54 protein-coding genes (2 of these 54 running past the window's edge) are annotated in these 56,591 nt (G+C 56.6%); 18 read left to right on the top strand and 36 right to left on the bottom strand.

The window, feature by feature from the left end; translation table 11 throughout:
• Positions 1–550: the 5' portion of a class I SAM-dependent methyltransferase gene (locus tag C7H09_RS07245; RefSeq protein ID WP_106761927.1), read on the bottom strand. 122 nt of this gene lie to the left of the window's left edge; 550 of the gene's 672 nt are visible here — the first part of the coding sequence; the start codon lies at positions 548–550; the stop codon falls past the left edge of the window.
• 179 nt (positions 551–729) lie between these two features.
• On the opposite strand from C7H09_RS07245, the gene C7H09_RS07240 reads away from it, so the two are divergent.
• The 3 genes from C7H09_RS07240 to C7H09_RS07230 all read left to right on the top strand — a co-directional run bounded on the left by C7H09_RS07240 (position 730) and on the right by C7H09_RS07230 (position 4,666).
• The gene (locus tag C7H09_RS07240; protein WP_106761926.1) at positions 730–1,746 is read left to right on the top strand and encodes an AraC family transcriptional regulator; all 1,017 of its coding nucleotides are present in this window, start codon (positions 730–732) and stop codon (positions 1,744–1,746) included.
• A 183-nt stretch (positions 1,747–1,929) separates the two neighbouring features.
• Positions 1,930–3,747 (top strand): choice-of-anchor D domain-containing protein, encoded by a 1,818-nt coding sequence (locus C7H09_RS07235; RefSeq protein WP_106761925.1) that lies wholly within the window; start codon positions 1,930–1,932, stop codon positions 3,745–3,747.
• Between the two features lie 94 nt (positions 3,748–3,841).
• Positions 3,842–4,666: a DUF6160 family protein gene (locus C7H09_RS07230; RefSeq protein WP_106761924.1), complete on the top strand. Its 825-nt coding sequence runs from the start codon at positions 3,842–3,844 to the stop codon at positions 4,664–4,666.
• Between the two features lie 32 nt (positions 4,667–4,698).
• Here the strand turns inward: C7H09_RS07230 and thpR are convergent, their stop codons facing one another.
• Together thpR and C7H09_RS07220 are read right to left on the bottom strand one after the other, a co-directional pair.
• On the bottom strand, positions 4,699–5,235 hold the full coding sequence (gene thpR, locus C7H09_RS07225; protein ID WP_106761923.1) for an RNA 2',3'-cyclic phosphodiesterase: 537 nt from the start codon (positions 5,233–5,235) through the stop codon (positions 4,699–4,701).
• A gap of 2 nt (positions 5,236–5,237) precedes the next feature.
• Complete coding sequence (locus C7H09_RS07220; RefSeq protein WP_106761922.1) at positions 5,238–5,456, bottom strand: putative signal transducing protein; 219 nt, start codon at positions 5,454–5,456, stop codon at positions 5,238–5,240.
• Between the two features lie 80 nt (positions 5,457–5,536).
• On the opposite strand from C7H09_RS07220, the gene C7H09_RS07215 reads away from it, so the two are divergent.
• Positions 5,537–6,592, top strand: coding sequence for an alpha/beta hydrolase (locus C7H09_RS07215; RefSeq protein ID WP_106761921.1), 1,056 nt, complete (start codon positions 5,537–5,539; stop codon positions 6,590–6,592).
• Here C7H09_RS07215 and C7H09_RS07210 read toward each other — a convergent pair.
• The 4 genes from C7H09_RS07210 to C7H09_RS07195 all read right to left on the bottom strand — a co-directional run bounded on the left by C7H09_RS07210 (position 6,589) and on the right by C7H09_RS07195 (position 9,098).
• Positions 6,589–7,065, bottom strand: a complete 477-nt coding sequence (locus C7H09_RS07210; protein ID WP_106761920.1) for a DUF4442 domain-containing protein — start codon at positions 7,063–7,065, stop codon at positions 6,589–6,591. The genes C7H09_RS07215 and C7H09_RS07210 overlap by 4 nt on opposite strands.
• 118 nt (positions 7,066–7,183) lie before the next feature.
• A complete protein-coding gene (locus C7H09_RS07205) occupies positions 7,184–7,768 on the bottom strand; it encodes a CPBP family intramembrane glutamic endopeptidase (protein WP_106761919.1) in 585 nt (194 codons plus the stop codon).
• 2 nt (positions 7,769–7,770) lie between these two features.
• On the bottom strand, positions 7,771–8,625 hold the full coding sequence (locus tag C7H09_RS07200) for a crotonase/enoyl-CoA hydratase family protein (protein ID WP_106761918.1): 855 nt from the start codon (positions 8,623–8,625) through the stop codon (positions 7,771–7,773).
• Between the two features lie 149 nt (positions 8,626–8,774).
• Entirely contained in the window at positions 8,775–9,098 is a 324-nt protein-coding gene (locus tag C7H09_RS07195) for an antibiotic biosynthesis monooxygenase family protein (protein ID WP_106761917.1), read from the bottom strand.
• Positions 9,099–9,216: 118 nt separating this feature from the next.
• On the opposite strand from C7H09_RS07195, the gene C7H09_RS07190 reads away from it, so the two are divergent.
• Positions 9,217–10,050: a M90 family metallopeptidase gene (locus C7H09_RS07190; protein ID WP_106761916.1), complete on the top strand. Its 834-nt coding sequence runs from the start codon at positions 9,217–9,219 to the stop codon at positions 10,048–10,050.
• Positions 10,051–10,053: 3 nt separating this feature from the next.
• On the opposite strand, the gene C7H09_RS07185 is transcribed toward C7H09_RS07190, so the two are convergent.
• Entirely contained in the window at positions 10,054–10,287 is a 234-nt protein-coding gene (locus C7H09_RS07185) for a hypothetical protein (RefSeq protein WP_106761915.1), read from the bottom strand.
• Between the two features lie 24 nt (positions 10,288–10,311).
• Here C7H09_RS07185 and C7H09_RS07180 point away from each other — a divergent pair, with 24 nt between their 5' ends.
• Positions 10,312–12,501, top strand: a complete 2,190-nt coding sequence (locus tag C7H09_RS07180) for an OsmC domain/YcaO domain-containing protein (RefSeq protein ID WP_106761914.1) — start codon at positions 10,312–10,314, stop codon at positions 12,499–12,501.
• Between the two features lie 53 nt (positions 12,502–12,554).
• On the opposite strand, the gene C7H09_RS07175 is transcribed toward C7H09_RS07180, so the two are convergent.
• Together C7H09_RS07175 and C7H09_RS07170 are read right to left on the bottom strand one after the other, a co-directional pair.
• Positions 12,555–12,932 carry a nuclear transport factor 2 family protein gene (locus C7H09_RS07175; RefSeq protein WP_106761913.1) on the bottom strand — a complete coding sequence of 126 codons (378 nt, stop codon included), beginning with the start codon at positions 12,930–12,932 and terminating at the stop codon, positions 12,555–12,557.
• Between the two features lie 83 nt (positions 12,933–13,015).
• The gene (locus tag C7H09_RS07170) at positions 13,016–13,909 is read right to left on the bottom strand and encodes a diacylglycerol/lipid kinase family protein (protein WP_106761912.1); all 894 of its coding nucleotides are present in this window, start codon (positions 13,907–13,909) and stop codon (positions 13,016–13,018) included.
• Between the two features lie 82 nt (positions 13,910–13,991).
• On the opposite strand from C7H09_RS07170, the gene C7H09_RS07165 reads away from it, so the two are divergent.
• Positions 13,992–14,270 carry an Rdx family protein gene (locus C7H09_RS07165; protein WP_106761911.1) on the top strand — a complete coding sequence of 93 codons (279 nt, stop codon included), beginning with the start codon at positions 13,992–13,994 and terminating at the stop codon, positions 14,268–14,270.
• A gap of 115 nt (positions 14,271–14,385) precedes the next feature.
• Here the strand turns inward: C7H09_RS07165 and C7H09_RS07160 are convergent, their stop codons facing one another.
• The 4 genes from C7H09_RS07160 to C7H09_RS07150 all read right to left on the bottom strand — a co-directional run bounded on the left by C7H09_RS07160 (position 14,386) and on the right by C7H09_RS07150 (position 17,689).
• Positions 14,386–14,901: a copper chaperone PCu(A)C gene (locus tag C7H09_RS07160; protein ID WP_106761910.1), complete on the bottom strand. Its 516-nt coding sequence runs from the start codon at positions 14,899–14,901 to the stop codon at positions 14,386–14,388.
• A 98-nt stretch (positions 14,902–14,999) separates the two neighbouring features.
• Positions 15,000–16,751, bottom strand: a complete 1,752-nt coding sequence (locus C7H09_RS07155) for a putative bifunctional diguanylate cyclase/phosphodiesterase (RefSeq protein ID WP_240616525.1) — start codon at positions 16,749–16,751, stop codon at positions 15,000–15,002.
• A gap of 50 nt (positions 16,752–16,801) precedes the next feature.
• Positions 16,802–17,275, bottom strand: a complete 474-nt coding sequence (locus C7H09_RS20180; protein WP_240616524.1) for a hypothetical protein — start codon at positions 17,273–17,275, stop codon at positions 16,802–16,804.
• Between the two features lie 75 nt (positions 17,276–17,350).
• Complete coding sequence (locus C7H09_RS07150) at positions 17,351–17,689, bottom strand: zinc ribbon domain-containing protein YjdM (protein WP_106761909.1); 339 nt, start codon at positions 17,687–17,689, stop codon at positions 17,351–17,353.
• Between the two features lie 174 nt (positions 17,690–17,863).
• On the opposite strand from C7H09_RS07150, the gene C7H09_RS07145 reads away from it, so the two are divergent.
• Entirely contained in the window at positions 17,864–18,316 is a 453-nt protein-coding gene (locus tag C7H09_RS07145; protein ID WP_106761908.1) for a YaiI/YqxD family protein, read from the top strand.
• A 277-nt stretch (positions 18,317–18,593) separates the two neighbouring features.
• Entirely contained in the window at positions 18,594–19,712 is a 1,119-nt protein-coding gene (locus C7H09_RS07140) for a PQQ-dependent sugar dehydrogenase (RefSeq protein WP_106761907.1), read from the top strand.
• A gap of 44 nt (positions 19,713–19,756) precedes the next feature.
• Here the strand turns inward: C7H09_RS07140 and C7H09_RS07135 are convergent, their stop codons facing one another.
• On the bottom strand, positions 19,757–20,170 hold the full coding sequence (locus tag C7H09_RS07135) for a GFA family protein (RefSeq protein WP_106761906.1): 414 nt from the start codon (positions 20,168–20,170) through the stop codon (positions 19,757–19,759).
• Positions 20,171–20,253: 83 nt separating this feature from the next.
• A complete protein-coding gene (locus tag C7H09_RS07130; RefSeq protein ID WP_106761960.1) occupies positions 20,254–21,024 on the bottom strand; it encodes a glutathione S-transferase N-terminal domain-containing protein in 771 nt (256 codons plus the stop codon).
• 266 nt (positions 21,025–21,290) lie between these two features.
• Between C7H09_RS07130 and dacB the strand changes: the two genes are divergently transcribed.
• The gene (dacB, locus tag C7H09_RS07125) at positions 21,291–22,874 is read left to right on the top strand and encodes a D-alanyl-D-alanine carboxypeptidase/D-alanyl-D-alanine endopeptidase (RefSeq protein WP_420844183.1); all 1,584 of its coding nucleotides are present in this window, start codon (positions 21,291–21,293) and stop codon (positions 22,872–22,874) included.
• A gap of 90 nt (positions 22,875–22,964) precedes the next feature.
• Here the strand turns inward: dacB and C7H09_RS07120 are convergent, their stop codons facing one another.
• Positions 22,965–23,474, bottom strand: coding sequence for a fasciclin domain-containing protein (locus tag C7H09_RS07120; RefSeq protein ID WP_106761904.1), 510 nt, complete (start codon positions 23,472–23,474; stop codon positions 22,965–22,967).
• 168 nt (positions 23,475–23,642) lie between these two features.
• Complete coding sequence (locus C7H09_RS07115) at positions 23,643–23,918, bottom strand: DUF2798 domain-containing protein (RefSeq protein WP_106761959.1); 276 nt, start codon at positions 23,916–23,918, stop codon at positions 23,643–23,645.
• A gap of 148 nt (positions 23,919–24,066) precedes the next feature.
• Here C7H09_RS07115 and C7H09_RS07110 point away from each other — a divergent pair, with 148 nt between their 5' ends.
• Positions 24,067–24,930: a DUF6279 family lipoprotein gene (locus C7H09_RS07110; protein ID WP_106761903.1), complete on the top strand. Its 864-nt coding sequence runs from the start codon at positions 24,067–24,069 to the stop codon at positions 24,928–24,930.
• Between the two features lie 54 nt (positions 24,931–24,984).
• On the opposite strand, the gene C7H09_RS07105 is transcribed toward C7H09_RS07110, so the two are convergent.
• Genes C7H09_RS07105 through C7H09_RS07085 form a run of 5 tightly spaced genes read right to left on the bottom strand, consistent with a single transcriptional unit; the run spans position 24,985 to position 29,633 of the window.
• On the bottom strand, positions 24,985–25,755 hold the full coding sequence (locus tag C7H09_RS07105; RefSeq protein WP_106761902.1) for an SDR family oxidoreductase: 771 nt from the start codon (positions 25,753–25,755) through the stop codon (positions 24,985–24,987).
• A gap of 30 nt (positions 25,756–25,785) precedes the next feature.
• Positions 25,786–26,475, bottom strand: coding sequence for a histidine phosphatase family protein (locus C7H09_RS07100; RefSeq protein WP_106761901.1), 690 nt, complete (start codon positions 26,473–26,475; stop codon positions 25,786–25,788).
• Positions 26,475–27,539, bottom strand: coding sequence for a phosphotransferase family protein (locus tag C7H09_RS07095; RefSeq protein WP_106761900.1), 1,065 nt, complete (start codon positions 27,537–27,539; stop codon positions 26,475–26,477). The genes C7H09_RS07100 and C7H09_RS07095 overlap by 1 nt, the downstream gene beginning before the upstream one ends.
• A 21-nt stretch (positions 27,540–27,560) precedes the next feature.
• On the bottom strand, positions 27,561–28,382 hold the full coding sequence (locus C7H09_RS07090) for an SDR family oxidoreductase (RefSeq protein ID WP_106761899.1): 822 nt from the start codon (positions 28,380–28,382) through the stop codon (positions 27,561–27,563).
• Positions 28,383–28,421: 39 nt separating this feature from the next.
• Entirely contained in the window at positions 28,422–29,633 is a 1,212-nt protein-coding gene (locus tag C7H09_RS07085) for an acyl-CoA dehydrogenase family protein (protein ID WP_106761898.1), read from the bottom strand.
• A 144-nt stretch (positions 29,634–29,777) separates the two neighbouring features.
• Between C7H09_RS07085 and C7H09_RS07080 the strand changes: the two genes are divergently transcribed.
• On the top strand, positions 29,778–30,680 hold the full coding sequence (locus C7H09_RS07080) for a LysR family transcriptional regulator (protein WP_106761897.1): 903 nt from the start codon (positions 29,778–29,780) through the stop codon (positions 30,678–30,680).
• Here C7H09_RS07080 and C7H09_RS07075 read toward each other — a convergent pair.
• The gene (locus C7H09_RS07075; RefSeq protein WP_165794801.1) at positions 30,674–31,030 is read right to left on the bottom strand and encodes a hypothetical protein; all 357 of its coding nucleotides are present in this window, start codon (positions 31,028–31,030) and stop codon (positions 30,674–30,676) included. The genes C7H09_RS07080 and C7H09_RS07075 overlap by 7 nt on opposite strands.
• A 161-nt stretch (positions 31,031–31,191) precedes the next feature.
• On the opposite strand from C7H09_RS07075, the gene C7H09_RS07070 reads away from it, so the two are divergent.
• Together C7H09_RS07070 and C7H09_RS07065 are read left to right on the top strand one after the other, a co-directional pair.
• On the top strand, positions 31,192–32,346 hold the full coding sequence (locus C7H09_RS07070; protein ID WP_106761896.1) for an isocitrate/isopropylmalate dehydrogenase family protein: 1,155 nt from the start codon (positions 31,192–31,194) through the stop codon (positions 32,344–32,346).
• An 83-nt stretch (positions 32,347–32,429) separates the two neighbouring features.
• Positions 32,430–33,689, top strand: coding sequence for an aspartate aminotransferase family protein (locus C7H09_RS07065; RefSeq protein WP_106761895.1), 1,260 nt, complete (start codon positions 32,430–32,432; stop codon positions 33,687–33,689).
• A 90-nt stretch (positions 33,690–33,779) separates the two neighbouring features.
• Here C7H09_RS07065 and C7H09_RS07060 read toward each other — a convergent pair whose 3' ends face one another.
• From C7H09_RS07060 to C7H09_RS07050, 3 genes are all read right to left on the bottom strand, one after another.
• Positions 33,780–34,346 carry a YceB family lipoprotein gene (locus C7H09_RS07060; protein WP_106761894.1) on the bottom strand — a complete coding sequence of 189 codons (567 nt, stop codon included), beginning with the start codon at positions 34,344–34,346 and terminating at the stop codon, positions 33,780–33,782.
• A 91-nt stretch (positions 34,347–34,437) separates the two neighbouring features.
• Positions 34,438–34,629: a CPXCG motif-containing cysteine-rich protein gene (locus C7H09_RS07055; protein ID WP_106761957.1), complete on the bottom strand. Its 192-nt coding sequence runs from the start codon at positions 34,627–34,629 to the stop codon at positions 34,438–34,440.
• Positions 34,630–34,637: 8 nt separating this feature from the next.
• Positions 34,638–35,864, bottom strand: coding sequence for a pyridoxal phosphate-dependent aminotransferase (locus C7H09_RS07050; protein WP_106761893.1), 1,227 nt, complete (start codon positions 35,862–35,864; stop codon positions 34,638–34,640).
• A 198-nt stretch (positions 35,865–36,062) separates the two neighbouring features.
• On the opposite strand from C7H09_RS07050, the gene C7H09_RS07045 reads away from it, so the two are divergent.
• On the top strand, positions 36,063–37,043 hold the full coding sequence (locus tag C7H09_RS07045; RefSeq protein WP_106761892.1) for a D-2-hydroxyacid dehydrogenase: 981 nt from the start codon (positions 36,063–36,065) through the stop codon (positions 37,041–37,043).
• A 197-nt stretch (positions 37,044–37,240) separates the two neighbouring features.
• Here C7H09_RS07045 and C7H09_RS07040 read toward each other — a convergent pair whose 3' ends face one another.
• The 7 genes from C7H09_RS07040 to C7H09_RS07010 form a co-directional block, all read right to left on the bottom strand.
• Positions 37,241–40,204 (bottom strand): restriction endonuclease, encoded by a 2,964-nt coding sequence (locus tag C7H09_RS07040; RefSeq protein ID WP_106761891.1) that lies wholly within the window; start codon positions 40,202–40,204, stop codon positions 37,241–37,243.
• A 12-nt stretch (positions 40,205–40,216) separates the two neighbouring features.
• Positions 40,217–42,304 (bottom strand): site-specific DNA-methyltransferase, encoded by a 2,088-nt coding sequence (locus C7H09_RS07035; protein ID WP_106761890.1) that lies wholly within the window; start codon positions 42,302–42,304, stop codon positions 40,217–40,219.
• Positions 42,305–42,368: 64 nt separating this feature from the next.
• Positions 42,369–43,619: an ATP-binding protein gene (locus tag C7H09_RS07030; RefSeq protein WP_106761889.1), complete on the bottom strand. Its 1,251-nt coding sequence runs from the start codon at positions 43,617–43,619 to the stop codon at positions 42,369–42,371.
• A gap of 18 nt (positions 43,620–43,637) precedes the next feature.
• Entirely contained in the window at positions 43,638–46,487 is a 2,850-nt protein-coding gene (locus C7H09_RS07025) for an SNF2-related protein (RefSeq protein ID WP_165794797.1), read from the bottom strand.
• 142 nt (positions 46,488–46,629) lie between these two features.
• Positions 46,630–47,295 carry a response regulator gene (locus C7H09_RS07020; protein ID WP_106761887.1) on the bottom strand — a complete coding sequence of 222 codons (666 nt, stop codon included), beginning with the start codon at positions 47,293–47,295 and terminating at the stop codon, positions 46,630–46,632.
• A gap of 37 nt (positions 47,296–47,332) precedes the next feature.
• Complete coding sequence (acs, locus tag C7H09_RS07015; RefSeq protein ID WP_106761886.1) at positions 47,333–49,282, bottom strand: acetate--CoA ligase; 1,950 nt, start codon at positions 49,280–49,282, stop codon at positions 47,333–47,335.
• A 268-nt stretch (positions 49,283–49,550) separates the two neighbouring features.
• On the bottom strand, positions 49,551–51,092 hold the full coding sequence (locus tag C7H09_RS07010; RefSeq protein WP_106761885.1) for a fatty acyl-CoA reductase: 1,542 nt from the start codon (positions 51,090–51,092) through the stop codon (positions 49,551–49,553).
• A gap of 302 nt (positions 51,093–51,394) precedes the next feature.
• Here C7H09_RS07010 and C7H09_RS07005 point away from each other — a divergent pair, with 302 nt between their 5' ends.
• The 3 genes from C7H09_RS07005 to C7H09_RS06995 all read left to right on the top strand — a co-directional run bounded on the left by C7H09_RS07005 (position 51,395) and on the right by C7H09_RS06995 (position 55,506).
• Complete coding sequence (locus C7H09_RS07005) at positions 51,395–53,572, top strand: EAL domain-containing response regulator (RefSeq protein ID WP_106761956.1); 2,178 nt, start codon at positions 51,395–51,397, stop codon at positions 53,570–53,572.
• A 228-nt stretch (positions 53,573–53,800) separates the two neighbouring features.
• Entirely contained in the window at positions 53,801–54,454 is a 654-nt protein-coding gene (locus tag C7H09_RS07000; RefSeq protein WP_106761884.1) for a class I SAM-dependent methyltransferase, read from the top strand.
• Positions 54,455–54,498: 44 nt separating this feature from the next.
• Positions 54,499–55,506: a DUF2156 domain-containing protein gene (locus tag C7H09_RS06995; RefSeq protein WP_106761883.1), complete on the top strand. Its 1,008-nt coding sequence runs from the start codon at positions 54,499–54,501 to the stop codon at positions 55,504–55,506.
• On the opposite strand, the gene murI is transcribed toward C7H09_RS06995, so the two are convergent.
• Positions 55,490–56,314: a glutamate racemase gene (gene murI, locus C7H09_RS06990; RefSeq protein WP_106761882.1), complete on the bottom strand. Its 825-nt coding sequence runs from the start codon at positions 56,312–56,314 to the stop codon at positions 55,490–55,492. The genes C7H09_RS06995 and murI overlap by 17 nt on opposite strands.
• A protein-coding gene (nudC, locus tag C7H09_RS06985; protein ID WP_240616522.1) for an NAD(+) diphosphatase crosses the window boundary here: on the bottom strand, positions 56,307–56,591 show its final stretch. 552 nt of this gene lie beyond the right edge of the window; 285 of the gene's 837 nt are visible here — the last part of the coding sequence; the start codon falls outside the window, past its right edge; its stop codon occupies positions 56,307–56,309. The genes murI and nudC overlap by 8 nt, the downstream gene beginning before the upstream one ends.

The raw sequence follows: 56,591 nt of genomic DNA, 5'->3' as shown, positions 1-56,591 counted from the left end.
GATAGTGCCAGTGCTCAAACCGGGCATCGTCGGTCTGGAAGCAGGTCATAATTGCCAGCCAGCCACCTGGCCGGAGCAATTGATTCAGTAACCGGAACACTTCGGCCGGGCGGAACAAGTGCTCTACCACCTCGGTGCAGGTGATGAAGTCGTAGGCCTGCTCGAGGGTATCGGCATCCGGGTAAAAGAAGTGATCATACAGAGCCACTGTGTGGCCGCATTCCTTCAGCATCTCTGCCAGAGCGGGCCCCGGGCCACAGCCAAAGTCCAGCCCGTGGGAGACAGGTGAGAGCTTCTTCAGCAGCGGCTCAGACAGTTTTGCCAAAAACCGCCGGTAGCCGGGGTCGTCCGGCTGATTGTTGTGGAGTTCGTAGACTGACCGCTCCTGGTCTTCCGGCAACCGGCATTCCGGTGCCAGAAGTGTCGCCTGACACTGGCCGCAACGCAGGTAACGCTGGCCGGAAAACTGCCGGAAGTCTGACAGCACTCCGGTTTCGCAAACCGGGCAAAGCAAGGAGACTTGATGCTCCTTTGAACTAAGTACGCTCATGAAAGAACCAACCTGACAAAACCGTCATTGTCATATCCGGCCAGACCCGGCGATTGTGATCCGCCTCGAAAAAACATTACAAACCATTACCTATACTGAGCACCGGCCAGAGGAGCAGGGCAGTCCCTCCACCGAACCGAAAATAACGAACAAAAATCTCTCCGCTCAGAGACAGGAACATGGAAACGTCGTCCGAACTTGCCCGGGAAGTGCCCATCGTCTCGGCCCGCTATGCCAGAATGCTCATTCGGTTTCTGGAGAAACGCGGCGTAAGGTGCCAGTCCCTGCTGGCAAAAACCGGCATTGCGGGCAGCACGCTGGAAAATCCCGACGCCTGGCTATCCATGAACCAGACCATCGAAATTCTACGCCAAACCGATTGGCTGATGACAGATGAACGGGCCGCCTTCGAGTTCGGCCAGCAACTGGATTTGCCCAGTCATGGCCTGCTGGGATTCGCCGTACTCGGGCAGCAGCATCCCCGCCGCCTGGTGGGCATGATCGTACAATACTTGCGTGTCGGGCTGCCCCTGATGGACATGGAGCTTGAGTCCAGCGGCTCCACCTTCCGCATAAAACTGGTCGATACCTGGGGGGTGGGCGACCTTCAGCCATGCCTGAGTAAAATCTATATGGGCAGTATCCACCGAATTTCCTGCCAGGTGTGTAGCCACTTCCGGTTTCAGTTCAACTTTCCATCCGCCCTGCCGGTAGATGAGTGGCAACTGCTGGCACCCGGCTGTGACTTCGAGTTCAATGCTGCCGAAACCGAAGTGACCATGCCTCTGAAAGAAGCCCCGGCGCCCAACCGAAATGATAACCTGCAGTTTCTGATGGCCCGCACACAGCATCAGCGCGTGCGCGGGCGACCGTCAGCCAACGAAACCCTGGCACAGGTACGGGACTTGATCATGAGTCAACCCGGGCGCCCCTGCACAACAGAGAATATCGCCCGCCGCCTGGACATCAGCGCCCGAACACTTCGCCAGCATCTGGCCAGTGCCAACACCTCCTTCCGGGCCCTGCGCAATGAAATCCGCGAAAACTTTGCGACCCTCTACTTGCAGGACACCAATGTACCGCTGGAATCAATCGCCGATAAACTCGGTTTCAGCGATCAGGCGGGCTTTACCAAAGCCTACCGGAGCTGGACAGGCAAAACGCCGGGTGAAGTCAGGCGTGATCACAGGGAGTGATCCACCCCGGTTGCCTCACCCGGTTTGAAGCCTGTCACGAATAACGCAAAAAGCCCCTCACGTTTCCGTTTCGAACAAATCTCCTGCCGCCAATAGCAATGACCCACCCTCCGCCTTGCCATTTAAATGGTCGGGCATTTGCCATGTGCACACAACAACGAACAACAGACAAAGGACGAAGACATGAAACTCAGGAATCCTGTTCGCCGGGCCAGTACGCTCGGCTCCGCGGTCGCTGCGGCGGCTTTGATGGCCACCGGCAGCGGCGCCGCCCATGCCGAACCGGTGTCACTGGAACTGGCCTTTGAATGCCCGTTCCCGCTGATTGGCGCACAGCCTATTCGTGCACAGATCAGTGCCAATATCCCTGAAACTGCCAGTGCGGGCCAGCCGCTTCCACAATACCAGGTAGACGCCATTACAGTGGTTAATGATGACGCACGCACAGGCCTGAAACTGGTAAATTCGGAAACCCTAGAAGGCACCGCTACCAGCATCAACAACATTGTTACCCCCAACCGAACGCTCCAACAAATTGTTAACCTGGACATTCCGGCAACTCCGATTCCTGCCACCAGCGGAGAGTTTAATGTTCCTGCGTCCGGCACCGCACCGGAAATCCTGCTGACCAACGACGACATAGGCCAGGCCGAAATCCGCGTTGGCGCTCTGTCTCTGGATCTGATTGCCCGTACGGCGTCCGGCGATATCGCTCCAGCCCCCATCGGCGAAATCACCACCGACTGTACCCAGCTACCCGGCCAGAATAACCTGCTGCAAACCATTACCGTTACCGGTGAAGCCGTTGAAACACCGCGGATTACCCTAGACGCGGAACAACTGGACTTCGGGAACGTACAGGCGGGTCTGGTCAGCAGCCAGTCGCTGATTGTACGCAATACCGGCAGCGCGGCCCTGGGCATCAATGGCGTGTCTATCACCGGCCCGGACTCCACCTTGTACACGCAAACCAACGATTGCAGCAGCCTTGCACCCCAGGCCTCGTGCGCGGTGGATGTCAGTTTTGCGCCGTCTACTGACGGCAACCGGATAGCAACGCTGACCATTGAGTCTACCGACGCCGAGACCCCAACTGTCGATGTCGCCCTCAAGGGCCGGGGCGTACTGGCCCCCGTTGCCGAAATCAGTGTAAATCCACTCTCCGTTGAGCTTGGCCGGGTGCTGCTTGGCGAGTCAGCAACCGCCGCCATTGCAGTGGCCAACAATGGCAACGCCGCTCTGCAGATTGACAGCATTGCCCTGGAAGGCACTGGCTCGGCCGATTTCACCCAAACCAGCGACTGCACAACGGTGGCCGCTGGCAACAGCTGTTCCGTGCAGCTGGGCTTTACCGCAGCCTCGGTCGGCATCAGCAACGCCGAACTGGTCATCCGCTCAAGCGACACCGAAAACCCGGTCGTTCGTGTGCCGGTTTCGGCGGAAGCCTACGAACAACAGGGCACACCAACCCTGGAATTGCTGCTGGGCCTTGAGGGCTCCACACTGATCAAAGCCACCAACGGCACCCTGCCCCTTACCGGCAGCATTGCAACTTTGCTGGACCTGGCCTCTGGCACATTCGAAGCCGACCTGGCGGTAGAGCCAACGGCGGGCAACTTCTACATCAAACTGCTGTTCAGCAAAATCCATGCATCCGCCAACGTGGAGTTCGAACAGGCAGAGGTGACCACGGGTGCGCTGGTGGATGGCAAGCTGACGGCAAATTCCCACCTGTATGTGAAGGTGCCAAAGGTCGCCATCAAGTTGTTCGGCTTGCCGGTAAAAGTCGGTGGCGGTGCCGAGTGCCAGACCAGCCAGCCGGTAAACATTCAGCTCGCGTCAGTACAGGGCTCCCGCTTCTCCCCGGCAACCGGCGGCACAGTCAGCGGCGTGTATGAACTGCCAGCGCTGGAGAACTGCGGCCTGCTCACCGGCCTGCTGAACCAGTTCATGACCGGGCCCGGCAACACCATCGAACTGGAGCTGACTCCCCAGAACTAATCCGATTTCCGGGTGGAACCGGAATCCCGGTCGCGGCAGGCTCAAGCCTCCGCGATCGGATCAGCCGTAAAAACCAAAAACAAGGAACAAGAACATGAAACGTCTGAACTCTGGCCTGCTGGCGCTGGCAATATCTGCCGCGTCTGTATCTGCAAACGCTGAACTGAACCCCATCGACGACGCCCGCATGGGCAACATCACCGGCCAGGCCGGTGTGACCATCGAGCTTGAAACCAAAGTCAGCATCGATGAATTTATCTACACCGATGAAGGGTCACTGTCGATCAAGGACATCCGTATTGGCGGTGCCAACCGCACCGACCTGTTTGAAGAGATCACAGACCCTGCTATCCGGAACCTGGCCTTCGGCACGACCAGCGACCTGATTGACAACATCAAGATTGATATCGACATCGCAGACGATGGTGATGCCTTGATCAACGTCTGGCCTCTGACCGCTGCCCCCATCGACTTCGGCGTCTTTACGGGTGAATGGAGCCTTCAGGGCACCACAGAATCCACCCTGCTGGCCAATAACTTTTCCATGGTGGGTGCGGTCACCAAGCTGCGCTTGCGGGTGGACACCGCCACTGACAAGCTCAATATCGATACCCAGGTGGGCATATCCGACCTTGACGTAGACATTCCCTTTCTGGCCCTCGGCATTCGCGACCTGAAGCTTACCGGCGACCAGTACCTGGAAAATCCCGGCATCCTCACCCTGGGTGCGGAGGTAAATATGGATATCTACAAGGGGGCTCGTGCCGACGGTTCCGATGCCCTGGCGGTGGATCTGGCTACGTTTAACGCCGACATGACGGTAGGCCAGGTGCTAGTGGGCGGCACGTCCATCGGCTCACTCACCATCGACAATCTGTCTGTACAGGATACCAGCCTGCGCATTTACGGCCATCCATAACCAAACGGGGCCCTGGGGCCCCACTTATTCCGTCAGTGAACCAACGGAAACCGCTCCAACACCTTGTAAACGGAACCCTCAGCCCCCGGGGTGCTCTCAAACAGCACGAACTCGGTGACATCCAGCGCCCCGAACACACAGTCTTGCCCGGCAGCAAGCAAGCCCGCCAACGAAACACCCTTGCCACGGAATCGACTCAGGGTGATGTGGGGCTTGAACGGGTGGTTGTCCAGGGTGAACCCCGCCTCCTGCAGATAACCCGCCAGCTGCTCATATAGTTGATGCACGGGCTCTTCCGGGGCGACACCAGCCCACAAGATTCGGGGTCGCTCTACCGAGCCAAAGCGCCCCAGTCCTTGCACATTCAGCCTGAAAGGTGGTGCTTTAACCTGTCGGGCGAGCTGGCACGCAAGGCTTACAGCATCAGCCTGAACCTCCCCCAGAAACGCCAGGGTAAGATGCAACTGCTGCCGGCTCTGCCAGCGGGCACCCTCCCACGGCTGGCGAACGACCACCAATTGCCGGGCAACCTCATCGGAAACTTCCAGCCCGAAAAACACTCTGGCCATAACTACGCCAACCGCCCGGCTTCATAGTCTTCAACCAGTGCCCGCGAACGCACCCAGTCTTCGTCGTCCACATGCACATTGGTAAATCCGGCGGTTCCGATTTCCCCCATGGCGCCCTGCAGGTAATGGCCACCCACATGGGCTTCGATGCCGCTGGTTTTCAACAAGCCTGCAATAATGTGTGCCTCGGTAATATCCCGGGCCCGATAGGCTATTTGCAAAACGGCTTACTCCTATATGCTGTCACATGTTTCGACTATAGTCGTCGAAACATCCTCTGCCTGATACCCAAGGATCGTTTATGTTCTGGATTCTGCTTGCTGTCATTGCTGTGATCGTGTTAGCCACACTGGTGCTATTCAGGGTACAGAACCTTTCTCAATACGACGGCCAGTCCTGGCGTATTCATGAAGTAACACCTGCTCCCTCTCATCAGGAAGTACTTGAACGTATACGCGACATGGGGCGTTCGTCAAAGGGGCTCAAGGGAAAGGCCCGGTTGATGGCCTTGCGGAATCATCTGGACAGTCTGGGCGCAACCCTAGACATCAAATCGCAGATCCGGGCGGTTGACTGCCCGAAAGGCGAATGGGTGATTGCCCCGGGCGCCGACAGCCGTCGTCGCGTGCTCTATATTCACGGCGGTGCCTGGGCCGCTGGCAGCCCCCGCAGCCACCGCGCCATCACCGACCGGTTCTCGCAACTGGCCAATGCAGCGGTGTTCGCCGTCGATTATCGGCTGATGCCGGAACACCGGTTTATGGAAGGTCTGGAAGATTGCCGCCAGGCTTATCGCTGGTTGCTGGAGAACGGGCCAGACGGGCAACAAAGCGCCGAGTTCATGGTGGTGGCGGGTGATTCTGCCGGCGGCAGCCATACCCTGTCGTTACTGGCCTGGATTCGCGACAATGGGCTGCGCCAGGCCGATGCAGCGATTGCCCTGTCGCCGTCCACCGATCTAACCCTGCGGGCGCCCAGTAACCGGGAGAATATTCCTACCGACCCGCTGCTGGGGCCGGTGTTTGGGGGGCTGTCCAAGATTCCGTTACCGATACTCTGGTGGGGAACCCTGGCGGCATTCCGGATTTCTCCCACCAACCCGGTCGCCTCTCCCCTCCTGGGCAACCTTCACAACCTGCCGCCCACACTGATTCATGCCAGCACCAGCGAAATGTTGCTGGATAACGCCGCCCGTTACGCTGCCAAAGCCCAGGCTGCGGATTCACCGGTAACCCTGCATACCTGGCAGAACATGGTGCATGTCTGGCATATTTTCACACCGCTGCTGGCCGAGGCAGATCAGGCGTTTGAAGACATCAAAACCTTTCTGGACACGCTACAGAAAACCGATACCTAACGGTCGGTTTTCTTGCGCACGTACAGCGTCTTGTGGGCCCGGGCAACCAGAGTTCCCGCTTCGTCGACAATATCCACATGCCATTCCGGCAGATACTTCTCACCGGTTTCCGTCGCACAACGAATTTCCTCAACACGCTCGTCCGTAAGGGCAAACTCCGCTTTCACGACGCCTTTACCAGGCCGGATGAAATCAATACTGGCCGACTTGTCCCAAACGATGTAATCACTTCCGAGCCGCCTCATCAGCAGCAGCATGTACATGGGGTCGACCATGCTGTAAAGCGAGCCCCCAAAATGCGTACCCACGTAGTTGGTGTTGTACCAGCGTTGGCGCATTTCCACCGTGGCCGAACTGAAGTTGTCGGCAATGTGAGTCACTTTGATGCCCGCTCCCAGATACGGGGCAAACGTAGAAAGAACATGGCGAAGAGCACCGGGGCTGGCGAACCAGCGGCGTATAGTTGCATTCATATAGGTATCCGGCAAAAAACAGACTTGGGACTAAAAGAACGTAAGCTATCTTCTAACAGCCAACGCGCTTTTTCAACGAGGATTCATACGACCGTTTGATTTTGTTGGATGACCGGAGTCAGACCTTGATGCCAAACCAGTGGGGGTAGCGCAGCAGACAGTACAGGGCGAACATATCGTAGACAGCATGCCAGACCATCACCATCTCGAGGCTGCCCGATAATTGATAGGCTCCACCAAGGACGAACCCCAGCCCCGTGGCCACGAGAAAATAGGTGAACGACACATAGTGTACCAGGCCAAAAACCACTGCCGCCGCCAGCAGTGCAGTCCATGGCCCCGTGTGTTGCAGCAGCCAGCCTTGCAGCGCACCCCGAAACAACAACTCTTCGCCTACGCCCGCCAGCAGGCAAAGCAGGAGGAGCACGGGCCAGGAGTAGCTTGAGGCAAACTGGTAAAGCGCCTGCATCTGGCTGCTCAGATCGTCTGGAAACAGCCAGGTTATCCGTGTCAGGAGCAACAGCGAAAGGTAGGTGATGCCTGCCCCCAGAATGCCGAAGGCCAGGTACTGAAGCATGCCAAGACTGCCCGACCTCAGCGGAATATCAAGCAACCAGATAGCCAGCAGGCCCACCACACCTATGCCGCCCTGAAACGCCAGGGCGGCGGTATTGGACAGAGTGGCGCGGGCGGGGACAGCCATAATCAGCTGTTGAACAGACCCTTCACCGGAAACAGATCATCATAGACCGGCGCTTGCTTCTGGGCCTTCGCCTGGAAGGATTTCATCATGTCGGTGGGGCGGAACATGCCAGACTGCCAAGTGGCCATGTAACGCAGACTGTCCTCAACACTGTGGTCGCGGCTGAAATTGATCATTTCCTTGCAGCCGGTGACCGCCAGCGGAGAATTGGCGGCAATCTGGGCGGCAATGGCCATCACCCCATCCAGCATGGCTTCCTGGGATTCATAAACCGAGTTCACGAAGCCCAGCCGCTGGGCTTCCTCAGCACCGAACTTGCGCCCGGTATAGGCCAGTTCACGCACCACGCCTTCCGGCATCAGCTTGGGAAGGCGCTGCAGGGTACCCACATCCGCGGTCATACCCAGCTCGGTTTCCTTGATGGTGAAATAGGCGTCTGCGGTGCAATACCGGCTATCGGCGGCGCACACCAAATCCAGAGCACCACCAATGCAACCACCGTGTACCGCGGCGAGCACTGGCAAGCGGACTTTTTCCAGAGAACTCAGGGTGTCTTGAAGCTGCAGCACCACCCGGCGCAGATTCTCGGCCATGCGGCCGGGATCGCCACTCATGGGCACCGATTTCGGGTCGGTAAATACCCCAAGATCCATCCCGGCGGAAAAGTGCTTGCCCGTGGAAGAGATCACGATCACCCGGGCATCGGTGTTTGCCTCAATGTCCTGAACGCAGCGCGGCAACTCCAGCCAGAACGCCTTGTTCATGCTGTTCAGAGCCTCAGGCCGACAAAACTGCACGTGAGCAATGTGGTCTTTGACTTCAATCTTGAAACTTTCATAACTGGCAAGTTCAGACATGCTGGGCCCCGTGTCATCTTAAAACATGGTTTCGTATGATTAGGGCGCACATTACCGCGAAACGAGGCACGATGGAATTCACTTTCCCCGGCTCATGGGCAGGAACACCAACCCGATCACGTAAAGCCCACCTGCGGATAGCGCACAGGTCAATTTTCCTCGTACCCCGGCGGCAGAACCACCCACTCAGGCTCGTCAAACTCCCCCAGAGGCCGAATCTCCACGAAAGGCGCGGCACTTCTGATAATCTCGGCTATTCTCGGATTCTTCCCGTCCTCCATTGCGTCTCTGGCGGCCTTGCTGTCCCAGCTGGCGATAGCAATTAGCGTATTCGGATCGCCAATCTTCCGATGCAGCCGGGTGCCCCGTGCGCCAGGCGCCTGCTGGATCAGCTCACTGGCTCTGACCCAGGCATCGGCGTAGTCCTCAGCTGTATACCCCTCTTTCACCGTAACCTCGAAAATATACTTCATGCTGGCCTCCTGATTTGCAGCATTGTCCGTTCACCGTAGCAGTTAAACTGTATGCCCGACCCGAGCGGCGCGCTGAACCTTGCGGTAGACTGGCCGGACATTCACAGGGAAGTCGCCAATGTCTGAACTGCTTGTTATTGCTGTGATCGCCATCGCCCTGATTGGCGGGACGCTGTTTTATTTGTTTTTCTACCGCAACTGGCAACGCCAGCGGGAACTGCGGGAACTTTTTCCGGAGCATTGGCGCGAGCATCTGAAGCAACAGATGCCCCTGTATCACGGGCTTTCTGCCAGCCAGAAATCCCGGCTGGAAAACCTGGTGCAGTTGTTCATTGCCGAGAAGGACTTCTACGAGTGCGCGGGCTTTCACATTGATGACCAGGTGAAAGTGACCATCGCCGCCCACGCCTGCCTGTTACTGCTGGAGCGCTCGTTTTCAGATTATGACGACGTGCGCAGTATTCTGGTGTACCCGGATGTGTACCGGGTGCAGGGCCAAACCAGTGATGGTCTGGTGGTTAGCGAAAGTGAGCAGACCCGGGCCGGAGAAGCCTGGTCTCATGGCCGGGTTATTCTGGCCTGGAGCCAGTGCGAGGAGGCCATTACCCACCCGGACGGGCCCCACAACGTGATTCTGCACGAGTTTGCCCATCAGCTGGATTACCTGGACGGCACCGCCGATGGTGCACCGCCGCTGAGTGGCGAACAGGCCCGACAGTGGCAGGAAAGCATGACCCGGGCCTGGGATAATTTGCAGACCACCCTCGCCCACCACCAACGGCCCTGGCTGGACCCTTACGGCGCCACCGAACCTGCTGAATTCTTTGCCGTACTCACCGAGGCCTTTTTCCAGCAGCCCGGCCACTTACGGCACCACCAGCCTGAGGTCTACCAGGCGTTATGCCGCTTCTACCGGCTGGACCCGGCGGATTTCACGCCCTGTCTGCCCTGAGGCTCAGCCCGGCAAACCATCGCCTTTTACCCCAAGACGATCCAGGTACAGGTGTAACTCCTGCTCGCTGATATTGACGTATTCCAGCACCCGTCCGTAGAGCATCACGGTGGGCACGTTGCGCCCGCCCAGTTCCTTCTGGGTTTCCTGCAAGACGTAAAGTATCGTCCGCTCCGTTTTTGTGAGACCATCCCGCGCATCGGGGATCACCTCGTCTATTCCGCGTAAACTGCTCATATCTCTGAATCCGGTAAGCTGCCCATGGAAATCAAAGTCAATTATCTCGACAACCTGAGGCTTGAGGCCAAATTCGACGATTTTACCGTCGTCTCAGACCAGCCCGTGCGCTACAAGGGCGACGGCTCGGCTCCTGGTCCCTTTGACTACTTTCTGGCGTCCTCCGCCATGTGCGCGGCCTATTTTGTGAAGGTGTACTGCAACGCCCGGGATATTCCCACCGACAACATCCGGCTGTCACAAAACAACATTGTAGACCCGGAAAACCGCTACAAGCAGATTTTCAAGATTCAGGTGGAACTGCCGGAAGACATTTCCGACAAGGATCGCCAGGGTATCATCCGCTCCATCGACCGCTGCACCGTGAAAAAAGTGGTGCAAACCGGCCCGGACTTTCAGATTGAGGTGGTCGAAAACCTGGATGAAGACGCCCAGGCACTACTCACCGTGGGCGCTGGCGACAACACCCGCACCTACATTGAAGGCAAGGATCTTCCGCTGGAGCAGACCATTGCCAACATGGCCGGCATTCTGTCGGACCTGGGGATGAAGATCGAGATCGCGTCCTGGCGCAACATTGTGCCCCACGTCTGGTCGTTGCATGTGCGCGACACCGCCGCTCACATGTGTTTCACCAACGGCAAGGGCGCCACCAAAGAAGCCGCGCTGGCGTCCGCGCTGGGTGAATTCATCGAGCGCCTGAACTGCAACTTTTTCTACAACGATCAGTACTTCGGTCAGGAGATCGGCAACAGCGAGTTCGTTCATTACCCGAACGAGAAGTGGTTTCAGCCCGGCCCCGAGGGCGAGCTGCCCGACGGCATTCTGGATGAGCATTGCCTGAGCATCTACAACCCCGACGGTGAGCTGCTCGGAACCCACCTGTTCGACACCAACTCAGGCACGCCCGAGCGGGGCATCTGCGCCATTCCTTACGTGCGCCAGTCGGACGGGGAAACCGTGTATTTCCCATCCAACCTGATCGAAAACCTGTTCCTCAGCAACGGCATGAGCGCGGGCAACACGCTGCAGGAAGCGCAGGTTCAATGCCTGTCGGAGATTCTCGAGCGGGCAGTGAAAAAAGAAATCATCGAAAACGAAATCGCGCTGCCAGACGTGCCGGATGAGGTGCTGGCCAAATACCCGGACATTGTTGAGGGCCTGAACGCTCTGGAAGCACAGGGTTTTCCGGTACTGGTGAAAGATGCCTCGTTGGGCGGGCAGTTCCCGGTGATCTCGGTCACCGTAATGAACCCGAAAACCGGCGGCGTATTCGCCTGCTTTGGCGCCCATCCCTGCCTGCAGGTGGCACTGGAGCGCAGCCTTACCGAATTGATGCAGGGCCGCAGCTTTGAAGGCTTGAACGATCTGCCGGCACCGACCTTCAATTCCATGGCGGTTACCGAGCCCAACAACTACGTGGAACACTTCATCGACTCCAGCGGTGTGGTGTCCTGGCGCTTTTTCAGTGCCAAATCGGATTACGACTTCGTGGAGTGGGATTTCTCCGGCACCAATGAAGAGGAAGCCAACACCCTGTTCGGCATCCTCTCGGACATGGGCAAGGAATGCTACATGGCGGTCTTTGAAGACCTTGGTGCACCGGTGTGCCGGATTCTGGTGCCCGGCTACTCCGAAGTTTACCCGGTGGAAGATCTGGTATGGGACAACACCAACATGGCCCTGACTTTCCGTGAGGACATTCTGAACCTGCACCGCCTGGATCAGGACGCCCTAGCCAGCCTGGTGGAGCGGCTGGAAGAGTCCGAGCTGGATGTCTACATGACCATCGTTACCCTGATCGGCATCGAATTCGATGAAAATACCGTCTGGGGTCAGCTCACCATTCTGGAACTGAAGCTGCTGATCTATCTGGCGCTGGGCGAACTGGAAGAGGCGCTTGAACTGGTAGAAATGTTCCTGCAGTTCAACGACAACACGGTGGAGCGGGGCCTGTTCTATCAGGCCATGCAGGCCTCTCTGGAAGCAACGCTGGACGAAGAACTGGCGTTGGAAGACTACCTGTACAATTTCCGCCGGATGTTCGGTAACGAGGTGATGGATGCCGTCGTCGGCTCGATCGAGGGCTCTGTGCGCTTCTACGGCCTGGAAGAAACCGGCATGGATCTGCGCGGTCTGGACAGGCATTTGAAGATGATTGAAAGCTACAAGAAGCTGCACGCGGCACGGGCGTGCAAAGCCGGGCTGAGCTGACTGTCTGGCGGGATGGAGGGGCACTCTGGATGAGGGTGCCCCAACAGGCTTGTTCAGCCCGCAGTAGGCAGGTTTCCTCCCAGCATATTTTCCACGACGGCCGCATTGTAGAAGGCTTCCACTACCTGAATCCTGCCCTCGTGAACCCGGAACCAGACCGCAAGGCGCACATCGCCAATGGGTTCGAAATGGGTGCGGTAATCCAGAATCGCAAACACATGCTCACCATCCTCGCTTAACTGGCGTAGCACCAGATCTTTCTGGATGGCGGCCATACCAAACTGGTAAGCCAGCATGTCGTCCCGGTTCAGGAACCGCATATTCGGTCCAACGTATTCAAATCCGTCTTCTGCCAACAGCAACTTGGCTTCATCAAAACGCTGATCCTGAATCGCTGCTATAAACTGTGTAACTAACTCTTTTGGCTGCATAAACCAAGTCCGCTGAATAATCCTGAATTCCTTGTCATACAACGGTACCGGTCTTTTGTCAGTAACGCCAGACGCAGTGCGTCTCAAGTGCCCCGTTCGGGCTTGCCAGTGTGTACCACCCTTCGACCAATCACCTTCAGCACACCCGCACGACAATGCATGCTGATTGGGGTTTTACCCGCAATGTCTCCATCCACGGTCACGGTTTTGGGCTTGTTGGTCTGAACCTCACAACGAGTGCCTTTTACCTGAACAACCGTGCTGGTTCTGTCCGGGGTTTTCCGGTTCAGGCGCACCATTACAAAAGCCAGTAGCAACTGGAGCAGGGGCCTCGGCCGGACGGCGATCACATCCAGCAGGCCATCGTTGGCACAGGCCTCCGGGATTTCATGGCCACCACCAAAATAGGCGCCCGTTGCGATGGCCACTGAAAGCCAGCGGCCCTCAAGAACTGACTTGTCGGTGGTTATGCGGGCGTAAAACCCTCGCTGGGCGCCCAGTTTGCGAAACAAGGTGGCAAGATAGCTGAAACGACCCAGACTTTTCTTCGCGGGAGCGCTCACCTGGCGTGAAGGCAACGTACCCAGCCCGACATGGGCCACGTTCAGACATATTCCATCTCCGACATCGGCAACATCCACTCTCTGCACGACGCCTTCTGCCACCAGCCGGGCAACGTCTTCAGGCTTATTGGGTATGCCCAGATTCCGGGCGAAATCGTTTGCGGTTCCGGAAGGCAGGACACCCAGGGTGGCGCCGGTCTTCAGGCATAGAGCTGCTACCGCATTCACCGACCCATCACCACCGGCCGCCAGCAAACAGTCAGATTCGCTTACCAGGCCACACCACTGTGCGCTCTCATCCAGCCGGCAGCAGGTCAGGTTTTCTATGCCGCACTCTTTGAGGTAAGGCTCCCAGAATGCACTGTTACGACCGCCATTACCGGAACTCGGACTATCAACAAGCCAATACGCCATAGTACAGCCCCGCATGAAAGAATATCGCTTTCCCTTTTGATAGCATGGCTAATTCCTTAATTCATGCAGGATGCATTACGGTATGGCAACCCAGATCACTCTCCACTACTGCACCGGCTGCAACTGGCTGCTGCGCTCCGCCTGGATGGCCCAGGAACTGCTAACAACGTTCGACGGCATGATCGACGAACTCATCCTGAAACCTGGCACAGGGGGCATCTTCGAAGTCTGGGTGAACGACACCCGGATCTGGGACCGGAAATCCATGGGCGGATTCCCGGAGATCAAACACTTGAAGCAACTGGTGCGAGACCGAATTGCGCCTGAGCATTCGCTGGGGCATTCCGATAGTAAGCAGTAGGTTGCAGCAGGTCGGTCGGGAACAAGTTTTGACGAGATAACAAGCATCAGGCTTTAGCCCGGAGCTGGGCCAAGACAACCACAGCCCCAACTTGGGCCATGGTTGTATCCGCTACTCAGTGGTTCATATGGGAATGGCCCATATTCGAGTGACCCATCTCACCATCAAGTGAGCGCACCATCAGCTCAATATGGCGCGTTTCTGCTCCCTCAAACTCCAGAGTGACAGGAACATGCTCACCTGCCTTCAGCGGCATGGTGAGCTTCTCCAGCATCAGATGGTAACCCTGGGGTTCGAGCTGAACCGTCTGGCCCGCCGGGATTTCCAGGCCATGCGCTAGCGGCTGCATTTTCATCAGGCCGTCGTGCATACTGGTCTGGTGCAGGGAAACATGGCCCGCGCGATCGGTGTTTGCCGACACCAGCGTGACCGCCTGATCACCGTGGTTGCTGATGGCCATGTAACCCACCCCCATACCCGCGCCCGGCGGGGTCGGACGGCTCCAGGCATTACTGATTTCAATCTGCGCGCCGGAATGGTGCTCGCCGTGATGTTGCCCATGATCGTCGGCAACAGCCGGAAACGTAATCAGGGCTGCGGCCAGGCTCAACAGGCTAAGACGTTGTTTCATGGAAAATTCCTTGATGAATAACCGTTTTGCTTAATGTAGCGGCGACAGAGCAGAGGTTCAAAGAGTCCGGCAGCGACCAATGGTCGCAGGTGATCTGGTTAATCCTGGCTGGCCAAAACGATTCCGTCACGGATCTCCGCCAGAGCCACGGGGCGCCCGAAATGATATCCCTGAAAACGAAAACAACCCAGCTTAATCAGAGCGCTGGCCTGAGCCTTGTCTTCTACACCCTCGGCGATCAGGCTCATCTTGTGGCTGTCAGCAATGGCCACAATGCTGCGCACCATGTTGGCGGCTTTTTCATCATCGACCACCGCATCGACAAAACTTTTATCGATTTTGAGTTCATCCAGTGGCAGTTGTCGCAACAGGCTCAGGGATGAGTAACCGGTACCAAAGTCGTCCATCGCAATGCGTATGCCCCGATCCCGCAAGCGGCACACGGTCTCCAGCACCTGCTGGAAGTTATCCATAAACAGGCTTTCGGTGATTTCCAGAACCAGGCGTTCCGGCGCCACCTGATGAGCCGCCAGGGCCGACAATACCGTTTCCACAAAGTCCGCCTGGCAGAACTGGATAACAGAGATATTGATCGCCAGATCAAGGGCCCTGGGAGAATCTGCCAACAACGGGCTGAACTCTTCGAGACTGGTATCCAGTACGAATTTGCCTAGCGGAATCATCAGGCCGGAGCGCTCCGCCACCGGGATAAACTCGGCGGGCGAGACAAAACCCAGCTCGTCATCCTGCCAGCGAACCAGCGCTTCCAGGCCGGTCATGGTGCCGCGCTCATCTACCTGGGGCTGATACACCATATGCAAATTGCGGGCAGCCAGCCCGAACCGCAATCGCTGCTCAACGCTCAGCCCACGCAAATAAGCCGTTTCCATGTCGCTGCGGTAAACGCAAACCGTGCTCCGACTTTGCCGCGCCTCATGCAACGCCAGGTGGGCACTGCGTATCAACTCACTCACCGCGTCGCCGTCGTCCGGGAAACGGGCAACACCGATCCGAACACCCACTTGCAAGTGCAACCGGCCAACCTCAAAAGTTTCGACCAGATTCTGCACCAGGCCATCACACACCTCCGTCAATAACGGCAGGTCGGTATTCGGGGTGACAATCACAAACTCGTCACCGCCCAATCGGGCAAGGTCATCAGACTCGTAAACGAGCCGCTTCAGGCGCCCACCGAACTCCACCAGCATGTCATCCCCGTGCTCCAGGCCAAAGCGGTCGTTAATGCCACTGAAATTATCGATATTGATAACGACAAGACTGAAAGGTTTGCCCCGGCCAAGCCTGAACTTCAAACGGTCCAGCAAGCCCGCACGATTCAGTAAGCCGGTCAGGTCATCGTGTCGGGCCTGAAAAAGCAGTTCCTGACGTTTGGCTCGTTCTGCACGGTCAATAACCCGGAACAGCAAGTACAGAATGCCGATAATCAACAGAGAGCCAGACACGTAAAACAGCAACGTGGCCGAAAACTTGCGGTGCAAAGGCGCAAAGGATGACTCCGAGATCGTCCATAGCTCGTAGTGCGGATCGTAAATAACCGCCGCCAGGTACTTGAGACCATCTCTTCTGGAGAAAAACGTAAACGCTTCGCGACTCTCCATGATCTTCGGTTTGGACAGCCCGACGGAGTCCTCAAACACCCGCCGCTGATCAGCAATCTCAGTCTCGGAAAACTGCATTTCCGAATACTGTTCAGGGCGAATATTATCCCTCGACATAAACTGCACGTAGCGATCACGTTCCCGGAAGAGAATCACGCTATCGTCAAGGCTGTCATGCAGTTGTTGGCTGAATATCATCCCGGCTTCGCCCACCCGTAAACCCGCCGTCATCACTGCAACCACTCTTCCATCCGGCGCTCTCAATGCTTTGCGGACAGGAATCACCCATTCGGCCAGAGCGTCAACATGATAGGTGCGGCCGACCACCATATGGTCAGACTCAAGCGCGAGGGCAAAACCTTTGGCGGTTGCCGGGTTGGTACGGAGATTAGGCAGCTTGGACAGATCAAGGTTGGAACTGACACGGACCAGTTTGCCATCGGCATTGGCAAGGCCGAACCCACCAGTGTCGGGTTGACAGACAGAATGCTGTCCAGCAACGGAATTGCCCGTTGGCCCTCAAGAATCCCGGGGGAATCAAGCAATTCTCGGCCGATGACATCCAGAACCAGCTCCTGCGTGTGCAGAAAACTGTTCACAGACTGGTGAACCAGTTTTGCCCGGGACACCTGATACATCGCCTCATCCGAGACAATCGAGTGCCAGCGCTGATAGAGCACAGCCGTGAGAATGGCTGCTCCCAGCAAGACGATCAGCAAATAGAGCGCCCAGATGTTCCGTTTCAGAGCTGCCAAGCGGTCAGTCCATTAAATACAGTGGGTTATATAGATCTATCACAAACCTGAGTGTAGTCAACAATGGAACTGTGATCAGACTTTTTTCACAAACTCCGATTTCAGTTTCATGGCACCCACGCCATCAATTTTGCAATCAATATCATGATCACCGTCGACCAGGCGAATGTTCTTCACCTTGGTGCCGACTTTCACCACCAGGCTGGAACCTTTCACCTTGAGGTCTTTGATCACCGTAACCGTATCGCCGTCCTGCAGCTCGTTACCATTGGCATCGCGAATCACCTTGCCAGCCTCTTCCGCGGCCTGCTCGGCTTCCGACCACTCGTGGCCACACTCCGGGCAGACAAGCTGGACGCCGTCTTCGTAAGTATATTCAGAAGTACACTGGGGGCACGGGGGCAACTGGGACATTATCAGTTCCTGTTCATTGAGTGAGCGCAGGATTATACCACTCCCCCACCAACAAAACGCTGCATCGCCCGGCCGCTTCAAAATAGACGTCACTATTTACGCAACCCATCGCTAACAGGCTCACCACCAGTCGGTTAAACTGGTGCTCTGTTTCACTAATTCAGGACTGCCAACATGCCAATCTGGGTCGACGCCGATGCCTGCCCCGTGCCCATCCGGGAAATCCTCTGCCGTGCGGCCACCCGCTGGCAGATCCAGACCACCTTTATTGCCAACCACGCCATCAGTCTGCCACCCAGCCCCTATCTGAGCCGCCGCCAGGTACCCCAGGGTTTCGATGTGGCCGACAATGAAATTATGGATCAGATGAGCAAAGGCGACCTGGTGATTACCCAAGACATCCCCCTGGCAGCGGAAGCGATTGAGAAAGGCGCCGATGTCTTCAACCCCCGGGGGCAGGCCTTTACCAAAGAAAACATCCGCCAGCGCCTCGCCATGCGTAACTTTATGGAAGAAATGCGCAATGCAGGCCAGGTTACTGGTGGCCCCGCGCCTTTTGGCCAGGGCGATCGCAAGGAGTTTGCGGATCAGTTGGATCGCTGGCTGCAAAAAGCCTCCAGACGATGAGAGGATCAGAGCAGGATGGCGAGACTGATCAGCGCCAGGCTGATACACCCGGTCGCGAAACAGGCAATTTTGAGCCCTTCGTAAACTTCGTGTTCCATGACGACTTCCTTGACGGTTTTCGGTAAGCAATAGAGGCATTTTATAATACGCCGACAACAATGCAAATGATAATTCTTATTATTTGACTCAGTTGTTTTGCCTCAGCTGGCGCCCTGCTCCGAATCGACTATTGTTTGGCAATACCGGTACAACCCACCGGAAACCGATAGGAGTTGTCATGCATTCAAGACCGTTCCTGACGGCACTGATCCTTCTTCTGATGGCAACGGGGGCACAGGCCGACCAGCGGTTTTCGCACCGCCAGGGCGAGTTTCGGCTAGAGACCATTGCCGAGGGGCTCGAGCACCCCTGGAGCTTGGCTTTTCTTCCAGAAGGTGACCTGCTGATCACCGAACGGGAAGGCCGTCTGCGGCTTGTGAAGAATGGCCAGCTTCTTACCAAGCCAATCAGCGGCCTTCCGAACCTGGTGGTTTCTGGTCAGGGCGGATTGCTGGATGTTCTGCTTCACCCGAACTTCGAAGACAATCATCTGCTGTTTCTCAGCTATGCCCACCGCAACCGGCAAGGCATGACAACCCGCGTAGCCCGGGCAGTCTACCGCCATGAGGCACTGTCTGATGTCACCGTCGTTTTCGAAGCCCGGCCTCGCTCCAATACCGGTCGTCACTTTGCCGGGCGCATGGCGTTCGACACCCAAGAGCGGTTATATGTCGCAGTGGGCGACCGTGGAGACATGGGTCGCGCCCAGGACACCTCAGACGATGCCGGTGGTGTTCACAGGCTCGCCATTAACGGCGAGCCTGCAGACGGCAACCCCTTTGCCAATCAAAGCGGCTTCAACGAAACCTTCTTCACCTACGGCAACCGCAACATTCAGGGCATGACTCGCCACCCCGAAACCGGCGAAATCTGGAGCCATGAGCATGGCCCACGCGGCGGCGACGAGATCAACATCCTTCGTGCCGGCAGCAACTACGGCTGGCCCAAGGTCACCTATGGCATTGATTATTCCGGGCTGCCCATTTCCAGCCGAACCACCATGGAAGGCGTCACCGACCCACTGCATTACTGGGATCCGTCCATCGCTCCGTCCGGCATGGCGTTCTACGCCGGGGAACTGTTCCCGCAATGGCAAGGCGACCTGTTTATCGGCGCACTGAAGCTTCGAAAACTGGTTCGGCTATCACTGGATGGTGAAAAGGTGGTCGAGGAGGAGGACTTGCTCACCAATCTGGGCGAACGCATTCGCGACGTCCGTGTGGGCCCGGACGGAGCGCTGTGGCTACTGACCGACGCCAACAACGGGCGACTCTATCGCATGGTGCCCGTGGAGTAATCGCTTACCCCGGCCATCCGGTAAAACAGGCGGCCGGGCCGAGCTCAGTGCGGATCGTTGGTTCTTTCGGTTTTCTCGAACCGGGGCAGATCGTCGGTAATTTCAAACCAGTCGGATTTCGACCCGACATAAACGTGCTGTGCCGCCTTCTTGCCCAAAGGTTCATTGATTACCCCCACTCGCAAGCGCAGGATGCCGGGGATCGCATCAACCCGGCTGTAAAGCGCGCTACCGCAGCGGCTGCAGAAAGCCCGATACTTGCCGGGGCGGGATTCAAACTCGGTAATCTTGTCTTCACCCTGGGTGAACCGGAAACGCACCGCCTGCACCGGCGCGCTGGCCGAAAACGCGCTGCCGTGGTTACGACGGCACTGGCTGCAATGGCAAAGCGCCACCGGCCCCAGGGGCCCGTTGTATTCGAACTGGATATCACCACACAGGCATTGGCCGGTAAACATAAGGCGTCAGACTTCCCCGAAAGCAAACAGATCGCGCAAATGATACCGGCTCACCCCGGGATTACCAGCCCCGGGTGCATGACTCACTGGCCATAAGTAATTTCGAGGTATCTCAGAATTCGGGCTGACTCGAACAGCGCCTCCCCGGTGTTCGGATCTTCCAGATACGGCACCTGCACCCGGCCATGGGCCTGAAAAAACGCATCGCGCTTACCGCCGGGCCGCGGCCTGTAGGGGCCGGGTTTGATGCGCTGGCGCGCTGGCCCGACTTCTGACCAATGCTCCTTGCCAAGATTGTGCAGCGTGTAGGGAATCTCCAGTTCGCACAAGCGTTCCCGTACCAGCCTGGAAAACGGGCTGCCCTCAAAACTCCACAAGTGCAAGCCCTGCTCGGGATTGCGGGCCAACCGGGCCCGGGTGCCCCGCAGTTCACTGGCGCCGGAACCTGCCATACCCAATACCGGTTGCCAGGGGCGGGGCTGGTAATAACGGGGCACGGAACACTGGCCATACTGGCGGAACAGGTATTCAACAATGGCGTCGGATTCGTAGATCACCTCACCGGTGTTCTGGTCGTGCAGTAATGGGAACTGCTGCTTGCCGCCAAGCGCCTCGGCCTGGGCCAGATACTGTCGGCCACCTTTCGGGCAAGGACGGATTTCGACGTCCAGATGCAGTGCGGTCAACGCCTCCCGGGCCCGCCGGCAAAAAGGGCAGGCTTCGATATCGTACAGCACCAGCGGCTTTTCAGGTTGCCGGGCAGCCTTCACCACCAGGCACCCGCGCCAGGCAGAGAAGGAAGAGGTGGTAACCGATTCCAGCACGTTCAACGAATGCTTCAGCTTATTCAACATGGCACAACTCACATCGGGGATTGGGAACATTTTGCCATCCGGCATCGCAAAGCCATTGGCCTTCGGGCCGCTTCCAGACGGTTATCTCTTCAAACGCCAATAGTAACTGACTGATTCTGAAAGCCACTTACAGTCCGTCACAAAACCTCAATATAAACAACGCAACTACTGTCATCTTTTAACGTTATGTATAGGCTTTCTGCATAGTAGAAAGACAGAGAATAGGCTATTGTACAAAAAGGTCTCTTCAGCGGGTTCAGGTTATTATGACTCAGGATTCCAGGGCACAATCTGGCCCGGCCGGATGCTACGCCAGGTTTCAACACGGACTTTTGCGGTTGTCCGCAAGCGCCATGCTTTGCGGCAGCCTGCTGTCAGGCGCTGCACTAGCACAGCAACCAGGCTCCGCAGAAGATGCATTTGCCAGCTCGAAGCTATGGGCCACAAAGATACAAGCCTACGCCAAAAAGTCGCTGAACAGTGATCAGGCCCTGGGTGTCGCAGCCATCCCCCTGAACGGGCCGGGCATTGAGCAGTATGTGAACGCTGACACACTCATGAGCCCCGGCTCGATCATGAAGCTGGTCACCACCTACGCCGCCCTGGAGCTGCTGGGCCCGACTTACCATTGGAATACCGATTTCCTGACCGATGGCACCATGGTTGGCGACACCCTCGAAGGCAATCTTTATGTGCGCTTAGGCGGCGACCCCAAGCTGACGATAGAGCGCCTGTGGAGTGCCCTGGGCGAACTGAAGAGCATGGGCATCAACCAGGTAACCGGCGACCTGATCCTCGATGGCAGCCACTTTCTTGTCGATGGCGGGCTCCCTTCCTTCGAAGACAATGGGGACAATCCCCATGCACCGTTTCTGGTGGAGCCTTCCGGCTATCTCGTTAACCTGAATCTGCTGCAGTTTCAGGTTCGTGCCGATGAGCGCGGCACCCAGGCCTGGGCAACGCCGAACCTGAGTGATGTGATAATAGACAACCGGGTGACGGCAGTTCCCGAAGGCCCCTGCCCCGCCCGTAAAGGGTTCGATTGGGAACCGGTGTTCCATGCAGACCAGCGGGTGACCGTACGTGTGACCGGAGAGTTGCCCCAGGGCTGCCGAACTACCCGCTACCTGTCACTGCTGGATCACAAACACTACTCCTCCTCCATCATACGGTCTGTGCTGTCGGATATGGGTGTCGCCATTCTCGGCGGCAATCGCTTCGAAACCACTCCAGACGAGGCAAGGCTGGTCATCCGAACCACTTCCCCGGATCTGGTCTCCATGGTGCGGGATATTAACAAGTGGAGCAGCAACGTGATGGCCCGGCAGATGCTGCTGACCATTGGTGCTGAGCACCGCCTGCCCAAGGAGAAAGACGATCGCGTGGCGGGCATCCGGGTGGTTTATGACTGGCTGGAAAGCAAAGGGATCAACACCAACGGAATGGTGATCGACAATGGCGCGGGCCTCACCCGCCATGGCCGGATCAGCGCCCGACAAGGTGCGCAAATATTGCAGCGGGCCTGGGAAAGCCCCTACGCCTCAGACCTGATGGCCTCCATGCCCATCATCGCAATGGACGGCACCATGGCGCGCCGACTGCGGAACACCGGCATGGATGGCGAAGGCCGGATTAAGACCGGCTATCTGGAAAACGTGCGTTCAATCGCTGGCTTTACCCGGGACGATCACCAGACAACCTGGGCCATCGTCGGTATGGTGAACAACGATCCGGCCTGGAACGGCCAGGCCGTGCTTGATCGGGTGCTCTACTCACTGCATTACCGGCCACCGGTGGGGCTCTCTCTGTCACAGTCTGGTGAAGACAACACTGCCACCGCTGTGCAATAACGTCGTTGTGAACTGTCTTGCTGCCCTCGCCCGCAGTGAAAAAAGAGTGGCTGGCTTGGGCCGGGCTGAAAAAACGTTGTCGACCGCCTGCTAAGAACGAGCGAGAGAGACGAACTCCGATTGCCCGCCTCTCCCGTCTTTGTTACCTCTCTCCTGAGACAATGACAGCGCCACGTTTTCGCCGTTCACGGTGGCCACCAGGTTCGACGGGACAGGGCTTTGAGCAACATTGATCGCTGCGCCCGACTTGACCTCACCCACGGATGTTGCGAGAACGTGATAAGAGAGAACCTTATTCAGGAGTTCCGTATCAGCCAGTAATGTTGGCGCGTCAATTCCAAGATCCACCAGCAGAGCTTCAAAGGCTGTGTCTGTCGGCGCGAAGACCGTTAGCTCATCATCGCCGCCAAGCAAGGTTGCAATCGAAGGATCAGCGGCAAGAACCGCAGCTTCAAGAATTGTTGTATTCTCATTTTCGACGGCGATTTCAAGAATGTTCTGCGCAGGCACATCGGCCTTATCATCGTCATCACTGTCGCTACAACCGGCGAACAAGACACCGCTCGCCAACACTATTGGCAACACATATTTTGTCTTCATTGTTTCCGTTCCTCGTCTGGGACGTTGATTACCTGATCACGTGGTTCGAGCCCGCACTGATTCACCCCCTGATCAGTGTCAAACGCAAACTACGGCAGGTGACGGGAAACGGATTTACACTTTTTTACAATAGGGACAACAGAAGTGTTGTGGGTGATGGCGCCCCCGCTAATCGGGCTGGCGGCGCTCGGATGCGCTACTGGCGCCTGAAAACCTGGCAACCGTCCAGTCTGCCAACCTACCGGCCATCGGAGCAATGAACATAACCAGAGGGAAGGCCACGGCCCAGGCCACCACGAACGCGGCCAGCCAGCGATTCAGGAAGCCCGGCACAAGCCCCATGTTGATCAGGGTGATGATGCCGGACATCAACAGCGACATGAACCCGGACATATACAGCGAAAACACAAACTGGCGCACGCGTGACTGTTTGAACTTGGACATTCTGGTCTCTCTGTAATGGAACATTGGGCAGCTGGCATCCAGCGGGCGGCACAGGCCGTAAAAACTGACACGGCTGGCACGCAAGCGCTACCATCTTAGAAAGCGCACACTGAATTGCCATACGGCATTTTACTGAGGGATATCAACAATGGATGACCCGCTGCAAAGTTCACGGCGCCCGATATTCGGGCTCCTCGCTCTGGTATTGCTACTGGCTGGCTGCAGCTCCACAACGATGGCCTACCGTTACGCAGACTGGGGCATTGTCTGGTGGGTTGAAGACTACATTACCCTCACCAGCGAACAGAAAAGTCGCCTGAATAGCGATCTGGAGGATCTCCGGCAGTGGCATTGCACTGCAGAACTGCCACGTTATCAATCCTGGTTGGCTGATCTGACCTCCGGGCTTTCTGCTGGCCCGCCATCCCCAGACGACGTCCAGAGCCACCAGCAACAAGCCCTGGCGTTTATACCGGAATTACTCACCCGGGCCACACCCATCGCCACCCGCTTGCTGGCATCGTTAGACCACGAACAGGTGCAGGAACTCGCCCGAAACATGCAGGAAAAACAACAGGAACTGGAGCAGGAGCTGCTTCAGGGTTCCCGGGCTGAAGCCGCCCAGGCCCGGGCAGAACGAGCCGCCGAGCGGCTGGAGCGATGGCTGGGCGACCTCAACACAGAGCAGCGTGACATCATTAGCGACTGGTCGGCCAACCGCGGCCAACAGACGGAAATCTGGCTCCACAGCCGACGGAACTGGCAACTGGCGCTGCTGGACGCCCTGGAATTTCGTCAATCGCCGGAATTCGAGAACCGCATTGAGGAACTGCTGCTGCATTCCGACCGTTTTCGGGGTGAGGAATACCGCGCCATGATGGCAGAGAGCCAGCACGCAATGGCGGCTTTGATCCACTCGGTGATCAACGCAGGTGATCGTGAACAGCGCAATCACCTGCTGGCCAAAGCCTCGGAACTTCGGGGCGACTTCGCCTCACTTACCTGCAGCTAAAGCGCCGCACCTGGCGGTCGGAATGCAACACTGCCCGGCCGCCTGGTGCGCTCATTACACCGTCAGATAGCCGCCATCGGCGTTGATGCAGGCGCCGGTGGTGTAGCTGGAGGCGTCCGACACGAGATACAGCACGGTACCGGCCATTTCGTCCGGGTCTGCCACCCGCTTCATGGGAATGTGCGCCATGGCCTGCTTCTTGATGGCTTCGTTGCTGGTCAGCGCACTGGCGAATTTGGTATCGGTGAGCCCCGGTAGCAGCGCATTCACTCTTACTTTTTGTTGCCCCAATTCCATGGCAAAGGATTTGGTCATGGAGATGACCGCCGCCTTGGTGACCGAGTAAATGCCCTGAAAATGGCCCGGATTTACACCGTTCACTGAGGCAACGTTAACGATAGCGCCGCCACCGTTTTTCTTCATCAACTGGGCGCCTCGGGCACACATGAAGAAATAGCCTCGGATGTTCACATCAACGGTTTTCTGGAAGGCCCCCAAATCGGTATCTTCAACCGGGCCAAAATATGGATTGGCTGCGGCATTGTTTACCAGGATATCCAGCTTGCCATGGGTTCTGTCGATGTGTTCCCAGGCCGCTTCAATCTGTTCCATTTCACCAATATGGCAGGCAAAGGCTTCTGCGCTGCCGCCCTGCTCGCGGATGCTGGCCGCCACCGCTTCACAACCGTCAATCTTGCGGCTGCTGACAATCACGTGGGCACCGTGCTGCGCCAACAGGCGGGCAATGCTCTCACCGATACCACGGCTGGCACCCGTTACCAGGGCAATTTTTCCCGTCAGGTCAAACAGATTCTTGTTACTCATGGAATTCCCTCTTGGTGTTCAGTTGGAAAGCTATCGGAAGGTCACCAGGGCGGTATCTTCCGCCTCCAGGTGGCTGTAATTATTGAAAACCGACAAACTGCGCCTGGGCCCGGAATACAATAGACGGGACACGCTGGCGTTGGCGATGACACTGTTCAGTTCGAGCGTCTTGCGGTCTGACAACTCAAGCAACGACTGGGCAATCACCGCAATCGGCCCACCCGACGTGGCAACAATCACATCCGCACCCTCAGCCAGCGCCAGTAGCCGTTCCAGGGCATCGTTCACCCTTACCCGGAAGCCACACCAGGTTTCTGCGTAGTCGGCGTCGTGCTCACCACTCACCCAGCGCAGCACCGCCTGTTCAAAAACCTGCTGAAAGGCCCTGGCGGGTTTCGGAAAGCTGGCGAGATCCCGGGCCATCACCTGCTTGTCGGCCCACTCCGGTTTCAGCCGTTCCACCACCTCCAGATGATTGAACTCGTTCAAACCCTCAAGCACCTGCATATCCGGCAAGGCAACACCATATCCGGTGGCGATCGCCTCGACCGTTTCCCGGTGGCGCTGCAGATTGCCACCAAACACCGCGCCTGGTTGCACCTTATCAGCCAGCCAGCGGCCCAGAACCCGGCCTTGCTCCCAGCCCCTGGGCGATAGCTGATCGTAGTTTTCTTTGCCGAAACTGGCTTGCCCGTGGCGCACCAGGTAAATGGTGGCCATTACAGGTGGCTCTCGTCGATCAGCCGCTGGCAGCGTTTCTGCAGATAGTTGGCCGCCTGGCCAAACACGGCAAAGCGCTTGTCCTGGGTCTGGCCATGGTAGTAACGGTAATAAATCTGCTGAATGATCACCGCCAGCCGGAACAAGCCGTAGATTTCATAAAAGTCGAAGTTATCCGCCCGGAACCCGGATTGTTCCATGTAGTACTCCACCACTTCCTTGCGGGTCAGCATACCCGGCCGGTGGGTGGGCTGGCGGCGCAGCATCTGGAACGGGCCTTCGTCGTCCGCTTCAATCCAGTAGGCCAGGCTGTTACCCAGATCCATCAACGGGTCACCGATGGTGGCCATTTCCCAGTCCAGCACGCCAATCACTTCAAACGGGTTATCGGGGTTCAGTACCACGTTGTCAAAACGGAAGTCGTTGTGGATAACCACCTGGGCAAGGTCTTCCGGCATTTTCTCGTTGAGCCAGGCCATTACGGTTTCGAAATCGCCCACATCGTCGGTGCGTGCCTTGCGGAAACGGTCGCTCCAGCCGCTAATCTGCCGCTGCACGTAACCGGCGCCTTTGCCCAGCTTGTCCAGGCCTGCGGCTTTTGCATCTACCTTGTGCAGGTCTACCAGTTTGTCGATCACGTTCAGGCACAGCTTGCGGGTGTCTTCAGCACTCAGGCTGAAATCCTTGGGAAAGTCCTGTCGCAGGATGATGCCGTGCAAACGTTCCATAACGTAGAAATCACAGCCCAGTACGCTGTGATCGTCGCAAATCGAGACAATCTCTGGCACATAGGGATACGCCGGTTTCAGCGCCTGCATCACCCGGGCTTCCCGCAGCATATCGTGCGCGGACTTGGCGATTTTGCCAAACGGTGGTCGGCGCAATACGTAAGAACGCTCGCCATAATCCACCTGATAGGTCAGGTTGGATGCGCCGCCAGGGTACTGTTTGATGGTCGGCTGCCCTTCCAGGCCGGGGATGGCCTGTTTCATGAACCGGTCGACGGCGCCGGACTCCAGCGCCTCGCCGTCCCGTATCTCCACAGCCTGGTCAATCTGCGTCATTCCTCGTCTCCTGCGGTCAATTCAGGCGTTAGCCCTGGGGGCCATTTTTTTGAGCCAGCGTTTGCTCTCCTGGTGCATCAGCCAGTCGAAGGCCCAGGGCGCATGGCGTTTGAGTATCCACATTCGGCGTTCTTTGGCGTGGGGCAGCACCCAGAAGTCTTTGTCTTTGACGCTGCGGAAGATGTCGTCGGCCACGTCAGCGGCGGTGATGCCGGAGCGCTTCATCAGTTTGTTGACGTTCTGCTGGATGCCCGGAATGTCGGAGCGCATGCTGCTGGTCAGGTTGGTCTGGAAGAAGGCCGGGCACACGCAACTGACGTGTATGCCGGAGTCTCTGAGCTCCTGGCTGAGGGTTTCCGATAGTGCTATAACGCCTGCTTTGGAGACGTTGTAGCTGTTCATCAGGGGCGCCAGCATGAGCCCGGCCATGGAGGCGATGTTCACGAAGGTGCCCTGGCCCTGTTCTTTGAACACTGGGGTGAAGGTTTTGCAGCCGCGCACGACACCCAGCACGTTGATGTCGAGGATCCATTCCCAGTCGCCGATGGTGGTGTCTTCGATGGAGCCTGCGGAGGCAACGCCAGCGTTGTTGATGACGATGTCGACGCCGCCCCATTTTTGTATCAGTTCATCGCGGACTTTTTCGAAGTCGGTCAGGCGGCGAACGTCGCATTCCACAAAGTGGCCTTCACCGCCAGCGTTGTTGAGTTCGGTTTCAACCGCCATGCCCTGCTCGGGGTTAATGTCTCCGATACAGACTTTCGCGCCTTCTTTGGCATACCGCAACGCAATCGCCCGCCCCAGACCACTGGCCCCGCCGGTTATGAATACTCGTTGTGTCATTGTCTGTTCACCATTTTTTGTATGGGAGGTTCGTTATTCTTACGACTGATACTTCCGAAGCTCCAGGCGCGCCACCATCGCGCGATGGACTTCATCCGGGCCGTCTGCCAGCCTCAGAACCCGCGCATAGGCGAACAACGCCGTTAGCGGGAAATCTTCGTCGCTGACACCTGCGCCACCGTGTACCTGAATCGCATCGTCCACAATTTGCTGCAGCATGGTCGGTACCACTGCCTTGATCATCGAGACCTCCTGCAGCGCCCCCATGATGCCTTTGGTATCCAGCGCCCAGGCACACTTCAGGGTTAGCAGCCTGGCCTGCTCAATATTCATGCGGGCATGGGCGATGATATCCGGATTGGCGCCCAGTTTGGCCAGTGGGCGACCAAAGGCCTCTCGGGACATGGATCGCTTGATCAGTAGCTCAAGGGCACGCTCGGCGGCGCCAATAGCCCGCATGCAATGATGCACGCGGCCCGGGCCCAGGCGGCCCTGGGCGATTTCGAAGCCTCGGCCGGGGCCTGCGATGATGGCGCTTTTTGGCAGGCGCACGTTGTCGAACAGTACCTGGCCATGGCCATAGGGTTCGTCGTAAGCGCCAAAGACCGGCAGCATGCGTTCGATGGTGATGCCCGGGGTGTCCAGGGGCACCAGCACCATGGAGTGGCGGCGGTGTTTGTGGGCGCCCGGGTCGGTCACGCCCATGAAGATGCCCACTTTGCAGTCCGGATGGCCAACGCCCGTACTCCACCATTTACGGCCATTGAGTACCACTTCATCACCCTCGACAATGGCGGTGGCTTCCATGTTGGTGGCATCGGAAGACGCGACGGCCGGTTCAGTCATAAAAAATGCAGAACGGATGTCGCCACTGAGCAACGGCGGCAGCCACTCGGCTTTTTGCTGGTCAGAGCCGTAGTGGATCAGAACTTCCATGTTGCCGGTGTCGGGGGCGTTGCAGTTGAAAATTTCCGGGGCAATGAAGCTGCGGCCGGTTTCTTCGGCAATCAGCGCATAGTCGGAGTTGAGCAGGCCGCACCCATAGGTTTCATCCGGAAAAAACATATTCCAGAGCCCCTGGGCTTTGGCCTTCGCTTTCAGTTCTTTGATAACGGGCAGAACAACCCAGCGGTTGTCGAGAGCAGCGAGGTCTTTATGGTATTGCTCTTCGATGGGGTAGATTTCGTCGCGCATGAACTGTTTCACGCGCTGCAGGTAGTCCTGGCCTTTCTCGGAGATGTTGAAGTCCATGGTGCAGCTCCTTGCGCTGTCGGCCCCGGCGGGCGCACTGTCGATTCGTTAGCCGTCAGTCTAGGAGCCATTGCATTATTACGCGACTGAATTGTTCTTATCCTTTACCATTAGCGTTATTTATTCACTAACCGGAACGGGATAATGGCAACGAATCGCCTGGATCTGAATCTGTTGCACGTTTTCGACACCATCTATCGGGAAGGCAGCCTGACTCGGGCTGCGCGGGCTTTGCACCTGACCCAGCCTGCAATCAGTCATTCCCTGGCCCGGCTTCGGGATCATTTTGAGGATCCGCTGTTTACCCGTCAGGGCAATCAGATGGTGCCAACTCCGCTGGCCCGGCGCTTTCTGGAATCCATGCGCCCGGGGCTGACGCAGATCCAGAGCGCGGTCAACCAGTTCCATGCATTTGACCCCGCCAGCCAGCGTAAAACCTATTCTCTGGGGCTGCGGGATGTTCTGGAATCCACATTTTTGCCACAGCTGGTTGCCCGACTGGCACCCTATCCGGATCTGGAGATTCGCAGCCAGCAGGTGGCCCGGCGTGACATGGAAACGCAATTGGCGGCGGGCAAGCTGGACTTCGCTATTGACGTGCTCTTGCCGGTGAGTGATCAGACCAGCCATGAACTTCTACGGCAGGATCGGTTGGTGGTGCTGGCCCGCAAAGGCCATCCTCTTGTTCAGGGAGAACTGGATCTGCCGGGTTATCTTGCGGCCCGGCATATTCTGGTGTCGTCCCGGGCGGAAGGGCCGGGCATTGAGGATTTTGAGTTATCCCGGCTGGGTGTCCAGCGCTCCATACGCATGCGTTGTCAGCATTACTACGCCGCCTGCCGGGTGGTGGAGAACTCCGATTTGCTGCTCACCATGCCGGAAACCTACGCTTGCATTCTTGCCCAGAGCACCGAGATTGAGGTGTTGGCACCGCCGGTGGACATGCCGTCCATTGATGTCCATCTGTACTGGCACAAAGCCTATGCGCAGGAGCCTGCGCTGCTATGGTTCCGGGACTTGCTGAAAAACCTGCAGCCGCTTCAGTAGGCGCCCACCAGCATCAGAAAGCCGAAGAAGCCTGCGGCGGTAATGCCCAGCGACAACAGGACAATACCGAACCCCCACCAGACGGCAGCACCGTCTGAAATCGCCACGTCGTGGCCGCGAAGCGTGCGATAGAACGCCCAGGGGCCCAGCACAAAGGCGCCAATCACAGCGAACACCAGGCCAATGGCAATGCCGGCAAAAGTCCAGGTGGCCAGCACCGTGGCACGATCGGAGGTCTGGTCAGTGACGCCATGGTGCTCCAGAAATTTCTTGCAGAAGAACCACACCAGGGCAAACAGGGCGGCCACGAACACCAGGCCGCCGATCAGAGTCACAATTCGATAGAGCACAGTCAGAATCTCGCCAAACGGGTTAGCGCCACTATAACCTGCTGATCGAAAGCGGTAAAACCTGAAAACCACCGGGGTGTTCACTGGCATCTTCAGACTGCCGGTCTACACTGGGGCTGTTGTGCTGAATTCGCCACGCCACAGAGAAAGGAGCTTTGGGAATGGCCCAGACCACCCGCATTGCAGTTACCCCGGGAGACGGTATCGGTCCGGAAGTGGTTGCGGAGTCTATCCGCTGCCTGGAGGTGTTGAAAGACAAACACAAGCTGGCACTGGACTGGACGCAATTTCCCTGGCCGTCACACGCCTGGCATCAGGAGCATGGTGAGTCCTGGCCTGCCGATGCGCTGGTTCAGTTACAGGCTTATGACGCCATCCTGCTGGGCGCTCTGGGCGACCCCGGGCCGCTTCACGACAAAGACCGGTATCTGTTGAGTGACAGCGTGTCTCTGGGGCCCCTGCTGGAAATGCGCAAGGGTTTTGACCAATGGGTGTGCGAGCGCCCGGCTCGCCTGCTGCCCGGCGCCAGGCAATATCTAAAGGACGATCGCGCCAAAGACATTGATATGCTGGTGATCCGTGAAAACAGCGAAGGTGAGTATGTAAGCCAGGGCGGACGCCTGCGCCAGGGTACGCCGGATGAGGTGGCCACCCAGATGGAAGTGTTCACCCGCCGCGCCACCGAGAGAATTATTCGCTACGGCTTCGACCAGGCCCGCAAGCGCGCCAGCGATCGGCTAAAAGAAGCCCGCACCCGCAGCTTCCGAACCTTCGAGGGACATATCTGTGAAAGCCAGGTATGCCTGATCACCAAGCGCAATGCGCTGCGCTACTGGGGTGATATGTACACCGAGGTGTTCGAGGAAATCGCCCGTGAATACCCGGATGTCGCCACCCACCACGAACTGGTGGATGCTGCCTGCATGAAATTCGTGCAGAGCCCCTGGGCGTTTGATGTAGTCGTCGCCAGTAATTTGCAGGGTGACATTCTTACCGATCTGGCGGCGGTGCTGTCTGGCGGCATGGGGGTGGCGCCCTCCTGCAACCTCAATCCCAGCAACACCGATGTGCCCTCCATGTTCGAACCCACCCATGGTAGCGCGCCTGATATTGCAGGCCAGGGCATTGCCGACCCGACCGCCATGCTGTTCACAACGGCGCGGATGCTCGAATGGCTGGGCCGGAAAGATCCTGTTCTCGCCCATGCCGGGCAGGAGTTGTTCCATGCTGTTGCCGCAGACCTTGCCGAAAAAGGCACCCAAAGGCGCAGCACCCGGGAAATCGGCGACGCGGTTCGCCAGCGCCTGATTACCTGAATGGTGTCGGGCCGCAGCTTGGCTGTGGCTGGCAAACACCGCTTTGGAAAAGAAGCAGTTCGTTCACTTCGGGAGGTACCCTCATGACGGATCACAAAGGCAAACTTTCCCCCCTGCTCAAGCAGGCCACCGGCATTACCGCCGCCAAAGGCGAAGGTGCCTACATTATTGACCCGGAAGGTCGCCGCTATCTGGATTTCACATCCGGTATAGGCGTAACCAGTACCGGCCACTGTCACCCAAAAGTGGTGGCCGCAGCCCAGAAGCAGGTGGCCACCATGATTCATGCCCAGGCCACCACGGTGATGAATCCGCGTCTGCCGGAACTGGCCGAAAGGCTGGGCGCGCTGACCCCCGACCCGCTCAATGCTTTTTTCTTCTCCAACGCGGGCACCGAAGTGGCCGAGGGCGCCATTCGTCTGGTGCGGCAAGCCACCGGCCGCCCCAACGTGATCGTGTTCCACGGTGGTTTTCACGGCCGGACTATGGGCTCACTGTCGATGACCACCTCCAGCGTCGGCCTGCGGGCCGGTGTCAGCCCGATGATGGGGGGCGTGGTGGTAGCTCCATTCCCCCACGCCTTTCACTATGGCTGGAGCCTGGACGAAGCAACCGACTTCTGTCTGAAAGAGCTCGACCGCATCTTCGTTACCTATTCCGCCCCGAAAGAAACAGCGGCCATGCTGATTGAGCCGGTGCAGGGCGAAGGCGGTTACGTGCCCGCCAATACAAGGTTCATGCAAGGCCTGCGGGAACGCTGCGACAAACACGGCATCATGCTGGTGTTTGATGAGGTACAGGCAGGCTTTGGCCGCAGTGGTAAATTCTGGGCCCATGAACACTTTGGTGTTACGCCCGATGCCATCATGATTGCCAAGGGCCTGGCCAGCGGTTTCCCGATTTCTGCACTGGCGGCATCCGAGGAGACCATGGCCAAAGGCTGGCCCGGCTCTCAAGGCGGCACCTATGGCGGGAATGCCGTGGCCGCAGCGGCTGCCATCGCCACCATCGAAGTGATTCAGGAGGAAGGCCTGGTACAGAACGCCGACACCATGGGCCAGCGGCTGTGGGACAACCTGCAGGCACTGAAAAAAGACTACCCGGAAATGGCAGACATTCGCGGCAAGGGCCTGATGATTGGCGTGGAAATGCGCCGAGGCGATTGCCCGGACGGGGAGCGTGCGGGCAAGCTACTGAAGGAATGCGAGAAACGGGGATTGCTGATGCTCAGATGTGGCCCCTATCAGGAAATCGTACGCTGGCTGCCGCCGTTGATCGTAAATGAACAACAGATCGACGAAGCCACGGGCATTTTTGAGGAGGCGCTTCGGGCAACCGCCTGACTCTTTCTGCTCCATTTGTGCCGCAATAAAAAGCCGGAGGCAGAACGTTTGCCTCCGGCTTTTTTGTTCAATGGTGCAGGCTCAGACCGCTCAACGATCCGCCATCACGAACTCCAGGCGCCCGGGCGCTACCCGCACATCCATGGGCACCATGCCAAACATTTTCTGGGCAAGGTCGGTTTCATCCAGACGATACACCGGCATGGTTTCCAGCATCTGAGCCACCAGGCGCATCACGTTGTCGGTCACCGGTGCCAAATCACCCTTGAAGAATGGTGAATCGATCGAGCTTTCCAGCAACTGCAGCCTACGGATATAGACCGCCTTCTCCTTGCTGTCGTACATCGGTGCGCCTTCGACTTTCAGCGCCAGATCTACCGGCAGCTTGGTCAACAGGGCGTTGAGCGCCACCTGACCGCGTAAATCAATAATCGCCACATCCCGACCGTCCGGGCCCAGCGTAATATCCGCATCCGACAGACTCAAACTCAATGGTGAGCTGCCCTTGAGCTGCTTGCGGTCGAATTCCGCCACCACTTTTTTCAGATGACCTTCAATTTCACCCTCTGAAATCGCATAGGGCGACATACTGGCACAGCCGCTGGCCAGCACAGTAACCGCCAGCAGCAATAGCCAGATTTTGGTTTGCTTCAACATGATACGGAGTTTCCTGATAAAAGAACCGGTTCAATCCTGCGCCAGGCCCGGCTCGGGTTCAAGCTGCAATCATTAACAATTGGTCATACCCTCATTCGTTTTCAGCCCTGGCCTCCACATGGGGCACCAGCTGGTCATCCAGGTGGACTGTCAGCAGGATCGGCTGACAGCACACCTGGCAATCTTCCACGTATTCCTGCTCCGGCACGGATGGGTCAACGCTGACCTCCAGCGTCTCCCAACAGTAAGGGCATTGCACAAGTACCGAGTCCAGTGCTGACATCATTAACCTCAGAACTGCTGCTTCGCCATCCAGGGGATAATGCGGTCGAACGCCTCTTCCATGCGCTCGCAGGTGGTCGAGAAGCTGAACCGTAATGCGTTGGTGCAATCCTCGCCGAAGGCGTCCCCCGGCACCACGCAGACACCGGTTTCCTTGAGCATTCGCAACGCCAGATCAGAGCCATCAACATGAGGCGGCAAGTCCGGAAACGCGAAAAACGCGCCGCCGGGCTTGTAGCCGGTCAGATACGGCGTCTGCTCGATCAATTCGACAATCCGGTCACGTCGCTCCTGGTAGATTCCCACCATCTCCTGCACACACTGCTGGTCAGCCGTAAGGGCAGCCACACCGGCAAACTGGGAAGGGGTATTGGCCACCGAAGTGGTAAACATATGGTAACGGCGCAGGGATTTTATGGCCGCCTGGCTGGAAATGACCCAGCCTACCCGCAGCCCTGCCATGCTGTAGGTTTTCGAAAAGCTGCTGATGCACATGATGTTGTCCAGATCCATCGAACAGTTCAGCACGCTGGCAAAGTCATCGTCATCGAAAATCAGGTGGTCGTACACTTCGTCTGCATACACCTGTATGCCCCGATAAGCGCACTCCTCCAGAATCGTCTCCACCGTACTGCGAGGATACACCGCACCCGTGGGGTTGTTCGGGTTGTTCAGGATCAGCGCGAAGGTGCGAGAACCCATGGCCCGGATCACATCATCCGGATCAAGCTGATGGTTGTTTTCGGCCCGGGTGCGCACGAACTTAACCTCCCCACCGTTCATGCGAATCAACGGGGCATAGAGCAGAAACGACGGATCGGTCACAATAAATTGCCGCCCCGGGGCCGCCGTGGCAGAGATGGCGAGGTACATGGCTTCGGTGGCACCGCTGGTGATCAGGATGTTGTCCCGAGTCAGCTTTCTGTTGTACCGGCGCCCGTAATAATCCCGCAATGCGACCAATAACTCTGGCAGGCCAGCGTCCATGGTGTAACCGGTCTGGCCCGCATTCAGCGCGTCGATATAGGCGTCAATGATGTGTTTCGGGGTTGGCAAGTCCGGCTGGCCAATCGACAGATGAATAACATCCTTCATGGTCGAGGCCATGTTCACCAGACGACGGATGCCGGACACCGGAATAGCCTGCATCGCCGGGTTCCAGCTGGCTTTGGCCTTGCGGTACTTCACTTTGCCCGGTTTCGCCTGCCCGGTTTCCCGGCTAACGGATCCCACCATTTGAACCTCCTGAGGACAAGGTAAACCAATACTCACCTCCTGCAGGTTAGACCTGAAAAATCAGTGGGACAAGGGCGTAAGACCAAAGCATGGCTGGCAACTCGAAAATCCCCGTCAACCGGCCTCAGGTTGACCCGACAGCCGTCGCCAACCAGACTGTCTGCATACCAAAAGATCACCGGCAACCCGGGAGGTTACATGGCCGCTTCATCCAGACCCGTTATTACCGTGCTGAGCTCACCAGGAGAATCGGCACCTCCCGGCATCGAAGCCATCAAAGCCCGGGCCGAGGTGCGGTTTGCCTGTGACGAGGCCAGTCTGCGAGAGACCCTGCCAGGCACCGATGCAATGATGGTGACGGACTTTCGCACAGAAGCACTGGAAGCCGCCTGGGGCTCTGCCGACCGCTTGCAGTGGATTCACGCCACCAGTGCAGGCGTTGACGCTCTGATGTTTCCGGCGCTGATCGACAGCAAGGTCACCGTCACCAACGCCCGAGGCATCTTCGACCGCACGATCGCGGAGTATGTGTTGTGTACTATTCTCATGTTTGCCAAGGACTTTCCCACCTCAATCCGGCTACAGATCAACAACCAATGGCAACACCGGGACACCGAGCGGGCGGAAGGCAAACAGGTGCTGGTGGTCGGCGCCGGTTCCATCGGCCGACAGATTGCCAGGCTGGTAAACGCCATCGGCCTGAACGCCCATGGCATTGCCCGCACTCCACGCCCGGATGATCCGGACTTTGTTGCTGTGCATGGCAACGATGAACTCTACGAGCAGTTGTCTCATGCCGACTATGTGGTTATTGCCGCACCACTGACCCCGCAGACCGAGGGTTTATTCGATGCCAGGGCCTTTGCAGCCATGAAATCAACAGCGCGCCTGATCAACATCGGTCGTGGCCCGATCGTGAATACCGACGCCTTGCTCCAGGCACTGGACAAGGGCGACATTGCGGGCGCCGGGCTGGATGTGTTCGAGGAAGAACCATTACCGCCGGAACACCCGTTGTGGGCCCGGGAGAACGTGATCATGACCGCCCACATGGCCGGGGATTTCATCGGCTGGAAGCGGGCCCTGACAGACCAGTTTCTGGAGAACTTTGACCGCTGGCACAAGGGGGAGGAGCTGTTTAACTTCGTCAACAAGGGGCTTGGTTACGCTGGCAATTAGGACTTCAAGCGTTCTGGGCTCCCCCCCTCGCGAACACCGAACCCACTTCGCGTCGGGCGTTCGCTACTGACATTCAGATTGACATACACCAACCGGACGGCAAGAGTTTCGGACTGATTGGAAACAATGAGGTTTTATGGCATCAATACGATTAGTGATATTAGGTGTAGTAATTCGCCAGCATGAGGCTCCCCACACTACACAGCCGTCACCTCAGCTACCGAAGCCGCCACTTTGTAGTCCACATCACCCAACGCTTTAAAATGCGCCTCTCCACAAAGAATCTTCAGATTCTCCTCCAGCCGACGCTTGTCGCTGTCGTGGGTGGTCTTGGTTTCTCGGATCAGGTAGACCTTTTGATCCTCTTGTAGCACCACGGCCCAGTCCGGGTTGTAGTCGCCCACCGGAGTGGGGATGGTGAACCAGCGAGGGAGTTTGCAGAAGAACTTAATATTTTCTGCGCCATCCAGGGCTTGGGCGGTCATGTGCTCAATGTGGGAATCGTACTCAATGTAATCGTAAGGAGTTTGTACCTGGTCGCCCTGGTTCCCGTGTTTCACCTGGTAGGCGCGATCCAGGTAGGCTTCCAGTTCCGGTTCGTTGAACAGCTCCATCTTGTATCGCTCACCCGCCAGCTTTTCATAGCGGATGCCGTCCACCAGCAGCTCATCCAGCGCCTTGTGGATCTGCTTGCTGGCTTCGGTGATGAAGCCTTGGGGATTGGCCTTGAACTCCCCCAATCGGTTGCAGCGTTTGATGATCGTTAACAACGTGCCCCGGGTGAGTTCGGTGCGATCCTGCAAGGCTCCGATCAGGTCCGGCAGCACTTCGTGAGAACTCACGTAACGCTCTTTGGTGGTAGAGATCTGCCGGTCGCTGCCGAATCCCGCCTCGGTGAGTTTGGCCTGGGTGTGATCAATGGTCAGGGTGACTGGCTTGATCACCGGCATGGTTTGCAGTTTGTGGCTGGCGAGGTCAATCAGTTCCTGGGTATTGAACTCGATGGAATACCGGGTTTTCTGACTGATTCGCTCCCACAAAGCTTCGAAGTCCGGATTCAGCTCCACCCGCTTGTTGTAGGTTACGGGCATCCGCTTGCGAGCATCCTGAACCCGGCCCGCAAACATAAAGCTGCGGAGCTTGTCGATGATATCGTTTTCCAGCGGCTGATAGTCCGCAGGTAGCTGCAGTTGGAAATACATATCATCAGGCTGAAACTTAGCGGTGAGGTCGCCCTTGGTATCCAGATAACCTTCCGCCTTCAACGCCTGCCAGAGGTGGCGGGATTTCTCCTGCCCCAGAGGCTCCTGCTCGTTCAATGCGAGAGGGGCGAAGGCGATGGCGGGCACCCGGCCAAACTTGAAGCCGCCCCCAATGTCCTTCTCCATTTCCGTTTGCAGGTTCTTGGCGTATTCCTCGAAGGACTCACTGGCCACCACCGTCAGGCGGTTCACCTGAGGTTCATACACCCGGTCACCATTAGCATTCACCGCCAAGCGGAGGCCACGACCCAAGGTCTGGCGGCGCTCCTTCTCACTGCCAAACTCCCGCAAGGTGCAAATCTGGAACACATTGGGATTGTCCCAGCCTTCTTTCAGGGCGGAGTGACTGAAGATAAAGCGCAGGGGTTCACCATCATCCAGAAGTCGCTCCTTATCCTGCATGATCAGCTCATACACCTCACCGTCCGACGCCGTGTTGCCAGAGGTGTCCTTGAGGTCTACTACCTTGCCCCGCTTTTTTACCTCCGCGAAGTAGCCATTATGCACCTGCTCAACATCGCGCTTGGGCAGACTACTGAACAACGGATTGGCGGCAATGTCCCGATAGGCTTCCTCAAACCATTGAGCCAACTTGCCGTTCTGCCGGTTGCCATGCTCATCGTAATAGCGGTAGTTGGCCACCTTGTCGATAAAGAACAGGGACAACACCTTCACCGGCAGCCTCTGCTTTTGCAGGTTTCGCTCTTTCTTGAAATGCTCCTCCACCGTCTGGCGAATCTGCTCCTTGAGCACATCGTCATGGATACCGTCTTTTTCCTGCTCCGGCTCCAGAATCACGTTGTTGGCGAAGCGGACGTATTCGGCACCCGGTTCGGCGTAGATTTCATCCACCACATAACCCCCGTACCCTGGGCGGTTGGTGTGGTCGGAGAGGTCCGTGCCCTGCTTGAGCTTGACGGTCATTTCCTTGGTGCCATTTGGGGTATCGTCGAAAATCACCACTGAGGCCGAAGGCGTCTTAGCCTTGCCGGTGTATCCGATCTTGCTCAGCTTCAGGTAGGTCTGGTTGACGTTGCTCTGGGACTGGATAGACGCCACCGAGATCTGTTTCACCAGCTTCATGTCGTAGGCCTTCACCGGCCCCAACTGGTACACCACGTTGTAGGGGTTCTTGTGAGTCGCGGAATAACGCAAGGCGAACATTGGTTTGAGATGACTAATCGCCCGCTTGGCCTTGGCGGTAGTATCCACCGACTGGGGCTCGTCGATGATCAGTACCGGGCGTACGTCCTGGATGAACTGGATGGGTTTAACGCCGGACATCTTGTCCTGCTCCCGGTGAATCACCGACAGCTTTTTGACCTGCTCTGGTGTCAGCTCACCATAATCCACCACATCCCCCGCATCCTTCTGGAACGCCTGGATGTTGATCACCATGATCTGCAAGGTGTTGCCGGTGGCAAAATCCCGTACCTTGGAGAGGTTCTTCGAGCTGTACACGTAATGATCGAACGGCACATTGTTGTAGAGGCCACGGAAGTGTTCTTTCATCAACGCCAGGGACGACAATACCCCTTCACGAATCGCCACCGACGGCACCACGATGATGAACTTACGCAGCCCCAGCCGTTTGTGTAGCTCGAAAATGCTGCGCAGATAGACGTAGGTTTTCCCGGTGCCGGTTTCCATCTCCACGGAGAAGTTGGGGAAGGGATACCCGTCCCCATCCTCAAACAACGCGGCAGACTTCTCGATGTAGTTTTGCTCCTGCACCCGATGCAGGTTCTCCAACAATTTGTCCGGGTTCAACGTCAGGGTGTTGGCGATACCCAGCTGACGATAAGGCTCGCCAGCGGTGGAGAGACCATCGAACACCGCCATGGTGGATTCGATGGCATCCTGCTGGTAATCCAGGTTGGGATTGAACTTCAACTTCATCGTCAATCCCCCTTACACCGTTTTGAAATCAATCTGGTCGATTTTTTCCTTGCCCTGGTTGAAGGCCTGGAAGGTTTTCACGGCGTTGGTTTTGAGCTGGTCGTTACCATGGAAGGCTTTGTCCAGGCAGATAAACTGGCTCGGGGCTTGGGCCAGCACCGCATCAATGAGGGCCTGGTCGATGTCGTCTTCCAGGTGTACCAGCAGGGTGCCCTCAGCGACAGAGAACACCTTGTGGCCTGTCAGTTCGATTTGCTCCAAAGTTTCCGTGGGCATCACGCCGGCTTTGATCAGTAGTTCGTAGAGCAGGTCTTCCTGGCTGGCGTTGGGGTCGATATGGTCGACGTTGAGCTCCATCTGTTGAAGGAGTTCTTCGTCGGAGATGTCTTTGGTCGGGGCTTGCCAGAGTTTGAAATTGCTTTTCATTAACTTCAGAACCTTGAACCCCCATTTATTTTCCTGTTTCTCCCTGCGCCCATGCTCGTCTTCAAGCCCGGAATAAACTTTGCGTAGCCTATCTTTGGATATATCCGCAATCGTAGAGTACCCAGCCTTGAGCGCAGCCTTTCCTGTTTTCTCCTTTTCCGAGTTCGGCTCAGGCAACTGGACCAAAATGTATTTGAGATCTGAAGAATCTTTTATCGCGAGCTCAGCTACAGATTCACCCGTGGTACCGGATCCAGAGAAAAAGTCCAGAACTATACCTTCTTCGCCGCACACGTACTTAATAAGGCGCCTAATTTCAACATGGTCTTTGGGGTTGTTGAATAGCTTTGCCCCCATTAACCCTTTCAAATATTTGACAGCCACTTGACTCTGTTTGTAGATGCAGCTTCCGCGCACCTGTGTTGCCAATCCCTCATCATCACCAGAATCTTCAGAGTCATCCTCCAGCTCTTCACTAATAGGCCTCAGGTGGGTTTTACGAAACGGAGGTTTCGTGTGATCATCCCTGAATTGCACGAGCCCTGCTTCAATTTGCCGCTGCATTTCATCTGGGTTAGCGAACCGCCAACCAGATTCTGGAACCACACAAGGCTTTTTCGTCACTGGGTGGATGACATCGTACTCGGGCCCTCCACCACCTGGCCAAGATATATCTCTGTCGCGCCAAGGGCCGTTTTTATCTATTCGCTTATACCGACTCCATTTTTTTGAAGGGTGAGACTTCGGTAGCTCGGCGAACCAAGCTTGCAATTCGCTTTCGATAGCCTCATCGTTGCCACCACGCAGCTCTCGCAACAACAAATACTGCTCCCAAATTTCTTTTGCGCCGGGCTTTTCTTCCCTCCAGACAATGTTTTTCTCCTTAAGAATACTGCTGCTCTTCGCGTAGACGAGCATGTACTCATGTCCAACTGAGAAAAGTTTGGCATCATTCTTCCGCCCCTTCTCCCAAACTAAACAAGCGATTTGATTCTCCTCCCCAAAAATCTCATCACACATCCGCCGCAGGTTTTCCACCTCGTTGTCGTCAATGGAAATAAAGATCACCCCGTCCTCCCGCAACAGGTTGCGGGCCAGGTACAGGCGCGGGTACATCATGTTCAGCCACTTGGTGTGGAAACGGCCTTCGTTGGCGGTGTTGGTGGAGAAGGTGCGGCCTTCGCTGTCTTTCAGGCCAGCGTATTGCAGGTAGGTGTCCAGGCTTTCGCTGAAGTTGTCCGGGTAGATGAATTCCTTGCCGGTGTTGTAGGGCGGGTCAATGTAGATCATCTTGACCTTGCCATAGTAGCTCTTCTGCAGCAGCTTGAGGACTTCCAGGTTGTCACCCTCGATAAACAGGTTTTCGGTGGTGTCGAAATCCACCGATTCATCCCGGCAGGGCTTGAGGGTGGCGGTGGAAGGCTGCTGGATCAGCCGCAGGCAGTCCCGTTTGCCGGGCCAGTCCATGCCGTAGCGTTCGCGGCGGTTGTCATAGATATCTGTGAACTCACCCAGCTCGGCTTTCAGGCGCTCCAGATCAATGGTTATCTTCAGCTCGCCTTTGTCATTGCGGGTTTCGGTGAAGATGCCCGGGAACAGTTGTTCGAGTTCTTTGCGGCGCTGCTCGGCAACGTCCTGGGACTGGCCGTTCATCTGGGTATTTGGTGTGCTCATACTGCTGGAAATTCCTTAACTCGGGAGACTTTCAGATAGTTCAATACTGATGAGGCGATGGGCGTCAGTCTCGGTAAGACTCTTTTCTCGCCGCGTAGACAGTAAGCTGTAACTCTTCTCCGACCATCTTGTAGTCGGGGCGTTTGCCAGAGAGCTTTTCAGATTCGTTGAAAATCACCGGAACGCCCTCACCCCGTTTGTCCATCATGCGGGATCGGTTAATGGTGGGGTGCTCATAGGGGCAACGGGCCAGCAGGCTGGTGATCAACTGGTTGCGGGAGGCCTGCCGGGCCATGAGTTCGTCCACTTCCATGGTGTTGACCAGAGCGCCGGGTGAACAGATTACCAGCCGGTCGGCAAACATATGCAGGCGAATATGAGCGCCGTAGATATCGTAATCCCTGTGGGCCACCGCGTTTACCAACGCTTCGAAGATAGCGGTCAGGCTGTACTGGGGGATGTCTTCCCGGCCCAGCAGTTTACGGGCGGCCACACGCTGGTTTTTTTCAACGAATGCCAGAGCGCCGCTGATTTGCTGATCCAGAGGGCCAGTGAAATCCATCGCATCCGTTTGCTGGTCCGCATCGCGGTCGTCGCCCGCGTAACAGACGGCTTGAATGTAGGCGTTTGGCAGCCAGTTGACCGGGCTTGGGGTGCCGAGCAAAACCCCGGAAACACTCAGCTTCTCGTTACCCTCATCATCGTCTACCAGCATGCGCAGTTTACGCAACTGGGTGTGTTCGGGCTGGCCTTCCTCACGCAGGAACTTGCGGTACAGGCTCCGGTCCAGATTTTCATAACAGGAGCCGGGCACCGGGCGTTCGTCCAGCCAGATCAGCCGGGACTGACTGCGCTGCATCATCAGCCGGGCCAGGTATTCCTGCTTCATGGGTTGTCTGGATTCGGCCACACGATGGAAATAACGGCCATTGCTGCTGTGCACGAACAGGCTTTTCTCAATATCCACGTGCAGTATGTTTTTCATATCGCCGTGTTCGTCCGGCAGTTCAAGCAAGCGGGTAGCAATAGGCAACGGCGGCTCTATGTTGTCGGTGGCGGCGTCTTTCACCCGTTTCTGCACCGCCTCAAGCATGTCGGCCGGAATGCCGGTGATTTGCCGGGTTTTGTCGTCTACGCCCAGAATCAGGTAGCCGCCTTTCTGATTGGCGAAGGCAGCCATTTCGTCGGCCAGGTCTTTCTGGTCCGGCCCTTTGACTTTATTGCCCCGGATTTCAACACGCTTGAACTCATAGCCGGAGTCTTCCCCCAGGCGAATCTGGTACAGCAGGTCTTTAACCAGTTTTTCTCTGTCCATGATGATCTCTGGCCTGTGTCAGTGGGTGAGTGTCCAGCGAGCGGTAAACAGCGTTTTGATCTCGCACGTCAGCTCCAGCTTTTCGCTTACCTCGTCCAACAGGCGGTCTTCCTCTTGCTCAATGGCTTTTTTGGATTGGTGGTATTCTGCCAGAGCATCGTCCCGCTTGCGCTCCAGTTTGCGAAGTTCTTTCTTGGCCTGGATTTTTTCCGCTGTCGAAGCCAGTTGTCTCGCCTCTTTTTTATAGGCCCGTATTTGCTCGTCAAGCTCATCCACGGTGGCCATGAGCGCTTTCCGTCGATCCTGCGCCCAGCGTTCGAGCTTCTCAGATTCCTGCTCCAGATACTGGTCCAACTCCGCTTCTGTTTCGGCTTCGGTTTCTTCCACAACCTGCGCCTGCCACTCGGCGAAGAGCTCCTCTGGAATGGCATCACTCAGAGGCTCTTCACGGGCTGGCACTGACATCAAGTGGTCGGCATTTTCCAGTGCTAGTCTGTGGCCGTCGTCCGTTTGTGCAAGGACCACCAGCCGAGTGTTCCGCGTTCGCCCCTTGTTGTAGGTGAACCGCACTTCAAAAGCAGAGAGTGTGCCCGAGTGCCCAAGATACTCTCTGAGGGCCACATACTGGCCTTGAAGCTGGTCGTAATGGAACACCAAATGCGCTGGCACCAGGTTACGGGCCTTGGCCCTGCGCACCAGATCCCAGGCCAGATAATGCTCGGTAGCCTGTAAACGGAAAAATTCGGAGTCGTTCTGCTCCGCCAGTGGCCAGCTCAGGTCATAGCGCTGATTTTTGAGGTAAAAATGGTTGGTGTTAAATGTTGCATCCGGCAACTCTGCTCGAGCGAGGTCCATAAGCACCTGTTCATATTCCTGCAAGAAATCGTTACTCTGATCACGGCGGGTTTTGAGAGCAGACACAACATCCCGGTCGAAGTTATTCAGCAAGGCCTCACGAGCAGCCGTTTCTCTGGCAGCCAAAGTCTCCTCAAGGGACCGTTGTAACTGGTCGAACTGGTACTCAATTTCCTGATCGGTACGGCATTTCTGATAGATCTCGTAAATACGGCGTTCAATGTCGATGCTGCCTTCTATGGCTCCGAGCACTTCATCGGAAGCACCAAATACACCTTCAAACAATCGGAGCTTTTCATCAAGAAGTTGAAAGACGCGACGATCGGCCGGGTTTTTGCGGTTTACAAAGTTGACCACCACCACATCGTTCTTCTGGCCGTATCGGTGAACGCGCCCAATACGCTGTTCTACCTTCTGAGGATTCCATGGGAGATCATAGTTGATCAGTACGGAGCAGAACTGAAGGTTGATACCTTCTCCGCCAGCCTCGGTGGAAATAAGAATGTCTGCGTTGTTGCTGCGAAACTGATCCACCAGCGCGGCTTTCATATCAGCGGCTTTCGAGCCACTGATACGAGCTGACCCTTTGTGCTCTTCCAACCATGCCTGATAGATTTCCTTGGAATGAGGGTCGTTATTGGAACCGTTCAGCAATACCGTTCTTCCTGCGTACCCGCCGGTTTCCAGAAGTTCCTGAAGGTATTGTTGAGTTCTGCAAGACTCGGTGAACACCACTGCTTTGCGTTGCCCACCAAGACGTTCTGTCATGGTTAGGGCTTTTTCCAGAACCGCGAGTAGGGCCTGCCCCTTGGCGTTGCTGGCGATGTTCTTCGCAAGGTCGAAAAACTCGCTAAGCTGGGCGATTTCCTGGCTCAGCTTGCTTGGAGACCGCACTGGCTCATCGTTGCCGACCTTGTCATTGCTCTCTTCGTCTCCCCGGTTTTCAGACTCAGCCCAATCGTCGATTTCCTCGATATCAGAAAGCGCTTGCTCATCGAGCCACTGCTGCTGTTCAAGGCGATCAATCATACCCCTGAGCGTGTCGGCTACAGCAAAGGACGACGATGCCAAAATCTTGCGCAAACCCATGCTCACCAAATGGCGAGCACGGGGGTTAATCGCCTCGTTATCCGGCTGCTGCAGATAGTGGGACAGTTTCTGGTACAACTCCCATTCTTCCGGCAACGGCGTGAAGTCTTGAGTAATGGAATAGCGGTTGGTGAAGTTGATACCGCCCTCTTCCTGAACCTGGCGCCGGAGAGTTCGGTGGCATAATGGACGAATGCGACGTTTGAGATCTTCAAGTGCCTTTTCATCGCGCTGCCGGTTTACGTAGAGCGCCCGAAACGACTTTTCATCCCCAAAAAAATGGGGATCGATGACCTGGCTCAGACCATAGAGCTCCAAGAGGTTATTCTGGATCGGTGTTGCCGACAACAGAACACGGCTTTCAGCGAACTCGGTGGCCTCTACCAGTGCTTTTGCCCTCTTGCTGCCGTTGGTCTGATAGAGGTTCCTTAGTTTGTGGGCTTCATCGAAGACAACCAGGTTCCAGCTCACCAATCGTACATAGTCACGCTGGAGAGCCGCGTATTCATACGAGCAGATAACGATCTGCCCATTTTGATCGAACGGATTGATTTTTCCTTCTTTTTTGAGACTTGCAGCAACTTTTCCATCAATGATCACTGATGGCAGCTCAAACTTGTCTCCGAGCTCCTGGCTCCACTGCTTTCGCAATGAGGCGGGCACAATCAGGAGTATGTTACGTTTGTTCTCTGCCCATTTCTGAGCCATCACCAAGCTGGCTTCAATGGTCTTACCCAGGCCAACTTCATCCGCCAGGAGAACACCTTGCTCCAGCGGGGATTTCAACGCAAAACAGGCAGCATCGATCTGGTGCGGGTTCATATCCACACGGGCAGAGGCCATGGCCCGGGAGACCTGATTTTCGATTTTACCGGATTGGGTTAACCAGTGGGCAAAATAGGTGCTTTGGTGAGGGGTGAACATCTCCGACTTTCCTTTCGAACAGACCGCCAATATAGTTCTCGCCATGCGGACTCTCAAGGATTATCGTCCGATGTTCAAGCGCCTCAAAATATCAAACGAAAACGGGAGCCCGAAAGCTCCCGTTTTTTTTATTGGCTGAGCCTCAGCCCCCCGAAAGCGACTGATCCGACGGATCCAGCTCCATTTGCTGAATGGCAATCACCGCCTGGGTACGGTTACGCACTCCGAGCTTGCGGAAAACCGCCGTGATGTGGGCCTTGATGGTGGCCTCCGAGACATCCAGGTCGTAGGCGATCTGCTTGTTCAGCAGCCCTTCCGCCAGCATGCCCAGCACCCGGAACTGCTGCGGTGTCAGCGACGCCAGCCGCTCGGAGAAGTCCGTGGTTTCGGCCTGCATCCGCTCGATCTTGTCGGCAACACCGTCTGGTAGCCAGACATCCCCTTCCAGCACCGCCTGAATGGCTTCGGTGATGGTGGGCAGGGGGGCAGACTTTGGAATAAATCCGGAGGCACCGTAATCAATGGAACGGCGCATCACCTGCAGGTCTTCGGAGCCAGACACCACCACCACCGGCAGCCCGGGATACTGGCCGCGCATGAACACCAGCCCGGAGAAGCCGTGGGCACCCGGCATGTTCAGATCCAGCAGAATCAAATCCGCATCAGGGTGCGACTCTACCGCCGCCTGCAGCGCTTTGATGCTGTCTACCTCTACGGTTTCGGCATCGGGCACCGCCTGATTGACCGCCTGCTTCAATGCTGCGCGAAACAGCGGGTGATCATCAGCGACGATAATTGTCTGTGTCATTCAAAGGTTCCTTGCAGGTTAGTCTCAGCCGCCGATGTTACCTGAACTCCCGGCTGCTGATCAGCTCGTCAACCACGCTCGGATCGGCGAGCGTTGAAGTATCGCCGAGCTGATCGTGTTCGTTGGCGGCAATTTTACGCAAAATTCTCCGCATAATCTTGCCAGAACGAGTCTTCGGCAGTCCAGGCGCCCACTGAATCACATCCGGCGAAGCGATCGGGCCGATTTCCTTGCGTACCCACTGCACCAGTTCCTTCTTGAGTTCGTCGCTTGGCTCCTCACCTTGTACCAAGGTGACATACACATAGATGCCCTGACCTTTAATTTCGTGCGGATAGCCCACCACGGCCGCCTCGGCCACCTTGTCGTGGGCCACCAGCGCGCTTTCCACCTCTGCGGTACCCAGACGGTGGCCAGATACGTTCAGAACATCATCCACCCGGCCGGTGATCCAGTAATAGCCATCGGCATCACGGCGGGCGCCGTCACCGGTGAAGTACATGCCTTTGTAGGTGCTGAAATAAGTCTGTACGAAACGGTCGTGATCACCGTAAATCGTGCGCATCTGGCCCGGCCAGCTGTCCAGAATTACCAGGTTACCCTCGGCTTCACCTTCCAGCAGATTGCCTTCGTTATCCACCAGCGCAGGCTGTACGCCAAAGAACGGACGGGTTGCAGAGCCAGGCTTCAAATCAACAGCACCCGGCAACGGCGAAATCAGGATGCCACCGGTTTCGGTCTGCCACCAGGTATCCACAATCGGGCATTTGCCGTTACCGATTACCCGGTGGTACCACTCCCAGGCTTCCGGGTTGATGGGTTCACCCACGGAGCCCAGCAGTCGCAGGCTGTCGCGGGTGGTGCCGTCCATGCAGGACTCGCCCTGGGCCATCAGCGCACGAATAGCGGTCGGTGCCGTGTAAAGAATGTTCACTTTGTGCTTGTCGACCACCTGCCCCATGCGCGAGCTGTCCGGGTAGTTGGGCACACCTTCAAACAGCAGCGACGTTGCGCCATTGGCCAGCGGCCCGTAGAGAATGTAGCTGTGGCCGGTTACCCAGCCGAAGTCTGCAGTACACCAGTATACGTCACCGTCGTGGTAGTCAAACACATACTCGTGGGTCATCGACGCATACACCAGGTAACCGCCGGTGGTGTGCAAAACACCCTTCGGGGCACCCGTAGAACCAGAGGTGTACAGCATAAATAGCGGATCTTCCGCATTCATCGGCTCAGCCGGACAATCAACAGACGCCTCTTTCATCAGATCTTCGTAGCGGAGATCCCGACCTTCGGTCCAGGGCACCTGATCGTTGCCGGTGCGGGAAACTACAATGACTTTCTCCACTTTGGCATTGGGCTCGTGCTTGAGCGCAGCATCCACGTTCTTCTTCAGAGGAATCGCACGACCACCGCGCAGGCCCTCGTCTGCGGTAATCACGAAACGGGACTTGCCATTAACCACACGGGCGGCCACGGCTTCCGGAGAAAAGCCACCGAACACCACCGAGTGAATGGCACCGATACGGGCACACGCCAGCATAGCCACTGCCGTTTCCACAATCATCGGCATGTAGATGGTGACCACATCGCCTTTCTTGATGCCCTGGCTTTTCAGCACGTTGGCAAACTTGCAGGTTTCTTCGTACAGCTCACGGTAGCTGACGTTGCGGGAAACCGACGGGTCGTCACCTTCGAAGATCAGTGCGGTCTGGTCGCCACGGGTTTCCAGGTGGCGATCCAGACAGTTAACGGAGGCATTCAGCTCACCGTCTTCGAACCATTTGATCGACAGATTGTTGTAATCATAAGAGGAGTTTTTGACCTTGGTGAAAGGCTTGATCCAGTCGAGCCGCTTGCCGTGTTCACCCCAGAAGGCATCCGGATTCTCTACAGATTGGCGGTACATTTCTTCGTACTGGGTTTTGTTGACCAGTGCCCGTTCGGCCACGGCCGGACTCACCGGATATACCTGTTTATCAGTCATTATGCTCCCCCTAGATAAGAGTCTTTTGTCGTTGTCGGTTTATATTTTAAGGGTGGTCTGGGCGAAAAACGCCCGTAGGACAGATGCCTGTAGTTCACCATGTGTGCCACCGCACAATGAATTAGACGAACGTACTAATATGCTCGTGAATCAGGCTTAATCTTTTGATAAATCAATAGGTGGGGAAGCAAAGCCGGTATTCGCCCGGCGTTTTCAGGAGCCGTTCAGGCCCGGGATACGGAGCTATCCCGGGCGGGTGATGTCAGATTTATGCGGCTTTTTTGCGCTGCTCCCTCAGTTTGGCACGTACGGCTTTTCGTTCGGCCAACGCATAACGGTTCAGGCCTGTCAGGTGAACCTTGCGCAGATACACCTCCCAGTCGATGCGCTGCGGGTTCACCGGGAACAGGGCTTTATCCGCCTCGCCCATGCGCGTGGCAAGTGCCTGCAACTCATCATTGCGAAAAATATAATCCGGTGCGGTGTAAAAACCGAAGATGGTGGCCAGAGACTTGGCGGTATCGAGGTTTCGCAACACCCGGCCATTGCCGTCCTTGCCCAGCAAGCGCAGTACCCGATCGCTCAGAGTCAGCGGCATTCTGGCACCACTTACCACCAGGTCGAACAGCCGCCGATTAACCGCGACAAACGGGCGGGTAGGCTGACGGTAGAACAACCGTTCATAGGCGCCGTAGTTGGCTTTGGCTTCCGCCATCAGGTGATCAATAAACTGCCCGAGCGAGATCGGGTTGGCGCTGCCGCTGCAGCACTGGTAAATACGCCTGCGGGGCGCGACAGATACCGCCTCCGCGAGAGACAGGATGATCGCATTGGCCACCAGGTCAACCGGAATCACGTCAATAATCCCGGAACGTTTGCCCGGAAATAACGCCACCTTCTCCCGGGCATAGGCCAGGATAATGGCATCGGCCACCTTGACGCCTTCAATCCAGCCGGGGGCAGGTTCTTCCAGTGCGCTTTCAATAATCGATGGCCGAACAATGGTTAACGACCGATCGGCCAGACGTTTCATCAGCAACTGCTCACCCAGCCACTTGGTAAAGGTGTAGGTATCACTCCAGCCATAGCGATTGGCCTCGCGAATGCCCAGATCGATCAGCTGCTTTTCCAGCGTTTTGCCCGTAAAGCGCTGCCGCACTCCGGCAATCTTCCCCTGCAGTTCGGTAACCAGATCGGCAATTTCGTAAAAGCCATCGTCGGATCGGGGGATCGCTTCACCCACAGGTGCAATAACAGACTCCATCACCTGCCCGGAATTCATACCGTTCACATAGCAGGTGGATACCTGAATCACCGCCAAATTCGGATTGGCATCCGCCAGACTGGCGATATTTTCCAGACACAAGGTATTGATAGCCAAAGCCTTATCGAGCTCTTCCCGGAAGTTGACCGACGCAGCCGAGTTAACCACCAAATCCAGCTTGCCTGCCAATTCTTTGAACCCTGAGGCATTCAGGCCAAAATAAGGCTCGGTCACTTCACCGGTCACACAGTGAATGCGATCTTCCAGAAATGCTTCAAACCGGGCGCCGTCGGTTTCGCGAAGATGGTCGAACACAGACGATGAGGCAACTTCCTCAAGAAACCTCACCCGCCCCTCAGGGTATTGCCGGTTGCCCCGAATCAACAGATAGATATCGCCAATATCCGGCACCGCGCGAATGAGCTTCTCAAGCACAACCTTTCCAAGAAAGCCAGTAGTGCCGGTAATCAGAACCCGTTTGCCCCGGAGCTGTTCCAGAACCCTGGAGGATGAAGCAGCCTGTTGATCAACCTGCGGTGTTGCCATACTGGAACTCCTTATCTGATATGCCTGTTTCCGGGCAGCGCCGGGATTATTCACCATGAATTTTCACACAGTCTGGATGACAACTCGGTGACAGGCCGCAACATTACGCTACAAAAATACAAAATAAAATGACAAATTAGTCAGCACATCAAAAGCCATAGCGAAGGGTATTCAATCCGCGGCATTTATTGTCTAAGCTCTCTTCTCACCACACGTTCAATCGCCTGGTCTACGCCGCACTACGTCACCAGGAAATCCGATGTGCAATGCCGGCAAAACGCATCGGGCACCAGAGGCAAAGCATGACTCCCGAACAACTCTCAGCACCATCATCACCGGCCAGACAGTCCAGGGTGTTGGTGGCAGATGATGATCCCCGGTTACTGAACATGCTGGCCGACCTGCTGAGAGAGCGTGGCTTTGATGTTACCGAGGCAAACAGCGGGCAGGCGGCGATTGACGCAAGTGCAAGACGAAGCTTTGAACTGGCCCTGCTGGGGCTTGATATGCCTGGCGTCGATGGCTTTAAGGTTATGTCGGAACTGCAGCAGGCACAACCGGATTGTGGTGTTATTGTCACCAGTGGCGAAACCTCGTTCCGGAATGTCAGCCGGGCTCTGCGGCGGGGTGCATTGGACTACATCCGAAAACCGGTCGACCCGGAGGAATTGCTCAGCATCGTGGAAGGCGTGCTCGGCAAGCAATCGTTGATCCGTGCTCACGACATGGTTCAGTCTCGCCTGGAGAGTTCGGAATCCCTTCACCGCTACATTGTGAACACGTCGCCGGACATCGTTTTCATGCTCGATGAACACGGCTACATCTGTTTCATTAATAACAAGGTGGAAGCGCTGCTTGGCTACCGGCCGGAAGAACTGTGCGGCAAACATTTCCGGGACATGCTGGATGACGGCGACGCGGCCAGGGGGTTACACGCACTGCAGGCCCCGGATATCTCGCCGGACAATCCACGTGTACTCGAAGTCCGTCTGAAGACCCGCGGCAACCGGGCCACAACCCGGGATTTCGAAATCACCGCTTTTCCGGTCGACCCGCAAACCTGGCCCCACACCGGTGAGACCCGGGGTGGCTACACCGGCAAACCCGCCAGGTATTACGGTATCGCCCGTGATGTTACTGAGCGCAAAGAAGCCGAAGCCTTTATCAACTTTCAGGCGTATCACGACCTGCTCACACACCTCCCCAACCGAACGCTGTTCAAGGATCGGCTCGAACTGGCCATCACCCATGCCCGCGGTGACTTTCAGAAACTGGCGGTCATGTTTCTGGATCTGGATCGTTTCAAGGTCATCAACGACACTTTGGGGCACGCTATGGGCGACAGGCTGTTACAGGCGGTCACCCAGAGGCTGGAGCATTGTCTCCGCAAGGGCGACACCCTGTCGCGGTTCGGTGGCGACGAGTTCACACTACTTTTGCCCTGCATTCATGGAATGGACGACACCCGCCAGATTGCACTCAAGATGATTCAGGCGTTCCAGACACCGTTCAGACTGGACGATCACGACGTTTTTGTCGGAGTCAGCATTGGCATCGCCATCTACCCGGATACCGGGGAAACGATGGACTTGCTGATTCAGAACGCCGACATCGCCATGTATCACGCCAAGGCCAACGGGAAAGACGGTTACTGCTTCTATTCCGACACCATGAGTATCAACTCAGCCAACCGCCTCAGCCTTGAACGTGATCTGAGACTCGCGCTGGATCGCAGGGAACTGATGGTCTGCTACCAGCCCCAGGTCTGTGCCAGTTCCGGGCGAGTGCTGGGCCTGGAAGCGCTGGTGCGCTGGCAGCACCCGGAACGCGGCCTGCTCTATCCCCGAGACTTCCTGCCATTGGCCGAGGAAACCGGCCTGATCGGCAAACTCAGCCAGCAGGTTCTGGATCAGGCCTGCCACGATGCCGGTTTATGGATCAGGGATGGGCACCCGGATCTCCGGTTGGCGGTCAACCTTTCGCCAAGCCAGGTAGAGCATCCGCAGTTCGTCAAAACACTGCTGGAGCAGCTGCAAACCCACCGGTTTCCTGCTGCAAATCTGGAAATCGAGATTACCGAAAACGTCATTATGAACGATCTCGATCAGATCAGCCGGAAACTGCAGGATCTGGCCGACACAGGCATTCGTATTGCCATCGATGACTTCGGAACCGGTTATTCCTCACTGAATTACCTGCACCGCTTACCAATTCATACCCTCAAAGTTGACCAGTCTTTCGTAAGATCAATACGAAGCCGCGACGATGGCGTGTGTATCGTCAATGCTATTATCGCCATGGCCCATGGCCTGAAGCTGGAAATCGTCGCCGAAGGCGTGGAAACCGACGAGCAACTGCACTACCTCAAACGGCTGGGGTGTCATCAGGTGCAGGGCTTCTACTATGGCCCTGCCGTACCGGCTGCCGAGATAGCGCCGCTGCTCAATATTTCGAAACTCCCCCCCTCCCGAACCGGTTAACAGGATTGCCGGACAATCCTAACAGAAACATTGATCAGGTTTGCAAAGTGTATCAAACGGTTACTTTGTGTATCTGAAAATGCGTAGTGCTCCACATCTTTGAATCCTGCCCTTATCTAAGCTCAGTTCATCAGCATCCGATCACCTGAATGTCCGACAAGCTGTCGGCATGACAATCACAACAAGGGTGACGGTTTATCTGGCAACAATAAAAAGGCAGCAGGCATCATGCGCGATAAATACAAATATATTGGTCCCGCCTACGATTTCCTCAGCAATCTCTACAGCGGAAAAAACATCCACCGCTGCAAAACCGCCATGCTTGACGTGGAAACCGTGAAACCCGGTGACCGCATTCTGTTCGCGGGCGTCGGCCATGGCCGCGACGCCATTCGAGCGGCCGAACTTGGGGCCGAGGTAACGGTTGTCGATCTTTCCGAAACCATGTTGCGCAAGTTTGCAGATGCCCAACAGAAGGAAGCGCCCCATCTCACCATCCGGCGCCTGCACAGCGACATCATGAAAGTGGACGAATTTGGCCAGTACGACATGGTCGTCGCCAATTTCTTCCTCAACGTGTTCGATGAAGACATGATGGTAAAGGTGTTGGAACACCTGATCGGCCTGGGCAAAGCCGATGCCCATGTTGTGGTGGGCGACTTCTGTTACCCCACCGGAAACCTTCTGTCCCGGATGTTCAAAAAACTTTACTGGTACATGGCCGTGTTCATTTTCTGGCTGTTTGCCAACAACGCCTTCCACAAAATCTATAACTATCCCGAGCACATGCAGCGCCTGGGCTTGCAGGTTACCGAGAAGAAACACTTCAAATTGCTGAGTATGGATTGCTACTGGTCCATCCTCGGGCGCAAACAAGCCTGACTCTCTGGCCATCAACAATAACAACAGACGATCGGAGCCTCATCATGTCAGACCGTATTCTTGCTTTAGACAATACCACCGCGGTTGCCGACGGCTCATTCGGCTTTTCAGAAAGAGTCGGCTACCTGAAAAAGTACGGACGCCATTCGCAGTCCTTTTCCACCCTGCAGCCTGGCATGCGCTATTTCGACCTTGAAGGTATCGGTTACATTGCGTACATGCGCAAATGGGGTGGAACTTTTGTCCTGTCAGACCCGGTCTGCGCACCAGAACACTTCCCGGTCATTCTGGAGCATTTCCACCAGCGCTTCCCCAATGCCAGTTACATTCAGGTATCCCGGCCGGTTGTGGATTTTCTGAACCTGCGCTTCGGGCTTTACGGCACCCAGTTCGGCAGCGAGTCGCGAATTGATCTGGGCGCCTGGTCCCTGAGCGGTAAGAAAAAGCAGGTTTTGCGAACCGCCCTGAATCAAGCCGATAAAAACGGCATTACGGTGAAAGAACGCTTCAGCGACGACCACACACGGGAAATCTCGGAAGCCTGGATTCGTACCCGAAAATGCAAAAGCAATGAGATCCGCTTCCTGATTCGCCCCATGGAAATGGAATACCGGGAAAACGAGCGCCATTTCTACGCCTACCAGGATGGCAAAGCGGTTGGCTTTATCTACTTTGATCCTATCTACCGCAATAACGAAATTATCAGCTATGTCCCGAACATCTCCCGGGCCAATGCCGACTTCCGCCAGGGTATTTTCTACACATTGATGGCCCATGCCATGGCTGTGTTCAGAGAAGAAGGCGTGCCCTATCTGGATCTGGGTCTGATTCCGCTGTCGCTGGACGCACAAACCGAACACCAGGAAAGCCGGCTGCTCAAAGCGCTTCTGCACGGTATCTATGAAAAAGGTAATTTTCTTTATAACTTCAAAGGACTGGAATTCACCAAGTCACGTTTCCGGGGAGAACGCTTCAAAACCTACTGTTGCCACAAGCGTGCCATTCCAGCGCTCGAGTTTCTGGCCATGTTCAAACTCACCCGATTGCTCTAGGAGCCTGGCTCAACGGTAAGCCCAGCCCCGACATAAACGGCTCAATGCCCTCCGGTGCCGGGCCGGAGAAGCAAGCACAGAGCACAGCCGGTTGATCTGACCCGGAATTGATCATCAGAGGACTAAAGCCGTCACAGCTGGATTCCAGTAAAAACGCCACCCGGCGCGCGATGGCATCACCAGAATCCACCCAATGCTCTACCTCCGGCAGGCTACGACGCAACCAGGGCAACAGCAGAGGGTAGTGGGTGCACCCCAACACTACGGTATCCACCCCCTCTTTGCTCAGGGGCGCCAAGGCCGCATCCACCTCCGCTTGTGGCGGTTGATTGCCCTCCACCAACCCTTCGGCCCATTGCACCAGAGCCGGGTGCCCCAACCGGATAACCCGACAATCCCCGGCAAAATCCCGGATCAGCTCGTCAAGGTAGGGGCGCTGCACCGTCGCCGGAGTTGCCAGTACCCCTATACGCCGGTTCGCTGATAACCCGGCCGCGGGCTTGATGGCTGGCACCACTCCTACAACCGGTACCGGCGTCATTGCCCGCAAATGCGGCAAGACAATCGTACTGGCCGTGTTGCACGCCACCACGATAACGTCGCTGGGATATTGCCGCAGACAGGCCCGGACAAGGCTGCAGCAGCGCTCGATTACGGCAGGGCCAGACTTATCGCCATAGGGAAAGCCGGCATTATCCGCCAGATACACCAACTCCACACCGGGTGTTTGCCGGTGCACACACGCTGCAACGCTTAACCCGCCAATGCCGGAGTCAAATACCAGCACCCGGGGCCGACGGTCAGGCATCGCTTCTAGCCATAGACTGGCCCCGGATCTCGGCTTTCATGGCATTGATCAACTGCCCGGCAATCGTTGTCTGGCCCGGAATCGGCGGGTGATCATCCACGGTAAACCAGCCCGCATCAGCCAGCTCATCTTCCTGCAGGCGCAGCTCACCGGCCTTGTAGTCAGCAAAGAAACCGGCCATTAACTGATGCGGAAACGGCCAAGGCTGGGATGACTGATAGCGGATGTTCGTCACTTCCAGGCCGGTTTCTTCCATTACCTCCCGCTCAACGGTCTG

This window comes from Marinobacter fuscus (genome assembly GCF_003007675.1).
GTDB classification, from domain to species: Bacteria; Pseudomonadota; Gammaproteobacteria; order Pseudomonadales; family Oleiphilaceae; genus Marinobacter; species Marinobacter fuscus.
This window is presented reverse-complemented; position numbering and strand designations above follow the sequence as displayed.

What these genes read in the sequence shown, in the direction of transcription:
- C7H09_RS07065 (WP_106761895.1), top strand. Translation starts at nt 32,430, where the DNA reads ATGACGGATCACAAAGGCAAACTTTCCCCCCTGCTCAAGCAGGCCACC.
- C7H09_RS07120 (WP_106761904.1), bottom strand. Translation starts at nt 23,474, where the DNA reads ATGAAGACAAAATATGTGTTGCCAATAGTGTTGGCGAGCGGTGTCTTG.
- C7H09_RS07240 (WP_106761926.1), top strand. Translation starts at nt 730, where the DNA reads ATGGAAACGTCGTCCGAACTTGCCCGGGAAGTGCCCATCGTCTCGGCC.
- C7H09_RS07140 (WP_106761907.1), top strand. Translation starts at nt 18,594, where the DNA reads ATGCATTCAAGACCGTTCCTGACGGCACTGATCCTTCTTCTGATGGCA.
- C7H09_RS07020 (WP_106761887.1), bottom strand. Translation starts at nt 47,295, where the DNA reads ATGACACAGACAATTATCGTCGCTGATGATCACCCGCTGTTTCGCGCA.
- C7H09_RS07135 (WP_106761906.1), bottom strand. Translation starts at nt 20,170, where the DNA reads ATGTTTACCGGCCAATGCCTGTGTGGTGATATCCAGTTCGAATACAAC.
- C7H09_RS07195 (WP_106761917.1), bottom strand. Translation starts at nt 9,098, where the DNA reads ATGAAGTATATTTTCGAGGTTACGGTGAAAGAGGGGTATACAGCTGAG.
- C7H09_RS07230 (WP_106761924.1), top strand. Translation starts at nt 3,842, where the DNA reads ATGAAACGTCTGAACTCTGGCCTGCTGGCGCTGGCAATATCTGCCGCG.
- C7H09_RS07030 (WP_106761889.1), bottom strand. Translation starts at nt 43,619, where the DNA reads ATGGACAGAGAAAAACTGGTTAAAGACCTGCTGTACCAGATTCGCCTG.
- C7H09_RS07185 (WP_106761915.1), bottom strand. Translation starts at nt 10,287, where the DNA reads ATGAGCAGTTTACGCGGAATAGACGAGGTGATCCCCGATGCGCGGGAT.
- C7H09_RS07080 (WP_106761897.1), top strand. Translation starts at nt 29,778, where the DNA reads ATGGCAACGAATCGCCTGGATCTGAATCTGTTGCACGTTTTCGACACC.
- C7H09_RS07130 (WP_106761960.1), bottom strand. Translation starts at nt 21,024, where the DNA reads ATGTTGAATAAGCTGAAGCATTCGTTGAACGTGCTGGAATCGGTTACC.
- C7H09_RS07025 (WP_165794797.1), bottom strand. Translation starts at nt 46,487, where the DNA reads ATGTTCACCCCTCACCAAAGCACCTATTTTGCCCACTGGTTAACCCAA.
- C7H09_RS07035 (WP_106761890.1), bottom strand. Translation starts at nt 42,304, where the DNA reads ATGAGCACACCAAATACCCAGATGAACGGCCAGTCCCAGGACGTTGCC.
- C7H09_RS07040 (WP_106761891.1), bottom strand. Translation starts at nt 40,204, where the DNA reads ATGAAGTTGAAGTTCAATCCCAACCTGGATTACCAGCAGGATGCCATC.
- C7H09_RS07060 (WP_106761894.1), bottom strand. Translation starts at nt 34,346, where the DNA reads ATGTTGAAGCAAACCAAAATCTGGCTATTGCTGCTGGCGGTTACTGTG.
- C7H09_RS07115 (WP_106761959.1), bottom strand. Translation starts at nt 23,918, where the DNA reads ATGTCCAAGTTCAAACAGTCACGCGTGCGCCAGTTTGTGTTTTCGCTG.
- C7H09_RS07160 (WP_106761910.1), bottom strand. Translation starts at nt 14,901, where the DNA reads ATGAAACAACGTCTTAGCCTGTTGAGCCTGGCCGCAGCCCTGATTACG.
- C7H09_RS07200 (WP_106761918.1), bottom strand. Translation starts at nt 8,625, where the DNA reads ATGTCTGAACTTGCCAGTTATGAAAGTTTCAAGATTGAAGTCAAAGAC.
- C7H09_RS07170 (WP_106761912.1), bottom strand. Translation starts at nt 13,909, where the DNA reads ATGGCGTATTGGCTTGTTGATAGTCCGAGTTCCGGTAATGGCGGTCGT.
- C7H09_RS07010 (WP_106761885.1), bottom strand. Translation starts at nt 51,092, where the DNA reads ATGGCAACACCGCAGGTTGATCAACAGGCTGCTTCATCCTCCAGGGTT.
- C7H09_RS07100 (WP_106761901.1), bottom strand. Translation starts at nt 26,475, where the DNA reads ATGGCCACCATTTACCTGGTGCGCCACGGGCAAGCCAGTTTCGGCAAA.
- C7H09_RS07215 (WP_106761921.1), top strand. Translation starts at nt 5,537, where the DNA reads ATGTTCTGGATTCTGCTTGCTGTCATTGCTGTGATCGTGTTAGCCACA.
- dacB (WP_420844183.1), top strand. Translation starts at nt 21,291, where the DNA reads ATGACTCAGGATTCCAGGGCACAATCTGGCCCGGCCGGATGCTACGCC.
- C7H09_RS07000 (WP_106761884.1), top strand. Translation starts at nt 53,801, where the DNA reads ATGCGCGATAAATACAAATATATTGGTCCCGCCTACGATTTCCTCAGC.
- C7H09_RS07095 (WP_106761900.1), bottom strand. Translation starts at nt 27,539, where the DNA reads ATGACGCAGATTGACCAGGCTGTGGAGATACGGGACGGCGAGGCGCTG.
- C7H09_RS07180 (WP_106761914.1), top strand. Translation starts at nt 10,312, where the DNA reads ATGGAAATCAAAGTCAATTATCTCGACAACCTGAGGCTTGAGGCCAAA.
- murI (WP_106761882.1), bottom strand. Translation starts at nt 56,314, where the DNA reads ATGCCTGACCGTCGGCCCCGGGTGCTGGTATTTGACTCCGGCATTGGC.
- C7H09_RS07070 (WP_106761896.1), top strand. Translation starts at nt 31,192, where the DNA reads ATGGCCCAGACCACCCGCATTGCAGTTACCCCGGGAGACGGTATCGGT.
- C7H09_RS07210 (WP_106761920.1), bottom strand. Translation starts at nt 7,065, where the DNA reads ATGAATGCAACTATACGCCGCTGGTTCGCCAGCCCCGGTGCTCTTCGC.
- C7H09_RS07155 (WP_240616525.1), bottom strand. Translation starts at nt 16,751, where the DNA reads ATGACGGCGGGTTTACGGGTGGGCGAAGCCGGGATGATATTCAGCCAA.
- C7H09_RS07085 (WP_106761898.1), bottom strand. Translation starts at nt 29,633, where the DNA reads ATGGACTTCAACATCTCCGAGAAAGGCCAGGACTACCTGCAGCGCGTG.
- C7H09_RS07105 (WP_106761902.1), bottom strand. Translation starts at nt 25,755, where the DNA reads ATGAGTAACAAGAATCTGTTTGACCTGACGGGAAAAATTGCCCTGGTA.
- C7H09_RS07235 (WP_106761925.1), top strand. Translation starts at nt 1,930, where the DNA reads ATGAAACTCAGGAATCCTGTTCGCCGGGCCAGTACGCTCGGCTCCGCG.
- C7H09_RS07055 (WP_106761957.1), bottom strand. Translation starts at nt 34,629, where the DNA reads ATGTCAGCACTGGACTCGGTACTTGTGCAATGCCCTTACTGTTGGGAG.
- acs (WP_106761886.1), bottom strand. Translation starts at nt 49,282, where the DNA reads ATGACTGATAAACAGGTATATCCGGTGAGTCCGGCCGTGGCCGAACGG.
- thpR (WP_106761923.1), bottom strand. Translation starts at nt 5,235, where the DNA reads ATGGCCAGAGTGTTTTTCGGGCTGGAAGTTTCCGATGAGGTTGCCCGG.
- C7H09_RS07050 (WP_106761893.1), bottom strand. Translation starts at nt 35,864, where the DNA reads ATGGTGGGATCCGTTAGCCGGGAAACCGGGCAGGCGAAACCGGGCAAA.
- C7H09_RS07110 (WP_106761903.1), top strand. Translation starts at nt 24,067, where the DNA reads ATGGATGACCCGCTGCAAAGTTCACGGCGCCCGATATTCGGGCTCCTC.
- C7H09_RS07090 (WP_106761899.1), bottom strand. Translation starts at nt 28,382, where the DNA reads ATGACACAACGAGTATTCATAACCGGCGGGGCCAGTGGTCTGGGGCGG.
- C7H09_RS07175 (WP_106761913.1), bottom strand. Translation starts at nt 12,932, where the DNA reads ATGCAGCCAAAAGAGTTAGTTACACAGTTTATAGCAGCGATTCAGGAT.
- C7H09_RS07045 (WP_106761892.1), top strand. Translation starts at nt 36,063, where the DNA reads ATGGCCGCTTCATCCAGACCCGTTATTACCGTGCTGAGCTCACCAGGA.
- C7H09_RS07005 (WP_106761956.1), top strand. Translation starts at nt 51,395, where the DNA reads ATGACTCCCGAACAACTCTCAGCACCATCATCACCGGCCAGACAGTCC.
- C7H09_RS07145 (WP_106761908.1), top strand. Translation starts at nt 17,864, where the DNA reads ATGCCAATCTGGGTCGACGCCGATGCCTGCCCCGTGCCCATCCGGGAA.
- C7H09_RS07205 (WP_106761919.1), bottom strand. Translation starts at nt 7,768, where the DNA reads ATGGCTGTCCCCGCCCGCGCCACTCTGTCCAATACCGCCGCCCTGGCG.
- C7H09_RS07150 (WP_106761909.1), bottom strand. Translation starts at nt 17,689, where the DNA reads ATGTCCCAGTTGCCCCCGTGCCCCCAGTGTACTTCTGAATATACTTAC.
- C7H09_RS07165 (WP_106761911.1), top strand. Translation starts at nt 13,992, where the DNA reads ATGGCAACCCAGATCACTCTCCACTACTGCACCGGCTGCAACTGGCTG.
- C7H09_RS07190 (WP_106761916.1), top strand. Translation starts at nt 9,217, where the DNA reads ATGTCTGAACTGCTTGTTATTGCTGTGATCGCCATCGCCCTGATTGGC.
- C7H09_RS06995 (WP_106761883.1), top strand. Translation starts at nt 54,499, where the DNA reads ATGTCAGACCGTATTCTTGCTTTAGACAATACCACCGCGGTTGCCGAC.